We start from the raw sequence: 56048 nt of genomic DNA on the forward strand, positions 1-56048 counted from the left end.
AACCCGCACAGCAGCGCCGTCTTCTCGATCGGCAGCATGCCGCCGACCCAATCGGCGTCGATCAGGGTGCGCAGCTCGGACTTGCCGGAGAAGGAAATCGACAGCGGCTGGAAGGTCTGCAGCACGCCGCGCAGCTTGGACAGCGGCCGCTTGGCCCCTTTCGCGACCACGCCGATACGCCCATGGTCGCGCGTAAACATGTCGACGATGAGGCTGGTTTCCTTGTACGGATAGCTGTGCAGCACGAAGCCGGGCTGGCCCAGCACGCGGCTGTCGCGCGCCAGGGCGCGGCGGCGTTCGGGCTTGGGCGCGGGGGCCGGCGGTGGTGCCACAGGCGCAGGCGCCGCCGGCGCCGCAACGGCGGGCTGCACCGCATACGGCGCGGCGGCTTCCTGCGCCTGCTCGGGGTGCTTGTCCTGCTGGTCGTCGTCCTGGCCGTGCATGCGCGCGGGTGTCGTCGTCGAGGGCTTATTCGTAGCCGTAGGCGCGCAGGCCGGCTTCGTTGTCGGCCCAGCCCGACTTCACCTTGACCCAGATCTCCAGGTACACGGGGCCGCCGAACAGCTTTTCCATGTCCAGGCGCGACTGGGTCGAGATCTCTTTCAGGCGCGCGCCCTTGTTACCGATGATCATGGCCTTGTGCGTGTCGCGCTCCACCAGGATGGCGGCGAAGACGCGGCGCAGATTGCCTTCCTGCTCGAATTTTTCGATCAGCACCGTGCTGGTGTAGGGCAGCTCGTCGCCCAGCAGGCGGAACACCTTTTCGCGGACGATCTCGGCGGCCAGGAATTTCTCGCTGCGGTCGGTGATGTCGTCCGGGCCGAACACCGGCGGATTTTCCGGCAGGTGGCTGCGGATTTCCTTTTCCAGCGCATCGACCTGGAAGCGCAGCTTGGCCGACACCGGCACCACGGCCGTGAAGTCGCGCAGGCCGGCGACCTTGGCCGCGAAGGGCATCAGCTCGGCCTTGTCCTTCATGCGGTCGGACTTGTTGATCACCAGGATCACCGGGACATTCTTCGGCAGCATGTCCAGCACCTGCTGGTCGGCCGGGCCGAAGGCGCCGGCTTCGACCAGGAACAGGATCACGTCGGAGGCGGTCAGGGTGTTCGAGACCGTCTTGTTGAGCGTCTTGTTCAGCGCGTTCGCATGGCGGGTCTGGAAGCCCGGGGTGTCGACGTAGATGAACTGGGCGTCGTCGCGGGTCTGGATGCCGGTGATGCGGTGGCGCGTGGTCTGGGCCTTGCGCGAGGTGATCGACACCTTCGCGCCGATCAGCACGTTCATCAGGGTCGACTTGCCCACGTTGGGACGGCCGACGATGGCGATGTAGCCGCAGCGGAAATCTGCGGGAGTGCTGTCGTCCTGGGTGGTCTCGATGTTCATGCTGCTGTTTTCCTGGTTTGATTCATGGATGCCGGCTTTGCGGCTGGGCCTGCTTTGCTTCGGCGACGTCGCCGTCCGCCGGCACGCCGGTCTGGGTGGCGCTTTGGTCCGCGCTCTGGTCCGTCGCGATGCCGGCCAGCTTCAACTGGGCCGAACGCGGACGGCTCTTGCGCCCGCCGCCGGAGCCCTTCTGCACCGCCTGCTCCGCGACTTCGAGGGCGAGGCGCGCCGCCGCCTGCTCGCCGGCGCGGCGGCTGCCGCCGCGTCCGAAGACCTGGATGCCGAGCTTGGGCACCAGGCATTCGATCTCGAATTCCTGGCTGTGGGCGGCGCCGTGGGTCGCCACCACGTTATAGGTCGGCAGCGAAATCTTTTTGCTCTGCAGGAATTCCTGCAGCAGCGTCTTGGCATCCTTGCCGAGGGTGCGCGGATCGACCGAGTCCAGCAGCGGGATGTAGAAGGCGCGGATCGCGTCGCGCGCGCTGTCGAAGCCGCTGTCGAGGAAGATGGCGCCCAGCAGGGCTTCGAGGGTGTCGGCCAGGATCGAAGGGCGGCGGAAACCGCCCGACTTGAGTTCCCCCTCGCCCAGGCGCAGGAATTGCGACAGTTCGATCTTCTGGGCAATCTCGTACAGCGATTGCTGCTTGACCAGGTTGGCGCGCAGGCGCGACAGGTCGCCTTCGGGCAGGTCCTTGAAGCGTTCGTACAGGACCGAGGCCACCACGCAGTTGAGGATCGAATCTCCGAGGAACTCCAGGCGCTCGTTATGCAGGCTGCTGTGGCTACGGTGGGTCAGCGCCTGCTGGAGCAGGCTGGGGTCCCGGAACGTATAACCGAGGCGAGTTTGCAATAACTGAAGATTCATTGTCGTTTCATTTTGCGTGAGTCCGGCAGAGCGGACTCATGCCCGACCCTGCCCGGTTTATTACTTGGCAGCCGCGTCGGCCTTGGCTGCCACTTCTCCGCTCGGATCGGTGGTGCCGGCGAAATCGAGCAGCAGGCTGACGTTGCCGGCCAGCGGAATCCGTTTTTCGTAGGCGAAGCTGACTTCGGCCTGGCCGTTGTCGCGGGTAATCACCAGGTCACGGCTGGAGATGGCGGTGATGTTGTTGATCTCCGCATTCCGTTCGAAGGCCTGCTGCATCTCGCGGGTCCCGCCGCCGGCCGCCTTGGCTTGCACGATGGCATTCTTGATCGAACGGTATTCGGCCCAGGCCGGAAATACCTTCATCGCCACCAGCGCCACCGCGCCGAGCACCACCAGCACCACAATCAGGCCGGACAGCGAAACGCCGGCCTCCCTACCCATTCCTGCCTGTCGCATCCGCGCCTCCGCCTGTCAGTGGATACCGCCGATGCGCTTCGGGTTACTGAAGTTCATCCAAACAAGCACAGCCTTGCCGACGATGTTCTGGTCCGGCACGAAGCCCCAGTAGCGGCTGTCTGCACTGTTGTCGCGGTTATCGCCCATCATGAAATAATTGCCTTCCGGTACGATACAGGTAAATTTATCGTAGGAATAGGTGCAATTTTCGTGATGCGGAAAGTCCGGGTCGACCGCAGCCAGGTTGATCGAGCGCTGTCCGTCCATGTTCAGGATACGGTGCGGCGCATTCGGGAGCTTCTCCACGAACTGCTTGTGGTACACGGGACGCTCGTCGTCGAGGTAATCGTCCATCGGCTCGTACTGGACAGCAACCCCGTTGACGGTCAGGCGCTTGTTCTCGTAAACGATTTTATCACCCGGCACGCCGATGACGCGCTTGATGTAGTCCTGGCTCATGTCTTTCGGGTATTTGAAGACCATGACGTCGCCGCGCTGCGGGTTGCCGACTTCGACGATCTTCTTGTTGATCACCGGCAGGCGGATACCGTAGTCGAACTTGTTCACCAGGATCAGGTCGCCCACCAGCAGGGTCGGCACCATCGACGAGGATGGGATCTTGAAGGGCTCGAACAGGAAGGAGCGCAGGAAGAACACCAGCGCGATCACCGGGAAAAAGCTGCCCGAGTACTCGACCCAGGTCGGCTGGCGCAGGATCGACGCTTCCAGCGCCGCGCGGTTGCCGTTGTCGACCTTGATGCCGTCGGCGGTCAGCTTGGCGCGGTGCGAGTCGTACTCGGCCAGGGCGGCGTCGGCTTTCGCGCGGCGCTGCTTGGACAGCACGAAGACATCGAGGAACCAGATGACGCCCGTGACCACCATCGCCACGAACAGGATCAGCGCAAAATTTCCCAGGATCGGTTGCAGATTCATCGCTTGTCAGTCTTTCCTTCTTATTTGTCTTCTACCTGCAGGATGGCCAGGAAGGCCTCTTGCGGGATCTCCACCGAGCCCACCTGCTTCATGCGCTTCTTGCCGGCCTTCTGCTTTTCCAGCAGTTTCTTCTTGCGCGAGATGTCGCCGCCGTAGCACTTGGCCAGCACGTTCTTGCGCAGCGCCTTGACGTTTTCACGCGAGATGATGGTCGCCCCGATCGCGGCCTGGATCGCCACGTCGAACATCTGGCGCGGGATCAGTTCGCGCATCTTCGCCGCCACCTGGCGGCCGCGGTAAGGCGCGTTGGCGCGGTGCACGATGATCGCCAGCGCATCGACCTTCTCGCTGTTGATCAGCATGTCGACCTTGACGACGTCGGCGGCGCGGTATTCCTTGAACTCGTAGTCCATCGAGGCATAGCCGCGCGAGGTCGACTTCAGGCGGTCGAAGAAGTCCAGCACGATCTCCGCCATCGGGATTTCGTAGTGCAGCTTGACCTGGCGGCCGTGGTAGGCCATGTCCATCTGGACGCCGCGCTTGCCGTTACACAGGGTCATCACCGAACCCACGTATTCCTGCGGCATGTAGAGATTGACGTCGACGATCGGCTCGCGCACCTCGTTGATCTTGGACGGCTCCGGCATCTTCGACGGATTGTCGACGCGGATGATCGAACCGTCGCGCATCTCGACCTCGTACACCACCGTCGGCGCGGTCGTGATCAGGTCCATGTCGAATTCGCGCTCCAGGCGCTCCTGCACGATTTCCATGTGCAGCAGGCCCAGGAAGCCGCAGCGGAAGCCGAAGCCCAGCGCCTGCGACACTTCCGGCTCGTACATCAGGGCGGCGTCGTTCAGCTTCAGCTTTTCCAGCGAGTCGCGCAGGGCGTCGTACTGGTTGGCCTCGACCGGGAACAGGCCGGCGAAGACCTGCGGCTGGACTTCCTTGAAGCCCGGCAGCGGCGCCGGGGCCGGCTTCTGCGCCAGGGTCACGGTATCGCCGACCTTGGCGGCCTTCAGTTCCTTGATGCCGGCGATCACGAAGCCGACCTGGCCTGCGCTCAGCTCGTTCAGCTGCACCGAACGCGGGCTGAACACGCCGACCTGCTCGACCAGCTGCTGGGAGCCGGTCGCCATCAGCAGGATCTTGTCCTTCGGGCGCAGGGTGCCGTTGACCACGCGCACCAGCATCACGACGCCGACATAGCTGTCATACCAGGAGTCGACGATCAGGGCCTGCAGCGGCGCCTCCGGATCGCCTTGCGGCGGCGGGACTTTCGCGATCAGGGTTTCCAGCACGTCTTCCACGCCCAGGCCGGTCTTGGCCGAGCAGACCGTGGCGTCGCTGGCGTCGATGCCGATCACGTCCTCGATCTCTTTCTTCGCATTGTCCGGATCGGCGTGCGGCAGGTCGATCTTGTTCAGGATCGGCACCACTTCCACGCCCAGGTCGAGCGCGGTGTAGCAGTTGGCGACGGTCTGCGCCTCCACGCCCTGCGAGGCGTCGACCACCAGCAGCGCGCCCTCGCAGGCCGACAGCGAACGCGAGACTTCATAGGAGAAGTCGACGTGGCCCGGGGTGTCGATCAGGTTCAGGTTGTAGATCTGGCCGTCGCGCGCCTTGTACTGCAGCGCCGCGGTCTGGGCCTTGATGGTAATGCCGCGCTCGCGCTCCAGGTCCATCGAGTCGAGCACCTGCGCGTCCATTTCACGTTCGGACAGGCCGCCGCACATCTGGATGATGCGGTCAGCCAGCGTCGACTTGCCGTGATCGATGTGGGCGATGATGGAGAAGTTACGTATGTTTTTCATTAACATGCAGTGTCGGGGACAATACGAAAAAAGCGCTCAGTCGGGGCTCCAAGCCGCCCCAGGCGAGCGCTTTCGTCAAGCGGGAGAATTCAAACCGTGCATTTTACCGGATTTCGGGTCAGAAAGCCGGGTTTCCGGCGGGGCTCTTAACTACCTCGCATCAATTGCAGCTCATCAAGTATTCATCCTTCCTGCCGTAAAAGAGGCAAGACCTCGAGCTTCCCTATTTCCGACGCGGACCAACCATGATTATCGCCTCAGACCCCCAGGCCTGGAAAGCGCGCCAGCGCCTGCCGTTCCACGAACGCATCCTCGCGCTCCCGCCGGAGGTGTGCGCGCTGGTACACCAGGTCAACGTGGCCTCGGGGCTGGACGCGGTGCCGGTGCCGGTCGCGCCCACCTCCGGCCTGCGCCGCGAACTGGGCGAGGCCATCTGCGGCATGCCGGCCGGCGTGCGCGAGCTGGTCGATCCGCTGCTGCTCGGCATCTGCCTGGGACAGGGGCTGGGCTCCTCGGGCATCACCGACGTCGTCGCCGACGCGCAGGGCCGGCTCCTCGGCTGCGTGGTCCTGCTCGACATCGGCCTGCTGGCCCCGCACGGCGCCAATTCCTGGGCCACGTGGAAGGAAAACCTGCCCTTCCTGTCCGGCGGCGAGTACACGCTGGCGGCGACGATCGCCAGCCCGGACCGGGACACGCGCGCCGGCGCCATGCAATACCTGCTGCTGCACGAGTTCGGCCATGTGCTGAGCGCCGGCCATCGTTTCCTGCCCGCGTGGTGGGAAGCCGTGCCCGCGCGCCCCTTCGCCTTCCTCGACCTGAGCTGGCGCATGGGCCCCGATGCGCGCTTCGTGCCGCATCCCGGTGCGGACTTCGACTTGCGCGGGGTGGTGGATTTCTATGGCGACAGGAAGCTCGACAGCGACGCCCTGCTGGCCGCCTGCGCCGGCCTGGAAGGCAGCGAGTTCGCCAGCCTGTACGGCGCCACCAATCCCTACGACGATTTTGCCGAGTGTTTCGCGAGCTATGTCCATTGCGAATTGCTGGACCGCCCGCAGACACTCGCGGTGGAAGCCGGCGGCAGTCCGGCGGCCTGGCTGGAACCCTTCTGGGACAGCCCGCGCAGCCTGCGCAAGCGCCGCTTCATGGAATGCCTGATGGGATCGGCGCAGACGGCGCCGGCGCCGGTGGCGCTCGCCGCCTGAGGAGGCTCAGGCGGCTTGTTCGATCCCGAGCTGACGTCGCAGCGCTGCTTCGTCGAGGAAATAGTGGCACAGCTCGGGACCGTCCGGATCGGCGCCGACCAGCACCGGCACCAGCTCGTCGTAGCGCGCGACCAGGCGCGGGTCGGCATCCACATCCACGACATCGACGCTGAAGGCCAGCCCTTCGCGCGCCATGAAGGCGCGCAGGGCCTCGAGCATGTCCTCGCACAAGTGGCAGTAGCTGCGTGAATACAGGGTGAAACGCGGCGTGCTCATTGCATCCCTTACTGGCGCGGCTTGATCACGACATAGCGCGTGACGTTGTCGCGCCGTACCAGCAGCGCCACGGTCTTCTTCGCATCCAGCTTGGCGACCAGGCCGTTGAACTGGGCGACGTTGCTGACCTCGGCATTGTTGATCTGCAGGATCAGGTCGCCCGGCTCGATGCCGGCGGCGGCGGCGCGACCGTCCGCGAAGTCGACCAGCACACCGGACTCCAGCTTCAACTCGCGCTTCTGGGCCGGGGTCAGGTCCGACACCTGCAGGCCGAGGGCATTGGTGGACTGCTCGGGCGTCTTCTTCTTCGGCTGGGGCTTGGCGCCGGGCGCCTGCTCGTCCTGCAGCTCGACGATGGTGACCGGCAGGTCGATCTGGCTGCCGCGGCGCCAGACGGTGACGCTGGCGCGGCTGCCGACGGCGCTGCCGCCGACCTGGCGCGGCAGGTCCGAACTCTTCTCGATGTCCTTGCCGTTGAATTTCAGGATGATGTCGCCGACCTTGACGCCGCCCTTGTCGGCAGGACCGCCCGGCTCGACCATCGCGACCTCGGCGCCGCGCGCGCGGCCCAGGCCCAGCGACTCGGCGACGTCGCGCGTGACTTCGCTGATCTGCACGCCGAGGCGTCCACGCGTGACCTTGCCGGTCTTCTTGATCTGGTCGGCCACCCGCATCACTTCGTCGATCGGCACCGCGAAGGAGATGCCGTTGTAGGCGCCGGACAGGGTCGCGATCTGCGAATTGATGCCGATGACCTCACCGCGCATGTTGATCAGCGGGCCGCCCGAGTTGCCGGGATTGACCGCGACGTCGCTCTGGATCAGCGGCAGGTATTCGCCGGTGTCGCGCGCCTTGGCCGAGATGATGCCGGCCGTGACCGTGTTTTCCAGGTTGAAGGGCGAGCCGATCGCGATCACCCATTCGCCGACACGGATCCGGTTCGAATCGCCGATCCGCAGCGACGGCAGGTTGCGGGCCTCGACCTTCAGCAGGGCGACGTCGCTGCGCTTGTCGGCGCCCAGCACCTTGGCCTTGAATTCGCGGCGGTCGGTGAGCGTCACCGTGACCTCGTCCGCGCCCTCGACCACGTGGGCGTTCGTCATGACGTAGCCGTCGTCGGAAATGATGAAGCCGGAGCCGACCCCGCGCTGCACTTCTTCTTCCTGGGGCTGCTGGGATCCGCGTCCGCCGCGGCCGCCGCGCGGCGGCATCTGGCCGCCGAAGAAGCGGCGCAGGAATTCCTGCATCTCGTCGTCCGCCCCGCCCTGGCCGAGCTTCACGCGCTCGGTGGTGCGGATGTTGACGACTGCCGGGCCGGCCTTGTCGACCAGGTCGGCGAAATCGGGCAGGCCGGCGACCGGCGGGGTGACCACGGGCGCGGCGCCGGCTGCGGCTGCGGCTGCAGGCGCCGCGGCCAGGGCGGCCGTGGAGAACATCAGACTCGCGCCCGCAAACATGAGGGCCGACAGGATCGTGCTACCAGTTTTGCTTGTCATGGGATCGATGGGTGTTCAGGCTTAAATTAATGTAATGGTAAGCCAAAATACCAACGTTGTCGCCACGGTACAGACCGATGGGTGCGGCTTCCACGGCGCCGCGTGGAGCACCTGGCAAAACCCGCATGGCGCCCTTGCATCGCCTCACCCTGCGGATTTTGTCAGGCGCTCTTGAGCTCAGCGCGGGCCGGCGGTGGCGGCGGCCGTTTCGACGGCGCCGGTCGCGCGCTTGCTCGGCGCGGGCTCGGCCGCGAGGCGCGCAGCGAGGCGCTCCGCGAAGCCGGGCGACAGCTCGGCCGTGGCCTCGGCGCGCAGGACGTCGCCGATGTGGTGGTAAGTATCCCAGGCCTGCTCGCCCTCCGGTCCGCCCAGCGCGGCCATGGCCAGCTCCAGGTCGGATTCGGCGGTTTCGCCGTCCATCAGGGCAGAGATGTATTCACGGTTTTTTTTGTTGGCGTCCATCTTGGTTCCATCACGTCGGTCTTCAGATCCTCGTTGTAAATCTGTTTCGCTGGCTACCGACGCTTGTCAGCCGGAATATCGAGCAAGGGCCTCAATTTCTCGGCAATCACCTCACGCGCCCGGAAAATCCGGCTACGCACGGTACCGATTGGACACGCCATCACTTCGGAGATTTCCTCGTAGCTCAAGCCTTCGATTTCGCGCAGGACGATCGCGGTCCGCAATTCCAGCGGCAGCGCTTCCATCGCGGCATTTACCGTGAACGCGATCTGCTTGCTGGCCAGGACGGACTCGGGTGTATTAATGTCTCGCAAGCTGTCTGCGTCGTCAAATCCTTCCGCCCGCTCGGCATCGGCTTCGGTCGAGGTTGGCGCGCGCCGGCCTTGCGTGACGAGAAAATTCTTTGCTGTATTTATTCCGATTCTGTACAGCCAGGTATAGAACGCGGAATCGCCGCGGAAATGGCGCAAAGCACGAAAGGCCTTGATAAAGGTTTCCTGCACCACGTCTTCCGCCTCGGCCGGGTCATGCACGAGGCGCGACACCAGGCGCATGAGCCGGCGCTGGTATTTCGACACCAGCAGGTCGAAAGCCCGGCGATCGCCAGCCTGGACGCGTTCAACCAGCAGTTGATCACACTCGCGTTCGGTTGTCACTGAACGTCCCTGTTGCTAAGAGTTGGCTCGTTGCAATAAGTTCATCGAATCCGGCTGTCCTGTGCGTTGCGGCCGCCGCGCCGCCCGAGCGCCAGGACGGCAGCCGCCAACACGCGCCAGACGCCCGGCTCGACGCTGTCGCGCCACACCGGCAGCACGCGTACGCGGGCGCGCTCGTCGCGCAGGCGCAGCAGCATCAGCGGTGGCCAGACGACGGAACCCGGCAACAGGGCCACGCCGGCCACGCCGTCCGCGGCATCTGCAGGTCCGGCCAGGCTGCGCTGGCACAGTCCTTGTTGTACCGTCAGGACCAGGTCACCGGTTCCAGAAATATCAATCCGGTGCGTCTTTGCCCGCCGCGACCCGGCATGCATCAGCCCGGCGCCCGCGACGGCCAGCATGAGCGCCTGGAATGGCGCCGCGTGGAAACGCACAGGCGCGACGATGCCGACCGCGAGCGCGGCGGCAAGCAGAGCCAGGCCGGCGCCGATGAGCAAGAATCGATGGATGCGCGACGGCCTGACGATGGCGGAAACCGCTATCGGCATGGGCGATGGAATGCGTGAAAAGGAAGGACGTGGCCGCAATGGGCCGCAAAAAACAAAACGCCCATCCCTTAGACCGGGATGGGCGTTTTTGGTTCAGGCTCGATGCAGTCGGTCAGACCTTGGCAAATACCAGGGTGCCGTTGGTGCCGCCGAAACCGAAGGAGTTCTTCACCGCGTAATCGATCTTCAGGTCCCGCGCCGTGTTGGCGCAGAAGTCCAGGTCGCATTCCGGATCCTGGTTGAAGATGTTGATCGTCGGCGGGGACACCTGGTTGTGGATCGCCAGCACGGTGAACACGGACTCGAGGCCGCCGGCGCCGCCCAGCAGGTGGCCGGTCATCGACTTGGTCGAGTTGACCACCAGCTTGCCGGCGTGGTCGCCGAAGGTGCGCTTGATGCCCTTCACTTCCGCGACATCGCCGACCGGGGTCGAGGTGCCATGCGCATTCACGTAATGCACCTGGTCCGGGTTGATGCCGGCGTAATTCATTGCCGACACCATGCAGCGCGAGGCGCCGCTGCCATCCTCGAGCGGAGCGGTGATGTGGTTGGCGTCCGCGCTCATGCCGAAGCCGACGACTTCCGCATAGATCTTCGCGCCGCGGGCCTTGGCGTGTTCGTACTCTTCGAGCACCATGACGCCAGCGCCCTCGCCCAGCACGAAGCCGTCGCGGTCGCGGTCCCAGGGACGCGATGCCGTAGCCGGATCATCGTTACGCGAAGACAGCGCACGGGCCGAGGCGAAGCCGCCCAGGCCCAGCGGCGAGACGGTCGACTCGGCGCCGCCAGCGATCATCATGTCGGCATCGCCGTACTCGATCAGGCGCGCCGCCGCGCCGATGCAGTGCAGGCCGGTGGTGCAGGCGGTGACGATGGCCAGGTTCGGGCCGCGCAGGCCGAATTTGATCGACAGGTCGCCCGAGATCATGTTGATGATCGAGGCCGGAACGAAGAACGGCGAGATGCGGCGAGGGCCGCGGCTGTCGTACTCTTCCTTGGTCGCTTCGATCATCGGCAGACCGCCGATGCCCGAACCCACCATCACGCCGATACGGTCGGCGTTCTGCTCGGTGACTTCGATGCCCGAATCCTGCAACGCCTGGATACCTGCGGCCATGCCGAAATGGATAAAGGTATCCATGTGGCGGCCTTCCTTGCCGGGCAGGTAGTCCTCGACGTTGAAGTTCTTCACTTCGCCCGCGAAACGGGTCGAAAAGGGCGTTGCGTCGAACCGGGTGATGTTGGCGATCCCCGATTTGCCCGCCAAGGCGCTTTCCCACGCCTCGGCAATGCTGTTACCGATCGGGGAAATGCAACCCAGGCCAGTTACGACGACACGACGGTTGCGTGAACTCAAGCGTTTCTCCTGAATTACTTAAAAGCTTAGGCCTTGACGTGCGCTTGTGCGTACTCGATGGCTTGACGAACGGTGGTGATCTTCTCGGCTTGCTCGTCCGGGATCTCCATTTCGAATTCGTCTTCCAGTGCCATCACCAGTTCAACGGTGTCCAGCGAATCAGCGCCGAGGTCGTCAACGAACGAGGAATCGATTTTGATGTCTGCTTCCGCAACGCCCAGTTGCTCAGCGACGATTTTTTTAACGCGTTGTTCGATATCCGACATGTTATGGCTCCATTAGGTATGTGTTGCGGAAAGTGCGCGCATTTTATCAGGGTTTGCGCGTTGAAAAACTATTTTCAGCGTTTGACGCTATTTCGGCTGAAACTACTGCTAAAAGATGAGATCTGGCTTAATTCATGTACATGCCGCCGTTCACGTGCAGCGTCGTGCCCGTGATGTAGGCGGCCTGCGGACCGGCCAGGAAGGCCACCGCGTGCGCGATGTCTTCCGGCTTGCCCAGGCGGCCCAGCGGGATCTGGCCCAGCAGCGCTTCGTGCTGGCTGTCGCCGAGGGCCTTGGTCATGTCGGTATCGATGAAGCCCGGCGCCACGCTGTTGACGGTGATGTTGCGGCTGCCGATCTCGCGCGCCAGCGCGCGGCCCATGCCCTCCACGCCGGCCTTGGCCGCCGCGTAGTTCATCTGGCCCGGATTGCCGCTCGATGCGACCACCGAGGTGATGTTGATGATACGGCCCTGCTTCGCCTTCATCATCCCGCGCAGCACGGCGCGCGACAGGCGGCCGACGGCGCTCAGGTTGGTGGCGATCACGTTGTCCCACTCCTCGTCCTTCATCCGCATCGCCAGGTTGTCCTGGGTGATGCCGGCGTTGTTGACCAGAATGCCGATGCTGCCGACGTTCTTGGTCACGTCGTCGATCACGGCGCCGCACTGGGCCGCATCGGTGACGTTCAGCACCATGCCTTTGCCGCCGAATTCAGCCAGGTAGGCGGTAATGGCGTCGGCGCCGGCTTCGGTGGTGGCGGTGCCGACCACTTTCGCGCCCTGGCGCGCCAGTTCGAGTGCGATGGCCTTGCCGATGCCGCGCGATGCGCCGGTAACGAGGGCGACTTGGTTTTGCAGGTTCATGCTGATCCTTGGCTTTGATTGCTCTTATTCAGATGGGGTCAGAGCCCACCCGGGGACACCGGGATCTGACCCCATAGGTAATATTACTGTGCCGCGCCTTGCAGCGACGCCAGCACGCGCTCCAGCGACGCCTGGTCGACCAGGGCTTCGCCGGCCAGCACCGGGTCGATGCGCTTGGCCATGCCGATCAGGGTCTTGCTCGGCGCGCACTCGATCACCTGGGTCACACCCTCGGCCGCCATCTTCTGCATGGTCTCGACCCAGCGCACCGGGCCTGCGGCCTGGCGCACCAGCGCGTCCTTGATCGCAGCAGGATCGTGCAGGATAGCGACGTCGACGTTATTGATCAAGTCGATCTGCGGCGCGCGGAAAGTCAGGCCGGCCATGTAGTCGCGCAGGCGATCCGACGCCGGCTTCAGCAGCGAGGAGTGGAACGGCGCCGACACCGCCAGCTTCATGGCGCGCTTGGCGCCCTTGGCCTTGGCGATCTCGCAGGCGCGCTCGACCGCGGCGGTGTGGCCGGCGATCACGATCTGGGTTGGCTCGTTGAAGTTCACTGCCTCGACCACGTCGCCTTGGGCAGCCTCGGCGCAGACTTCGCGCACGGCATCGGCCGACAGGCCGAGGATGACGGCCATGCCGCCCTGCCCGACCGGCACCGCGTCCTGCATCGACTGGGCGCGGAAGCGCACCAGCGGCACCGCGTCCTTGAAGTCGATCACGCCGGCGGCCACCAGGGCCGAGTACTCGCCCAGGCTGTGGCCGGCGACGACGCTCGGGGCCGGGCCGCCGGCCGCGATCCAGGCGCGGTACACGGCCACGGCCGCGGTCAGCATCACCGGCTGGGTGTTGGTGGTCAGGTCCAGTTCTTCCTTCGGACCTTCGGCGATCAGCTTGCCGAGGTCCTGGCCCAGCGCTTCCGACGCCTCGGCCACGGTCTGTTCGACGACCGGGTTGCCGGCGAAGCCGTTCAACATGCCGACGGCCTGGGCGCCCTGGCCCGTAAACAGAAATGCGAATTTGCTCATTTTTTTTATACTCCTACTGTTTCGGGGGCATCGAAAACCGTCGCGAGCGGAAGAAGTTTCGTTCGAGAAGCGCAGCCGTACTTATGGTACGGCGAGCATCGCAGGACGAAAATTCGACGCGCAGCAGGTTTGCGATCCCCCTTCAGATCACATGCGGGCCAGGACGGCACCCCAGGTAAAGCCGCCGCCCACGCCTTCCATCAGGATGTTGTGGCCGGGCTGGATGCGGCCGTCACGCACCGCCTGGTCGAGGGCCAGCGGGATCGATGCGGCCGAGGTATTGCCGTGTTCGTCGACGGTCACCACCATCTTCTCGGGCGGCAGGCCGAGCTTCTTCGCGGTGCCCTTCATGATGCGCAGGTTGGCCTGGTGCGGAATCAGCCAGTCGATATCCGAGGCCGGCATCTGCGCGTGCTCCAGGGCCTCGTAGGCGACCTTTTCCAGCACCGTCACGGCCAGCTTGAACACCGCCTGGCCATCCATATAAAGGAAGGTCTCGCCGGAAATCGCGGCATTCGTCGGATTGGTCGGGCCGCACAGGATGTTGCCGTGGCTGCCGTCCGCGTGCAGCTTCACCGCCAGCACGCCCGGCTCTTCGGAGGCGCTCATCACGACGGCGCCGGCGCCGTCGCCGAACAGCACGCAGGTGCCGCGGTCGTTGAAGTCGAGGATGCGCGAGAACACTTCGGTGCCGATCACCAGCACGTTCTTTGCATTCCCGGCCTTGATGAAGGCGTCGGCGGTGGACATCGCATAGACGAAGCCGCTGCAGACGGCCGCCACGTCGAAGGCGGCGCTGTTGTTGCGGATGCCCAGCTTGTTCTGCACGATACAGGCCGTGCTCGGGAAATTGCCGTAGAAGTCGGGCGTCGAGGTGGCGACGATGATCAGGTCGATCTGCTCGGCCGCCAGGCCGGCGGCTTCCAGCGCCTTGTGCGCGGCCTTCACGGCCAGGTCGGAAGCGTTTTCATCGGCCGCCGCATAGTGGCGGGCCTGGATGCCGCTGCGGGTCACGATCCACTCGTCCGAGGTCTCGATGCCCTTCGCGCCCAGTTGGGCGGCAAGGTCGTGGTTGGTGACGCGCTGGGCCGGCAGGTAGCTGCCGGTCCCGATGATTTTGCTATACACAGTCATTACTTGGCCTGCTGAATGGTTGAGCCTGGCGCTTGCGGGTCAGGTGTGCTCGGCATCAACTCGGCGATCATCGCCGACAGTTGTTCCTGCACATTGTACTGAGCCGCATTATAGGCCCGTTTAATTGCCCACTCGAAAGCAAATGCATTTGCACCGCCATGGCTCTTGAACACCAGGCCGCGCAGGCCCAGCAGGCCGGCGCCGTTATAGCTTTCCGGGTTCAACTTCTTCAGCGACTTGCGGGCCAGCAGCGCGCCCAGCTTGGACATCGTGGTTTCCATCAGAGTCGCCTTGACGAAACGCGACAGGCCCTCGACCGCCTTCAGGGTCACGTTGCCGACAAAACCGTCGCAGACGATCACGTCGACCGTGCCCTTGAAGATGTCATTGCCTTCGACGTTGCCGTGGAAGTTCAGCACGCCGCGCTCGTGGTCGGCGCGCAGCAGGGCTCCCGTGGCCTTGACCACTTCATTGCCCTTGATTTCCTCGGTGCCGACGTTGAGCAGGCCGATACTCGGGCGGCGCTGCTCCATCGCCTGGAACAGCACGGCGCCCATGATGGCGAACTGGTGCAGGTGGTGCGGCTCGCAGTCGACGTTGGCGCCCAGGTCCAGCATATAGGTCGGGCTGCCCTTCTGGTTCGGCATGATCGAGCAGATCGCCGGACGGTCGACGTCGGCCATGGTCTTCAGGACGTAGCGCGAGATCGCCATCAGGGCACCGGTATTGCCGGCCGAGACGCAGACCTCGGCCTGGCCGTCCTTGACCAGCTCGATCGCCACGCGCATCGAGGAATCCTTCTTGCGGCGCAGCGCGACTTCGATCGGATCGTCCATCGCCACCACTTCGGCGGCGTGCTTGATGGTCAGGCGCGGATTGGTGTCCGCGTGATGTTTCTTGAGTTCGGCGCGCACTTGGTCTTCCAGGCCGACGAGGATGAGCTCGGCGTTGGGTTCGTGCTTGAGGAAGGCGAGCGCTGCCGGAATGGTAACCGAGGGGCCGTGATCGCCGCCCATGCAGTCAATGGAAATTGTAATTGTCATTTTTCGGGATGAACCGCGGCTCAGGAAAAGCGAGCGGCAGCGTGTCCTTGCACGGCAGGATGCCGGGCGGACTCAGCGGGATCGAAAACGACGGCGTACACGGACGTGCAACCGGAATCAATATCGCAAAAGAGAAAGCGGTGCCACGCACTGTTCATACGTTGCACCGCCTCCATGGAACAAAACTGCAAGACGCCGATTACTCGTCGTTCTTGGTCTTGATCACTTTGCGACCACGGTAGAAACCGTTCGGGCTGATGTGGTGACGCAGGTGGGTTTCACCGGTGGTCGGCTCGACGGCCAGGTTCGGTGCAACCAGGAAATCGTGCGAACGGTGCATGCCGCGCTTCGACGGGGACTTCTTATTCTGCTGAACTGCCATGATGACTCCTAAACATAAGTTCTAAAATTCTAACACAATCGACTTGCAATACCATGCTAATCGAGTATCCCAGCGGCAATAAACTTCATTGCCGACATGTTTAACGCTGCCTACATCTTGCTGACGCTGCCATACTCGACTGCTGCACGCGTTTGACACGTCTCTTGAGCGCCATGGAGCCCGCTTGCGGTACCCACGGCGCGAAACCTTACTTACTTCAATACTTCACTTATTCTGATTTGAGGCTCTTCAGTGCCGCGAACGGCGATACCTTGTCGGACTTCAGGGAGTCCATCAGCTTGGTATCGGGGCACACCTCGTGCTTCGGTGCCTGCGGCAGGGCCAGCAGGGCTTCATCTTCCAGCAACTGCCTGATATCGCAGCTTTGGCTGCCGACGATCACGTCGATGGTTTCATCGTCGAGGACTTCCTCGATCTCGTCCGCATCTTCATCGTTCTTGCCCAGCACCAGCATGGTCGACGAATCGAGTTCGTAGCCGAACGGCGCAAGGCAACGCTGGCAGACCAGTTGCACGGTGCCGGAGACCGACAGCGTCATCGACGGATAACCCTGCTTGGTCTGGCCGCCCTGGATCGCCCACTTGATCTCGCCGGACGGGTCGGCGCAATCGGCTGCCAGGCGGGGCATGTCCGCCACCGGCGTGACACCTTCACGATAGCCGTTGTTCCGACAGAATTCGAAGGCGTCGATGACAAAAGCGCTCATTTGGAAAAGCTTCCCCGGAAAACCTGCGATAATAACAGGCTTCTTCCCGCTCAGTCAAAGAATTCCGCACCAGCGTCGCATCCCGGCCCGCCTGGCCGCAGGGACCATCGGATTTGCTTGCCGGGAAGGCCTATCTATTTGTTTTGCTTATGAATATTGGACCGGCCGACATGATACCAAGTTCCGCTCCTGTGCGCCTGATCCTCGCTTCCAGCTCGGCCTACCGGCGCGAACTGCTGTCCCGGCTCGGCCTGCCCTTCGAGGCGATCTCGCCGGACATCGACGAGACCCCGCTGCCGGAAGAAACGCCGGACGCCACCGCCCTGCGCCTGGCGCGCGACAAAGCCGCCGCCATCGCCGAACGACACCCGGGCGCGCTCGTCATCGGTTCGGACCAGGTCGCAACGCTGGACGACCGGCAGATCGGCAAGCCGGGCGACCACGCGCGCGCCCTCGCGCAACTGCAGACGATGCGCGGACGCCGCGTCACCTTTCACACGGCGCTGTGCCTGTGGGATGGGCGCCTCGACCCCGAACAGGCCGCGCAGGCGGTGCAGGTCGAGAATATCCAGACCTTCGTCAGCTTCCGCGACCTGCCGGACCACGAGCTCGACGCCTACCTGCGCATCGAGCAGCCCTACGACTGCGCCGGCAGCGCCAAGAACGAAGGTCTCGGCATCGCCCTGCTCGAGCGCATCGACAGCCAGGACCCGACCGCCCTCACCGGCCTGCCGCTGATCGCCCTGACGGGCATGCTGCGCCGCGCGGGGATCCGCTTTTTTGAATGAACAGAACTTCCATGCCAGGCACTCTCTACCTGATCCCGAACACCCTCGGCCCGACCGAGGCCGCACCCCACGCCCTGTCCCACATCCTGCCCGAACAGGTGCAGGACATCGCTTCGAAGCTCGAGTATTTCGTGGCCGAGAACGCCAAGACGGCGCGCGCCTTCCTGAAACTGGTGGCGGTCGACCATCCGCTGGCGCGCCCGCTGCAGGAAATCCGGATCTCGGAATTGAACGTCAACACGCCGCCGCAAGCCCTGGCCGCCCTGCTCGCGCCGCTGCTGGAGGGTATGGATGCCGGCCTGGTGTCGGAAGCCGGGGTGCCGGCGGTGGCCGATCCGGGCGCCGACCTGGTGCGCCTGGCCCACCAGCACGGGATCACGGTGCGGCCGCTGGTCGGCCCGTCCTCGCTGCTGCTGGCCGTGATGGCGAGCGGCCTGAACGGCCAGAGCTTTGCCTTCAACGGCTACCTGCCGACCGATGCGGCCCAGCGCACCAAGCGCATCCAGCAGCTGGAACAGCGCTCGCGCGCCGAGAAACAGACCCAGCTGCTGATCGAAACGCCCTACCGCAACGCCGCCATGCTGGAAGCCCTGGCCGGCGCCTGCCAGCCGGGCACCCTGATCTGCGTGGCGACCGACCTGTCGCTGCCCAGCGAATCGGTGCGCACGCTCACGGCGGCCAAGTGGAAAGCCGCGCTGGCGGCGAACAAGGGGCCGGACTTCCACAAGAAGCCGACCGTGTTCCTGCTGCTCGGGCAGTAGGACTCAGTGGGTACGGGAGTCCGCACCCAGGCCGCGGACCCAGTCGAAGGCCGCCAGTTCGATCTCGCGGATCTGCTTGACCGACAGCCCCAGCCTGTCGAGGGCGCGTGCGAGGGCACGGCCGCACTGCTTGCCCTCCAGCTCCTCGGCCACGCTCAGCATCGCGCCGTAGTCGCCGGCGCGGTCCAGCAGCGCCGCCTTGACCTCCTGCGAGACGTCGACGCGGTCGAGGATACGGTCCATCGGCAGCGACAGCAGCGCATCCATCAGCGACATGATGCCGATCGTGAAGGCGGCCTCGGCGCCGGCGACGTCGCCCGGATGCAGGGTCTGGCTCATCAGCTCCAGCAGGCGGCCGCGCGTGGTGGCCATCTGCAGCAGCGGCGAATTCAGCTCGACCCGGCCATCCGGTGCGCTGTACAGCAGGATCTGCAGCCAGCGCTGCAGCTGGTTGCGGCCGAGCTGGACCAGGGCTTGCGACACCGATTCGATATGACGGTCCGGCCCGGCGGCGCGGCTGTTCACCAGGCGCAGCAGATTCAGGCTCAGGAGCGCGTCGCGCTTGACCGCGGCCTCGATGGCGGCGCTGTCGGCATTCGAGCCGATCAGCTCGAGCAGGCGCAGCACCACCAGTTCGGACGGCGAGATCTTCTTGCCCGACAGGATGGCCGGACGCGCAAAATAATAGCCCTGGAAATATTCGAAACCGAGCTCCAGGCAGAGGCGGAATTCTTCCACCGTCTCGACCTTTTCAGCCAGCAATTTATGGCGCGCGCCGCGCAAGCTGGTTGCCAGGCGCACCAATTCCTCGCGGTTGACACCCTTTAGGTCGATCTTGATCACGTCGACCAGATCGATCAGCTTGCTAACCTGCTCGGAATGTCCTATAACATCGTCGAGGGCGAACTTGAAGCCGAGATCTTTCAGTTCCCTGACCCGGGCCAGCACCTCGTCGGTGGGCTGCACGGTTTCCAGGATCTCGAGGATCACCCGGTCCGGCGGCAGGAAACGGACGAAGTCGCTCATCAGCACCACCTCGTCGACATTGACGAAGGCGAGCTGCTCCCCCACCACCTGCTCCATGCCCAGCTGCGAAGCGTGGGCGATGACGGTGGCGGTCGCGGCGGCGTAATCGGTCAGTTGCGCGTCCTCGTGCTCCGGGGCAGCCCGAAACAGCAGCTCGAACGCCACCAGTTTCTGGTCGCGCCCGAGAATGGGCTGGCGCGCCAGAAAGAATTCATCGGACGGCATGGACGTGACTGCCGTTGCATCCGCGTGCATCGTAAAAACTCCTGAGAATCAATTTCGGCACGCAAATGCGAGCCGGGGCCAAGGGATCGCCCGGCACCACTTCGACTATACTACAGACGCGTAGTCTTTACATTTCGACATCGTATCAAATCGTTACGAAGTGGCTTCAGCCGCGGCCTGGCGTCTTGCGTTTATTGCTTCGCGCGGCCGATTGGTTCTGGTCTGCGTAGCGGAAGGCGGGGACTTTCTTCTTGGCCGGCGCGGCGGACGGCTGGGCCGGGCGCTCGCCCGCGGCCTCCTTGCCGGCCCCAGTGCCCGTACCAGCGCCCTCGCGCTTGCGCGGACCTTCGCCGAAGGGCTGGCCCGGCAGGCGCAGGCTGCCGGCGCCGGACAGCGGACTGGCGCGGCGTGCATTGCCGACCGGCTTGCGCGGACCGCTGTCGAGGCCGCGCGTGCCGACCGTCGTCCCGGTGACCTGGCTGCCTTTTTCGATGCGGAAGGTAGCGCCGCTGTCCTGGCCGAGCACCTGCACCAGGTAGGGCATGGTTTCGCGCAACATCGGCTCCAGCGTGTAGGGCGGGTTCAGGATGAACATGCCGCTGCTGTGCATGCCGGTGCCGTCCGGTCCCGGCGTGGCCACCGTCAGGGTCACGTGCAGCCATTCCTTGGCCGGCAGGCGCTTCAGGCGGTCGGCGAACTGGCGCGATTCCATGCGCTGCAGCACCGGGTACCAGACCGCGTAGATGCCGGTCGGGAAGCGGCCGAGGGCTTCTTCCAGCGCGTCGCGCACATGCTTGTAGTCGAGCTTGACTTCATACGGCGGGTCGATCAGGACCAGGGCGCGGCGCGACGGCGGCGGCAGCAGCGCTTTCAGTCCATGGAAACCGTCGGCATGGTCGATCAGGATGCGTCGCCCGCGCGAACGTTCGCCCTGCTCGGCCTTGTGCGCCTCCAGCTTGCGGAAATTATCCACCAGCAGGCGCGTGTCGGCCGGGTGCAGTTCGAACAGGCGCAGCCGGTCTTCGGGACGCGCCACCTGTTCGGCCACATAGGGTGAGCCGGGGTAGTAACGCAGGCGGCCGGAAGGGTTCATGGCGCGCACCAGGTTCACATAGTCGGCCAGCGCCGGCGGCAGATCGTCGCGCTCCCACAGGCGCGCGATGCCGTCCAGGTATTCGCCGCTTTTCACCGCCTGCGCGCTGTCGAGGGCATACACGCCGGCACCGGAATGGGTGTCGATATAGGTATAGGCCGCGTCCTTCTGATTCATGTACTGGTGCAGCTGCACCTGTATGAAGTGCTTCAGGACATCGGCGTGGTTACCCGCGTGGAAGGCGTGGCGGTAGCTGAACATGGTGATTCCAAGGATGAGGCAAGAAAGATGCCATTATCGCCCAGATGCGCCCCGCTCCCAAAAATTAAAAAAGCCGCAGCGCCTTTTGAGCGCTGCGGCTGCCACCGCGAACAACGGAGGAAACCAATTAAAAGCCTTGCGTGTGCTTACGCGACCTTTTTCTCGTCGAAGAACTGCTCATCCTCGGTCGACCCATGGAGCGCGGTCGTCGAGCTCTGGTTCTGCTGGATGGTCTGGGTCACGGCGTCGAAGTAGCCGGTGCCGACCTCGCGCTGGTGCTTGACCGCGGTGAAGCCCTTGTCGGCGGCCGAGAATTCGGCTTCCTGCAGCTCGACGAAGGCCGACATGCCGCGCCGTGCATAGCCGTGCGCCAGGTTGAACATGCTGTAGTTCAGGGCGTGGAAGCCGGCCAGGGTGATGAACTGGAACTTGTAGCCCATGGCGCCCAGCTCCTTCTGGAACTTGGCGATGGTGGCGTCGTCCAGGTTCTTCTTCCAGTTGAACGAAGGCGAGCAGTTATAGGCGAGCATCTTGCCCGGGAATTTTTCGTGGATCGCCTCGGCGAAGCGCTTGGCGAAGGCCAGGTCCGGCTTGCCGGTCTCGCACCACACCAGGTCGGCGTAGGGCGCATAGGCCAGGCCGCGCGAAATCGCCTGTTCAACACCCGGCTTGACGCGGTAGAAGCCTTCCACGGTGCGCTCGCCGGTGCAGAAAGGCTGGTCGATCGGATCGACGTCGGAGGTCAGCAGGTCGGCCGCCTCGGCGTCGGTGCGGGCGATCACCAGGGTTGGCGTGCCCATCACGTCGGCCGCCAGACGGGCCGCGGTCAGCTTCTCGACCTGCTCCCGGCTCGGCACCAGGACCTTGCCGCCCATGTGGCCGCATTTCTTGACCGAAGCCAGCTGATCTTCGAAGTGGACGCCGGCCGCGCCCGCATCGATCATCGATTTCATCAGTTCGAACGCATTCAGCACACCGCCGAAGCCGGCCTCGGCATCGGCCACGATCGGGGCGAAGAAATCGATGTCGTCCTTGCCTTCCGACCATTGGATCTGGTCGGCGCGCTGGAAGGTGTTATTGATGCGCTTGACGACCATCGGCACCGAATTGGCCGGGTACAGCGACTGGTCCGGATACATCTCGCCGGCCAGGTTGGCGTCGCCCGCCACCTGCCAGCCGGACAGGTAGATCGCCTTCAGGCCGGCTTTCACCTGCTGCATGGCCTGGTTGCCGGTCAGCGCGCCGAGGGCGTTGACGTAGGGCTCGTTGTTGACCAGGTCCCACAGCTTCTCGGCGCCGCGGCGCGCGATGGTGTGTTCGATCTGCACCGAACCGCGCAGGCGGATGACGTCCTCGGCCGTGTAATTGCGGACCACGCCCTTCCAGCGCGGGTTGTTGTCCCAGTCCTGCTGGAGGGCGGCGATTTGCTGTTCACGAGTTGCCATGCTTGTTCTCCTGATGATGAATGATGAAAGCTGAGTTGGAAGAAGCTTCGTTACCGATATCTTAGGCCCGCTTGTGCGCAGCACCAACACTCTTATATAAGACATAGGAATATTTTTATTGCCTTATCCATCAATTACTTAGACCTATCATTCCATGATGTGGAAGATAATTTCTCAGAATGGAAGCGTGTGGGCCTGCCCTTTTTGTGCAGTTTTCATATTCACGAACAGCATTTCGGATAGTGGAAAATCGTCGGTATAGACCCTGGGTTCGATGCGGCTCATCGGTGAGATTGTTGCGTATTTACCGGCATCCCACAAAAAACATTGCAGTAGAGAATGAAAAATTGACAAAAATCATCAATTTCTTCAATATGCCGTTTGCCTGTTACCAAAACTTATAAAGACCGCCGGCCGCCCGGGCTGAGCCGGCCATCCTCATCACCAGGGAAAAAATGCACAAGACACTGAACAGCATGGCGTTCGCCGCCCTCGCCGGCGCCGCCATCGTCCCGGCCCACGCCGGCCTGCTCACCACCGATGGCGTCACCTTCAGCTCGAACTGGTCGGGCAATGTCCTGACCCTGGAAATCGACGCTGCCGGCCGCACCGACGGCTGGGCCAAGGCGACCGGCCTGGCGGCGCTGGAACTGGACGGCATCGGCACCTACACGGGCGTCAGCGTGTCCGCGGCGCCGAAGGGCAGCACCGGCTGGACCGTTTCCGCCTCCGAACTGAACGCCCAGGGCTGCTCGAGCGATACCAGCGGCCAGGCCGGCAGCCGCCTGTGCTTCTTCGGCCAGCAGATCGCGCTGAGTGACGACATGGTGTTCAGCTTCAACTTCAGCGGCAAGGGCGTCCAGGCGATCGATCCGCACGTCAAGGTGCAGTTCGTGGACAGTAGCGGCAAGAAAGCCGGCGACCTGCTGTCGCAGACCCTGCCCGCCTCGCCCGCCACGAACGCCGGCAGCGGCGCCGGCAGCGGTTCCGGGTCGGCGAATGGCAGCGGCGTCCCGGTCACGGAGATCCCGCCGCTGGCCGACCAGGGCACGACCGAACCGGTCGGCACGCCGCCAGGGAACCAGACCGGCGCCGGATCCGGCAGCGCCGCCGACAGCGCGGCCGCCGTGCCGGAACCGCAGAGCATCGTCCTGCTGCTGGCCGGCCTCGGCCTGATGGGCCTGGTCGCACGCCGCAAGCGCCGCGGCTGAGCGCTGCCGCTTCCCGCCGACGGCCGCCGCGTGCGGCCGTTTTCCATTTTGGCGTCCATATGGGTGTTACAAAAGCTGAGTTAGCTGCTTAACAGAGTGCATCGTCCTCTCCGAATACGCTGAGTTTGCGGACTCATCCGCACCGCCGGTCCGTTCGCAGGACGCGAAGGGCCGGCACCTGCGACACAAGGCAAAAGGAGAACGAAAGTGAATACCACGATCCGAAAGACGCTGCTTTCCTCGCTGCTGGCTGTGGGCGCCATCGCCTCGGCCCAGGCCGGCACCCTGGAGTACCAGGGCGTCACCTTTACATCGTCCTGGATGGACAATGTGCTGACCCTCGAAATCGACGCCGCCCACCCGACCGGGGACTGGGCCGGCGCGAATACCATCGGTGCCCTGCAGCTGAAGGGCCTCGGCAGCTTCGACGGCGTGAGCCTGCTTTCGGCGCCGGGCGGCGCGGCCAACTGGACGCTGTCGAGCAATGAGCTGAACGCGAACGGCTGCGGCGGCGGCGCCCATGCCGGCGCCAGCCTGTGCTTCTCCGGCGACCACATCGCGCTGTCGGACGACATGGTCTTCAAGTTCACCTTCAACGGCGGCGCCACCGACTTCACGTCGCCGCACGTGAAGGTCAACTTCTTCAATGGCGACGGCGGCCGCAAGGTCGGCAGCCTACTGTCGGAAAACATCCCGCTGGCGCCGGTGCCCGAACCGCAGACCTACGCAATGATGCTGGGCGGCCTGGCGGTGCTGGGGGCGATGGCGCGGCGGCGCAAGGCGCGCCGCTGACTGACGCCGGCCCCGGCCAGGCAATCACCGCCGGCGATTCAATCGCCGGCGGCCGGGATGACGAAGCTTCTCAAAGGGCTGCGTTTGTTACCTCGCTCATCCGTCTGGCAACGGCGTCGGGTATCGGCAACGTCGGAGGAATCAGCTTCGTTGATTCTTTCGGAAATGGCCAACACATCGTCTACATAGCTGGCCAGATAGATGCCGTCGCTGCGCCGCACCGCACTGTAAGAGATCCTGGCCGCACGGCCGTCCGGCAATCGGTTCCAGATGGGATCAGAAAGCAGTAGCGACGAGCCGCCAGTGTCATACGGTGGAATAAAGCGGTAGGTAAGACGCCGCTGGCCGTCCCTGATCTTGAACTCGATGGACGCCTTGTCGATGAGATCCGCCGGTTCGAAGCGAAGGATTTGAAGCTCGTCGCTTTGCCGCCTGACCTCGAACGCAGGATAGTGGCGTTCATTCCGTATGCGTGCCGTCCCGGCTCCCCGCTGGTAGTTGGCTATCGCCATCCTCGACAGCCGGTCGTTCAGCTCGGCAGCTTCCTGAAAGCCGGGCGCGCGCGACAGCACAGGAAGATATTGTCTCGGCTTCGAACCTGCCGAATTCGCGGCAGGCGCGCCGATCATACGGTCCAGCAGCCCTCGCGAATCGTGCTTCCCATCGGTATAGACGTCCTCAGAGGTCTCCCAGCAGTTCTGCTCGAGTAATCCCATCTCATAAAGAAGCTGCTCGGATAGACTGCGATACAGCACTGCGACGCCGCGATCGTAGGCGCTCCCGATATCCGAATGCGCACCGGGCAACTGGACCAGGTTGATTCTTTGCGGTTGTGGCAGCCCCCATAGGTTAAAGACTCTGGTGACCCGGTCGGGGTCGGCCGCGACCTCTCGATCGAATACCGGGACGAACAAGAAGCGTGGCTCGTCCTTGGCAACGAAGTGCACGAGGTAGTCCAGCGACATGGGGAGCGACAGGTCCAAAGCGTCAGTCTGGCCGGTGGACACCGTGTCAAAGAGCATCGCGTAGAAATGAGGCGCCACTGCGCGCCCGCGTGTCCTGTGCGGCCAGTCGCGTACCACCAGATTGATGAAATGGCGCGCGATCGCGGCACCGCGGCTGAATCCGGTAACGAAAACGCGCACTTCGGTATCGGGCGCCGCGTCCAGCCAAGCATTGGCCTGTTCGAAAAATACCTCTTCCGCCCCTTCCGCGATCGATGCACTGGAATAGCCGAAAGCGGCATCGACCAGATTGATGAAATGCGGGTTCTGCATTCCCGGCCCGGGGAAGTAACGCGCATCGATACGCCGCGCAATCGACGCCACGACCGTCTCCTGCTCGGATGGCGGCACCCTGGAGCGGTCGTTCATCGTGCCGTCGAACGCGACCTTGAATATCCTGTTGGGCCTGCCGTCCAGCTCATGGCGAATCAACGGTACAGGTCCATTCGCGAATGCCTGCGCTGCCTTGATCAATTCCCGATCGCCGGCCGTCACCGGGAGCGGCACACCGCCTGAAACCATTGCGCAAGCGCTCAGCAGCAAGGGAAGGCAATACACGAGCTGTCGGAACAAGAAGCTTGACAACTTCATCCATTCCTTTCTTGTTCAAGAGTTACTTTCAAATGCAAAAAAATACCCCTCGCCCGAGGGGTATTCCGATTTGCGGCGACTCAGTGAAGTATCAACACCGGTGCTTACTTCGCCAGCTCCACCGCCGGCTCCCCGCTGAACGTCAGCTCGCTGCCGTTGACCCCCACGTGGATGGTGTCCTTCGGCCCAAAGCGGCCGGACAGGATCGCCTTCGACAGCGGATTCTCGATCTGCTGCTGGATCGCGCGCTTGAGCGGACGCGCGCCGTACACCGGGTCGAAGCCGGCCTCCGCGATTTTCTGCAGGGCGGCGTCGCTGATGTCGAGCGACATCTCCATCTTCTCGAGGCGCTGCTCCAGGCCCGCCAGCTGGATCTTGGCGATCGCGCCGATGTTCTTCTCGTCGAGCGCATGGAAGACCACGATCTCGTCGATCCGGTTGATGAACTCGGGGCGGAAGTGTCCGCGCACCTCGGCCATCACGGCCATCTTGACCACCGCCGGCTCGTCGGTGTCCATCGACTGGATCTTGTGCGAACCCAGGTTCGAGGTCATCACGATCACCGTGTTCTTGAAGTCGACGGTGCGGCCCTGGCCATCGGTCATGCGGCCGTCATCCAGCGCTTGCAGCAGCACGTTGAACACGTCCGGGTGCGCCTTCTCGATCTCGTCCAGCAGGATCACGCTGTAGGGCTTGCGGCGCACGGCTTCGGTCAGGTAGCCGCCCTCCTCGTAGCCGACATAGCCCGGCGGCGCGCCGATCAGGCGGGCCACCGAGTGCTTCTCCATGAACTCGCTCATGTCGATGCGGATCAGCGCTTCCTCGGTATCGAACAGGAAGGCGGCCAGCGCCTTGCACAACTCGGTCTTGCCGACGCCGGTCGGGCCCAGGAACATGAAGGAGCCGTACGGACGGTTCGGGTCGGCCAGGCCGGCGCGCGAACGGCGGATCGCATCGGACACGGCTTCGATCGCCTCGTCCTGCCCAACCACGCGTTCGTGCAGCTTCTCTTCGATGTGCAGCAGCTTGTCGCGCTCGCCCTGCATCATGCGCGCCACCGGGATGCCGGTCGCGCGCGAGACCACTTCCGCGATCTCCTCGGCGCCGACCTGGGTGCGCAGCAGGCGCGGCTTGTCGCCATCGCTTTCCGCTTGTTCGCCGGCTTCCTCGGCCTGCTTCAGCTGCTTTTCCAGCTCGGGCAAGCGGCCGTACTGCAGTTCCGACACCTTCTGCCAGTTGCTCTGGCGCTTGGCTTCTTCCATCTGCAGGCGGATCTTCTCGATCTCTTCCTTGATATGGGTCGTGCCCTGCACCGCAGCCTTCTCGGCCTTGAGGATTTCCTCGTAATCGTTGTACTCGCGCTCCAGGCGCACGATCTCGTCGTTGATCAGCTCGAGGCGGCGCTGCGAGGCTTCGTCGGTTTCCTTCTTGACCGCTTCGCGCTCGATCTTCAGCTGGATCAGGCGGCGGTCCAGCTTGTCCATCACTTCCGGCTTGGAGTCGATCTCGATCTTGATCTTCGAGGCCGCTTCGTCGATCAGGTCGATCGCCTTGTCGGGCAGGAAGCGGTCGGTGATGTAGCGGTGCGACAGCTCGGCCGCGGCAATGATCGCGGGGTCGGTGATCTCGACCTTGTGGTGCAGTTCGTACTTCTCCTGCAGGCCGCGCAGGATGGCGATGGTCGCCTCCACGCTCGGCTCGTCGACCATGATCTTCTGGAAGCGGCGCTCCAGCGCGGCATCCTTCTCGACGTACTTGCGGTACTCGTCGAGCGTGGTCGCGCCGATGCAGTGCAGTTCGCCGCGCGCCAGCGCCGGCTTCAGCATGTTGCCGGCGTCCATCGCGCCTTCGGCCTTGCCGGCGCCGACCATGGTATGGATCTCGTCGATGAAGACGATGGTCATGCCCTCGTCATGCGCGAGTTCCTTCAGCACGGACTTCAGGCGCTCCTCGAATTCGCCGCGGAACTTGGCGCCGGCCAGCAGGGCCGCCATGTCGAGCGACAGCACGCGCTTGCCCTTCAGCGAATCGGGCACCTCGCCGTTCACGATGCGCTGGGCCAGGCCTTCCACGATGGCGGTCTTGCCCACGCCCGGCTCGCCGATCAGCACCGGGTTGTTCTTGGTGCGGCGCTGCAGCACCTGGATCGCGCGGCGGATCTCGTCGTCGCGGCCGATCACCGGGTCGAGCTTGCCCATGCGGGCGCGCTCGGTCAGGTCGAGGGTGTATTTCTTCAGCGCTTCGCGGTTGCCTTCGGCGTCCTGCGAATTCACGTTCTCGCCGCCGCGCACGGCCTGGATCGCGGACTCGAGCGCCTTCTTCGCCAGGCCATGCTCGCGCGCCAGGCGGCCGGCATCGGACTTGTCGTCGGTCAGCGCCAGCAGGACCATCTCGCTGGACAGGAACTGGTCGCCGCGCTTCTGCGATTCGCGGTCGGCCAGGTTCAGGAGCTGCACCAGCTCGCGTCCGACCTGGACGTCGCCGCCCGTGCCGGACACCTTCGGCAGGCGCTCGATCAGCCCGCGCAGGGCGGTCGCCAGCGCGCCGACGTTCACGCCGGCGCGCTGCAGCAGCGAGCGCGCGCTGCCGTCGTCCTGGCTCAACAGGGCGCTCAGCAGGTGCGCCGGTTCGATGTATTGGTTATCGTTGCCGACCGCCAGGCTCTGGGCATCCGCCAGCGCTTCCTGAAGCTTGGTCGTCAGTTTGTCTTGCCGCATGTTATTACCCCTAGTGGTAGGTGAGTTCTCGAGTTTGAACCAAGTTAGGGATGCGGCAACGGTTTTTCAAGATGCGGGATGGTGTTTACGCGCCACTGGCCGGCAAAAAATTACTGAGCTACAATAATCAGCGGAGATGGCATTCCTCCCCGTATCGCTCGACACCGTTCGACACCAAACCGCCCTTCGGGGCTGATGATGCCTGCACGTTCCCGGTCCGATCTCGGCCATCCGGAGCTGCAGGCGCACGCCTCCAGCCTGTCGCATGTCCGGGACCAGATCCACCCAAACCACAGGACATGCATGACACCATCGAATGACATCAAAACGCCCGGGCGCCGGGAGCTGCCCGGCCTGCTGCGCTACCTTGCCAGGTGGCTGCTGCTGGCCGGCCTGGTCGGTGCGCTGGGCGGCTCCGCCTCGGCCTGTTTCCTGCTCGCCCTGGACTGGGCAACAGCAAGCCGCATCGCACACCCCTGGCTGCTCGCACTGTTGCCGCTGGCCGGCTTCGCCGTGGCCTGGCTCTACCTGCGCTACGGGAAGGAGGCCGAGGCCGGCAACAACCTGCTGATCGACGAGATCCACGACCCGAAAAAAGTGATCCCGCTGCGCATGGCGCCGCTGGTGCTCGGCGGCACCGTCGTGTCGCACCTGTTCGGCGCCTCGGTCGGGCGCGAAGGGACGGCGGTGCAGATGGGCGGCGCCCTGGCCGACCAGTTGACCCGGATATTCCGGCTCGGGCCCCAGGACCGGCGCATCATCCTGATGGCCGGCATCAGCGCCGGCTTCGCCTCGGTGTTCGGCACGCCGCTGGCCGGCGCCATCTTCGGCCTGGAGGTCCTGGCGATCGGGCGCATGCGCTACGACGCCCTGCTCGCCTGCCTGGCGGCGGCCGTGGCCGGCGACCAGGTATGCCTGCTGTGGGGCGTGCACCATGTGCATTATGCGATCGGCCCGGTGCCGCCGATCGGCCTCTGGCCGCTGCTGGCAACCCTGGTCGCCGGCGCGGCCTTCGGCCTGGCCGGCAGGCTGTTCGCGGATTCCACCCACGCGCTCGGCGGCTGGCTCAAGCGCCGCATCGCCTACGCGCCGCTGCGAGCCCTGCTGGGCGGCGCGGTGGTCGCCGCCGCGGCCTGGAGCCTGGGCGCGCAGCGCTACATCGGGCTCGGCATTCCCACCATCCAGCAGGCCTTTCTCGCGCCGCTCGCGCCCTATGACTGGGCCGGCAAGATGGCGTTCACCGTGGCCTCGCTCGGCAGCGGCTTCAAGGGCGGCGAAGTGACCCCGCTGTTCTATATCGGCGCCACCCTCGGCAACGCGCTGGCGCCGCTGCTGCACCTGCCCTTCGCCTTGTTGGCGGGAATAGGTTTCGTGGCCGTGTTCGCCGGCGCAGCCAATACGCCGATCGCCTCGACCCTGATGGCGATGGAACTGTTCGGCGCGGAAGCCGCGGTCTATGCGGCCATCGCCTGCGTCCTCAGCTACCTGTTTTCCGGACATACCGGCATCTACCGCGCGCAACGCTATGGCCAGGGCAAGCATGGCGGGTACGCGCCGGCGGCGCCGGATCACATCCGCCTGGGCGAACTGGGCGCCTGGCGCCGCCGGCCCGACCAGGACGACCGCTGAAAGCGGCCGATCGGGGCCGGCGCGCTTCAAGCCGCGATTCAGGCCGCGATCGCGCGCCAGCTGGCAAAGCCGGCGAAGCAGAAGGCCAGCGCCCCCAGCAAGTGCAGCGCCGCGTGGCCGAAGGCCCAGCCGTAGTGGCCACGCTGCAGCAGCACCATGGATTCGGCGGAAAAGCTGGAAAAGGTGGTGAGGCCGCCGAGGAAACCGGTGATGGCGAACAGGCGCCACGCCGGCGACAGGCCGGGCCAGCCGTCGAAGAAGCCAAGCGCCAGCCCGATCAGGTAGCCGCCGAGCAGGTTGGCGACCAGGGTGCCAACCTGGATGTGGGAGTGCAGCTGGCCGAGCAGGATCGTCAGGACCCAGCGCAGCCAGGCGCCGAGCGCGGCCCCCAGCCCGACCGCGAGCCAGCTCAGCGGCGCATTCAGCCGGTGCTCCACTTCGCCCTGGCCGCGTCGTCGCTGACGCGGGCGTCGACCCAGCGGGCGCCATCCGGCGTCTGTTCCTTCTTCCAGAACGGCGCCTCGGTCTTCAGGTAATCCATGATGAATTCGCTGGCCGCGAAGGCTTCGCCGCGGTGGGCGGCGCTTGCCGCCACCAGCACGATCTGCTCCATCGGCTGCATCGGGCCGACCCGGTGCACGACCAGGGCGCCGTACAGGGGCCAGCGCGCGCGCGCCTGCTCGACGATGTCCTCGAGCGAGCGTTCTGTCATGCCGGGATAGTGCTCCAGTTCCAGCTCGGCGACGCTGGCGCCCTCGTTCATGTCGCGCACGGTGCCGATGAAGCTGACGACGGCGCCGATGCGCGGATCGCCGGCGCGCAGGCGGGCGATTTCAGCGCCCAGGTCGAAGTCTTCCTTCTGCACCCGCACTTCGAAAAACCCCCGGCTCATTTACCCTCCCGGGCCTGGCGCATGAACAGCTGTTCGATGCGCGACGCGGTGCGGGCGTCGATCAGGGCCGGCAGCGCCACCAGCTCGCGCAGCGGGGCCGATCCGCCTGCCCCGCCCTGGCCATCCTTGTGTCCGCCCTTGTGGCCGGCGCCGTGGCCGGATCTGAGCGAAGACTGCAGCACCTCGACCTGCAGCTTCAGGCGCTCGCGCGCGAACTCGGGGCCGCTGTCGATGCCGGCCCGGATCTCGGCGCGCAACAGATCGTGCAGCAGGGTGTCGCGGTTGCGCTCGAGCAGCCGGGCGTAGGTCTCGCGGCCTTCCCGGGCGGCGCGCAAGGCCGCGTCGAAGCGGCCGCGCAAGGTCTTTTCCATGTCGGCGTCGAGCGCCGGCAAGGCCTTCCAGCGCCCGTCCCAGTCACTGTCGAGCGGGCCCTGGCCGGCAATCGCCTGCTCCAGCTCCTGCACCAGGCGCAGCTTGTCGCGCACCTGGGCCGCCTGGGCCATCCCGGCCGCGCGTTTCGCCAGGTCGGCGTGGTGCTGCACCTGCGCCACCGCGGCGTGGTAGCGCTTCTCGACCCGCGCCTCGTGGGCGCGCGGCACCGGGCCGATCGCCTGCCACTCCGCGGCGGCTTCGCGCAGCAGCTTGCCGGCGCTGGCCGGGGTGGCCTCGGGCGCCGCCGCTTCCAGGCGCGCGCTGATCGCTTCCTTGGCGGCTTCGTGCGCGCGGCGCTCGATGTCGGCCTCGTGCATGCTTTCCTTGCGGCGCTGGAAGATGTCGTCGCAGACCGCGCGGAAGCGCTGCCACAGCGCCTGTTCGCTCTTGCGCTCGAGCGGCAGCGCGCGCGCATGCTCCTGCCAGCGCTGCTGCAGGGCGCGCATGGTGTCGAGGGCGTGACGGTCGTGCGGATCGATCGCCGCGGCCGCCTCGATGATTTCTTCGCGGCTCGACATCTCGGCCTTGCGCTGCTCTTCCAGCGGGCCCTGCAGGATGTTCAGGGCGTCGGTGAACAGGGCGTCCAGGCGCTTCTTCTCCTTGCGGTCGATGGCGCCCAGGTGGCTCCAGCCGAGGCGCAGGCGCTGCACCGTGCCGGCCACGTGCTTCCATTCGGCCTCGCCGGACTGCAGGCGGGCGATCTCGGCGTTCGCCTCGTCGACCAGGGCCTGGGCCTTGGCGGCATTCGCGTGGCGCTCGTCGGCCAGGTGGCGGAAATGGGCCGCCGCCGGCGCATAGGCCGCGGTGCAGGCGGCGTCGAAGCGCTCCCACAGGCTTTTCGGCGCAGCGCCCGACAGGCTGTCGAGGGCTTTCCAGCGCTCGCGCATGCTGCCCACCTTCTTGGCCAGCTCGCTCATCGCCAGGTTCTGGGTCGGCAGCGCTTCCACGCTCCTGATCAGTTCTTCGCGCGACACGTTGCCGCCCCAGCGCGCCCAGTCGGACAGGCGCTTGAGTTCGGCGCGCACATGGGCCAGGCGGTCGGACTGGGCCGGCGTCAGGCGCATGCCCTTCTCGCGTGCTTCCTTCAGCGCCTTGTCGAACTCGGCGGCGCTGCCCAGCGAACCCTGCTGCAGGGCCGCCTCCATCGCATCCATTATGTCGAGGAAGTGCTGGTCGGCGCCGCGCGGCTTGCCCTGCTCTTTCGGCTCTTTGGCTTCTTTCGGCCTGGCGGCTTCCTTCTGCTCGCGCGGCTTGCGCGCCTCGGGCTGCGGCAGCGTCGCCAGCAGGGCGTCGAAGCGCTGCTGCAGCGCGGCCAGGGCCTCGCCCTGCGGCGCCTGCGGCAGCCGGTGCCATTCCTTGCGCAGGGCGTCGGCGTTCAGCTCGGCGGCCGGCTTATCTTGCTGGGCGACAATGAAAGCCTCGCGTGCGCCCAGCGCGGCCTGGCCGGCTTCGATCTCGCGCAGGCCGGCCTGCAGTTTCTGGGCTTCGAGGCCGACCTCGGCCACCAGGCCGCGCGGCAGCGAGGCGTGTTCGGGCGCCTGCAGGGCCTGGGCCTGCTCCTGGGTGAGCGCCTCCAGGCGCGCGGCCAGCTCGGCCGGCGGCAAGGGCTCGGAAGGCAGCCGGCGCAGGCTCGCCAGGCGGTCGATCATGGCGCGCTGCAGTTGCACCTGGGCTTCCAGGCGCTGGCCCAGGGCGGCGCGCACCGTTGCGAACTCGTCCTGCAGCTCGGGGGCGGCGATGATCGCCCATTTGCGGTCGAGCTCGGCGACATGGTTGGGGGTCAGCAGCTCGTCCTTGAGCAGCGAGCGGGCCTGTTCGAGCGTCGCTTCGCCGCGCCGGTGCTCGGCCTCGCGGTGGCGATGGGCGTCCAGGCGCGACTGCATCAGCTTGGCGACGCGGCGGTCGGTATTGCGCATCGCTGTATGGACGCGCTCGAGCAGCTCGGGGCGATGGACGAACTCGGCCGCAGTCAGGCGCAGCTCGGAAAATTCGCACTGGAGGATGAATTCCACCGCGGCAGCCTCGTCGCCCTGGACCTGGCTCAGCTTTTCGGCTTGCAGCGCGCGCTGCGTGCTCGTGGCCGAGCCCGGCCCCGAGGAGGCAGCCTGTTCCGGTTGCGCCCCCTGTCCGGCCGGCTTGTCGCCGGGCTTGTTATCGCCCGGCCGCTTGAATAGGAACTCGAACATGATGAAATCGCACTTCCAAAATCGCCATCATAACAAAGAACCCTGATGGCCTCGCGCCACCGGACTGGCGCGTGCGAACGACCGCCAAGGGCGCTTCAGTGCAGCATCGACAGCGTGGCATGGCGACGCCCGAATTCGGGGCCCGCCGGCTCATGGGCATGCCCGAGCGGCTCGGCGATGTGGCGGCGCGGCCCCGCCGGTTCCGGACGCGCGCGCCCGTGTTGCAGCGCGCCGCGCCGTTCGCGGGCAACGGCGTCGTGCGCCAGCATCTGGTTGGCGATCGCGAACCAGGCCTCGCCGCGCACCAGGCTGCGCGCCAGCGGGAACAATTCGTGTTCCTCGCGCTCGAGGCGGCAGCGCAGGGCCGCGATGCAGCCTTCGACGGCTTCCTGGAAACGGTCGCGGTCGACGCCGCGCGCGCCGGCGTCGACGCAGGCCTCGGCGGCCGCCAGCGACTCGGCGGCGCCGCGGCTGATCTGTTCGAGGTCGTGCAACAGGCCATCCGCGGCGCAGGAAGCGCGGCGCAGGGCCGGCACCAGGAATTTGTCGAGCTTGCGCCAGTGGCAATCGTCCACCACCTGGCGCAGTTCGGCGCACAGCTGCGCCGCCTGGCCCGGCGCCAGGATGCCGCCGTCTTCCGGGAGCGCATGCAGCGTGCGCGCCAGCGATTGCAATGCCGAACGCACCGTGGTCTGCTCCACGGACAAGGCGACGAGAGTGTAAGTCGATGTCAGCATTCTGTCTCCGCTCAGTTATTCGCCAACACAAAGTTCAGCCTGACCGGGAAGGGTCGGGACGGGAACCTGGATGGGAGGCGTATGTTTTGAACAGGCCTGCAGGAAGGGTTAAACCCTGAGGTGTCGTAGTCGTCGGCCTGAAAGAGCACCTAGTGTACGGACGGGCTCCGGGCCCGGGTTTGATCTATCACAAACCCAGCCCCCTCGCGCCCCGGGAACGGGGCGCCCGGCGAATGCGTGTATTCAGGCAGCAACGGCCTGCGTGTCGGACAGCAATGCGCGCAGCGGCGCAGCCATGGCGTCGGGCTGCACACGGCTCACTTCCACCTGCGCGCAGCCATGCCAGCGCGCGCAGCGCCCCACCGCCGCGGCAAGCTCGCGCAGCAGGCGCCCGCTCGGCCGCACACCCTCTTCGAACACCACCGATTTCAGTTCGAACAGCCCGGCCGCGCGATGCGTCTTGGCATCGATCCGGCCGATCAGCTGGCCGCGGCGCAGGACCGGCAGCGTGAAATAGCCGTACCGGCGTTTCTCGGCGGGCGTGTAGCACTCCAGCCGGTAGTCGAAGCCGAACAGTTCCAGCGCGCGCCGACGGTCCCAGACGATCGGGTCGAAGGGCGACAGCAGCGTGGTCACGGTCGGGTTCAGGCGTCCTTCCGCCGCGGCCGCCAGCAGGCCGGCGTGGTCGGGATGCACGAACACCGGCTCCTTCCAGCCCTCGACGCGGGCGCGCAGCAGCAGGCCTTCCCCGAGCAGGCGCTCGGGCGACAGGTGCGGCGGGCGGGTGCGGTGGTAGTCCGGAATCCAGGCCGCCTTCGCCAGCCCCAGCGACTTCACCGCGCGCAGCACGAATTCGCGCCGCACCGCATCCATGGCCGGCGCGCGGCTGTCGTCCCAGCCGGGCAGCACGCGCTCCGCCAGGTCGTACACGCGATGGAAATTCTGGCGCCGCGCGACCATCACCTTGCCGGCCGTGAACAGCGCCTCCAGCGAACGCTTCTCGGGCTTCCACTCCCACCAGCCGCCGCCCTTGCCCTCCTTCCGTTCGAAATCGGCGGCGCGCGTCGGGCCCTTGAGGCGGATATGCTCGAGCACCCGCGCCACCTGCTCCTGGTTCCCCTGCATCCACGACGCCCCGGATTTCCAGCCCAGCGGCGCGGTGTCCAGCATGCGGTGGCGGTACAGGCCGTAGTCCTCGATCGGGATGAAGCAGGCTTCGTGCGCCCAGTACTCGAACAGCCGGCCCTCGGCCAGCAATTGCTCGAGCCAGGCCGGGTCGTAGTCGCCGAGGCGGCTCCACAGCACCAGGTAGGGACTGCGCGCGACCACGCTGATGGTGTCGATCTGCAGCACGCCCATGCGCCCGATGGCCGCCAGCACGTCGTCCTTGGTGGCGCGGGCGCGGCGCGCCTGCAACATGTCCTGGGCCGCCAGGTGCAGGGCGCGCGCGGCGCCGATGGAAAGGGTGGGTTCGCTCATGCAGCCATTTTATTGGAGCTATTATCATGTTGCTTAGCTGTCCGAGAACTTTTGTCAGCCGGTGCTGGTCTGCGCTATAGTGAGCCCCCTGTCTCACCCACCTTCCTGTAAGAAAATCCATGCGGCTGCTGCACACCTCCGACTGGCACCTCGGCCAGACCCTGCACAACTTCGACCGGACCCACGAACACCAGCGCTTCCTCGACTGGCTGCTCGAGACCATCGTGGCCGAGCAGGTCGATGCCCTGCTGATCGCGGGTGACGTCTTCGACAACTCGAACCCCTCGGCCGCCTCGCAGCGCCAGTTGTACCGCTTCCTGCAGCAGGCGCGCGCCCGCTCGCCACAGCTCGACATCGTCGTCATCGCCGGCAACCACGATTCGCCGGGCCGCCTCGAAGCGCCCGGCCCGCTGCTCGAAGCCCACGGCACGAAGGTCGTCGGCCACGTGGCGCGCGGCGCGGCCGGCGACATCGACCTGGAACGCCTGCTGGTGCCGCTGACCGACCGCCATGGGGACGTGAAGGCCTGGTGCGTGGCGATTCCCTTCCTGCGTCCGGGCGATGTCCCGCGCGTCGACTCGAGCGCGCTCGAAGACGGCACGCCCGTCGACGCCTACCTGTCCGGCATCGCCCTGCTCTACCAGCAGGCCTACGCGCTGGCGCGCACGCGCTGCGCGAACGGTGAAGCGATCCTGGCGATGGGCCACTGCCACATGGTGGGCGGCGATTCCTCGCCGGATTCCGAGCGCCGCATCCTGATCGGCGGCACCGAGGCCCTGCCGGCCTCCATGTTCGACCCGCAGATCGCCTACGTCGCGCTGGGCCACCTGCACCTGGCGCAAAAGGTCGGCAAGCAGGAGCACCTGCGCTACTGCGGCAGTCCCCTGCCCCTGTCCTTTGCCGAGATCAATTACCAGCACCAGGTGCTGCGCATCGACCTCGACGGCGATAAAGCGAAGGAGATCGTGCCGCTGCACGTGCCGCGCGCTGTCGAACTGCTGCGCGTGCCGGCCCAGCCGGCGCCGCTGAAGCAGGTGATCGCGGAACTGGTGGGCCTCGACCTGCCGGATGCGCCGCTGCACGAACAGCCCTACCTGGAGGTGCGGGTGCTGCTCGACGGCCCCGAACCCAGCCTGCGCGCCCAGGTGGAGGCGGCGCTGGAAGGCAAGCCCGTGCGCCTGGCGAAGATCGAGCCGACCCGCAAAGTCGTCACGGCGGCCGGCGTCGACGCGGCCCTCAGCCTGGACCAGCTGGCCCAGCTGCAGCCGGACGACATCTTCCGGCGCCTGTGGCAGCAGCGCTTCGGCGAGGACGCGCCCGACGACCAGCTGGCCGCCTTCGCCGAGCTGCTGTTCCCCGTCGATGGCGCGCGCGACCGGGAGGCCGCATGAAGATCCTGCGCATCGGCGGCAAGAACCTGGCCTCGCTGGCCGGCGAATTCGAGGTCGATTTCGAACGGGAGCCGCTGGTCTCCTCCGGCCTGTTCGCGATCAGCGGCCCCACCGGCGCCGGCAAGAGCACCCTGCTCGACGCCCTGTGCCTGGCCCTGTACGACGCCACGCCGCGCCTGCTCAAGGGTCCGCGCGCCGGCAACTTCCTGCCCGACGTCGGCGACGACGTCCTGTCGGTGCAGGACCGCCGCACCCTGCTGCGGCGCGGCACCGCCGAGGCCTATGCGGAAGTCGACTTCGTCGGCAACGACGAGGGCCGCTACCGCGCGCGCTGGAGCGTGCGCCGCTCGCGCAACCGCGCGGCCGGGGCCCTGCAGCCCGTGACCATGAGCCTGCAGCGCCTGCCCGAGCTGCAGCCGATCGGCGCCACCAAGACCGAGGTGCTGGCCGAGATCGAACGCCGCATCGGTCTCTCCTTTGAACAGTTCACGCGCTCGGTGCTGCTGGCGCAGAACGAGTTCTCGGCCTTCCTGCGCACCGACGAGAACGAGCGCGGCGAACTGCTCGAGACACTGACCGGCAGCGCGGTCTACAGCGAGATCTCGCGCCGCGCCTTCGAACGCTGGCGCCAGGAGCAGGAGGCGATGCGCCGCCTGAGCTCGCGCCTGCAGGACCAGGCCCCGCTGGCCCCCGCCGAGCGCGAGGCGGTCGAGGAACAGCATGCGGAGGCGAACCGCCAGCTCGCGGCCGTCGACGCGCGCCGCACCGCGCTCGAAGAAAGGCTGCGCTGGCACCAGGAACTGGCGCGCCTGAAGGCGGCGGAAAGCGCGGCCGACAGCGCCGTGGCCGCCGCGAACGCCGAACTGGATGCCGCCGGCGAACGCCGCCGTCGCCTGGCCACGCTCGACGCCGTGCAGCCGGCGCGGCCGTTGATGGCGGACCTGGCGCGCCTGGCCGACGAGCAGCGCCAGGTCCAGTCCCAGCTCGCCGCCGGCGACTCGGCCCTGGCGCGCGCGCTGGCGGCGCAGCAGGACGCCCAGCGCGGCCAGATCGAGGCCGAACGCAGGCTGGAAGCGGCCGAGGAAGCGCTGCGCGCGGCCGGCCCGCAACTGGACCGCGCCAAGGCCCTGGACGCGACCCTCGACACCCTGGTTCCGGCGCACGAGAAGGCACGCAGCGCGCGCAACGCCGCCGACGCGGACGCCGTGAAAGCCGAAGCCGCGCTGCAGGCCAAGGCGCAGGAACTGGCAGCCGCCCGCCAGGCGCTGCAGGCGACCGGTGCCTGGCTCGATGGACAACGCGCACTGGCCGGCCTGGCCGGCCAGTGGGACCGCTGGGAGCAGCGCCTGGCCCAGGCCGAGGAAGCCGCGCGCCTGGATGCGCGGTCGGCAAGCGCCCTGGTCGAGGCCCGCGCCGGCGCCGAACAGGCCGCGAACGCCGCCCAGCGCACCGCCGTGGCGCTGGAATCGGCGACGGCGCTGCTGGCCACCCGCGAGCAGGCGCGCCAGGCGAGCGGCGAGGAACTGGCCGGCATCGACGCCGACCTCCTGCGCGAGGAACGGCGCCGGCTGGACGCCCGCCGCGAAGGCCTGGCCTCGCTGGAACAGACCTGGAACGCCCTGGCGGGCGCCCGCCAGCGCCTGTCCGAGCTCGACGCCGGCACGCAGCAGGCGAGCCAGGCCCGCGCCGGCGCGCAGGAAGCGCTCGAAGCGGCGCGCGCCGCCGGCATCGCGCTCGACGCCCAGGCGGCCCAGGCCGAACGCCTGCTCAAGGGCGCCCAGCTGGCCTGCGCCGACGGCGTCGAGAGCCTGCGCGCGACCCTGGCGGACGGCGAGCCCTGCCCGGTCTGCGGCGCCGACGAGCACCCCTACCGCCACCAGGACGAGCGCCTGCACGCGGTGCTGGCGGGCCTGTCCGCGGAAGTGGCGGCGCGCCGCCGCGAGCAGCGCGACAACCTGAACCTGCAGGCCGAACAGCGCGCCGCCTTCGAGGCCGCCGGCGACCGCCTGGCGCAGCTGGGGCGCGAACGCGAAGGGCTTGCGGCCAGCGCCGCGCAACTGGACGAGGAATGGCAGGACAGCGCCCTGGCTGCGGAAGCGCCGCCGGAAGCCGCACGCCCCGCCTGGCTCGCGGCCCAGTCGGCCCAGCTGCGCGCGGACTTCCAGGCGCTCGACGCGCGCGACCAGGCCCTGGGTCGCGCCCGGCTGGCGCGCGACAGCGCCCAGCAGGCCTGGGACCAGGCCAATGCCGAGCATGCGCGGCTTCTGCAGGCGGCCCAGCAGGCCCAGTCCCAGCTGGCGAAGCTGGACGCCGACATTGCCGGCCTGGCGGCGCGCCGCGATGCCGCAGCCGCCAGCCTGGCCGCCCTGCTGGCGGAACTCGATCCGGTGCTGGCCGAGGCCTGCGGCGACGGCTGGCAAACCGGGTGGCAACGCGATCCGGCCGGCTGGCGCGCGGCGCGCGCGGCCCAGGCGCGCGAGTGGCTGGACCGCTCGGCGCAGCAGGCGCGCCTGGCGAACGGCATCGAGACCCTGGCCGCCGGCCAGTCTGCACTGGAAGAGCGCGCCGCCCAGGCCCTGCGCCAGCGCGACGGCGCGCGCCAGGACTTCGAACGCATCGACGCGGAACTGGACGAACGGCGCCGCGAACGCGCCGTCCTGTTCGAGGGCCGCAAGGCGCTCGAGGTCGAGCAGGCCCTCGGGGCGGCGGTCGCTGTGGCGCGCCAGGGGCTGGCGGCCTGCCAGGCGGCCAGCCTGCAGGCCGCCCACGCGGAAGCCGGGGTGCGCGCCGCCCAGGCCCAGGCCCTGGGCCGCATCGCCGACCTGCAGGGGGCGTCCGCGGACGCCGCTACCCGGCTGGCGCAATGGATCGAGGACTTCGCCGGCAGCGCGCCGGAGCTGGAGCCGGTCGAGAACGAGCAGCAGCTGGCCGCCCTGCTGGCGGTCGGCGCCGCCCGCATTGCCCAGGAACGCGCCGCGCTGCTCGAACTCGACGCCAGGGCGCGCCAGGCGGCCGTGGTGCTGGCCGAGCGGCGTGGCCAGCGCGAGCAGCACGAGGGCCGGGCCGCCGCCGGGCCCGATGCCGCCGATGCCGAAGCGCCGGCCGATGCCGACGCCCTGGCGCGCCAGCTCGACAGCGTGCAGGCCGAACGCCGCGCCGTGCACGAAACGGCGGCCAGCCTGGCCGTGCGCATCCGCGAGGACGACGGCCGGCGCGAACGCGCGCGCTCGATGATGGACGAAATCGAGCGCCAGCGCGCCATCGAGGAACGCTGGGCCAAAATGGCGGAACTGATCGGTTCCGCCGACGGCAAGAAATTCCGCAACTACGCCCAGCAGTTCACACTGGACGTCCTGCTCGGCTACGCCAACATCCACCTGTCCCAGCTGGCGCGCCGCTACCGCCTCGAGCGCGTGGCCAGCCAGGCCGGCCCCTCGCTGGCGCTGATGGTGCGCGACCAGGACATGGGCGGCGAGATCCGCTCCGTGAACTCCTTGTCGGGCGGCGAATCCTTCCTGGTCTCGCTGGCGCTGGCGCTGGGCCTGGCCTCGCTGTCCTCGAACCGGGTGAAGGTCGAGTCGCTGTTCATCGACGAGGGCTTCGGCAGCCTGGACAGCGACACGCTCGGCGTCGCCATGGACGCGCTGGATGCGCTGCAGTCGCTGGGCCGCAAGGTCGGGGTGATTTCGCACGTGCAGGAGATGACGGAGCGGATCTCGACCAAGGTGCTGGTGCGGCCGGCGGGCGGGGGCAGCAGCGCAGTCACGGTGCAATGAGCGGTTCCATGATGCGCGCGATGCTAAAATGCGCGCCTTCCCGTCGTACTACGATCGCATCCAAATCATGAACAAACCCGCCCGCTTCCTGACCTTCAAGTGCGCCAAATGCGCCAAGCCGGTCAAGCTCACGCTCCAGAAAGTCTCGGCCTGCTCGCACATCCAGCCCTACCAGGGCATCTGCGAATGCGGCGAGATCAAGCGCCACGCCACCGGCAATCCGGATGCCGTGAAGTCCTTCGTCGAGTCGAACGAACTCCACTGGCACCACCACCATTGATCGGACCCGCTTGAACACCGAACACATCCACTGGGTCGAGAACGGCGAGGAGCGCTCGGCGGCCTGGCGTTCCGAGAGCGGCTGGCCGGCGCCGAAGAAGCTCGTGCTGGCCGACGACACCATGACCGCCGACACCGCCTACCGCCTGGCGCTGGAGGGCACTGGCCTGCTGTGGCGCGGCGACTTCCAGAACGCGCGCCAGCTGCTGCAGGCGCTGGTGCGCCGGATCGAGCACAAGGGCGGCCGTAGCAAGCGTGCCAAGGCCGCCGCCAAACCAGCGACGCTGACGGAACAGTTCCACCGCCATCGCCTGGCGCAGCTGCAGCGTGCCCGCACCCTGGCCATGCTGCTGCTGCCCTTCGATGGCGATTACACGATACCGCTGCGCCGCGCGCCCGACGTGCGCGAAGCCTGCGTCGAGGCCTACGGTCCGGCCGGCGAGCCCTTCGTCGCTTCGCTGCGCGAACTGCTGGGCGTGATCGGCGCGCACGAATGGCGCCGCAAGGGCGTGTTCATCCCGGTCCTGGACGAGCGCATCCACCCCTGGTACGGCGTGTTCTCGCCGGTGCGCGGCGAATACGTCGAGCTGGTCGCGCAGGCGCCCCTGCCCGCGGGTGCGACGCTGGCCTTCGACATCGGCGCCGGCACCGGCGTGCTGTCGGCGGTGCTGGCGCATCGCGGGCTGCAGGGCGTGATCGCAACCGACATGGACGAGCGCGCCCTCGGCTGCGCACGCGCCAACATCGAGCGCCTGGGCCTGAACGGCCAGGTCGAGGTGGTGCGCGCCGACCTGTTCCCGCAGGGCCGCGCGAACCTGATCGTCTGCAATCCGCCCTGGCTGCCGGGCAAGCCGAGTTCCTCGATCGAATACGCGGTCTACGATCCGGACAGCCGCATGCTGCGCGGCTTCCTGGCCGGCCTGGAGGCGCATCTGCTGGAGGGCGGCGAAGGCTGGCTGATCCTGTCCGACCTGGCCGAGCACCTGGGCCTGCGTTCGCGCGAGCAGCTGCTCGGCTGGATTGCGGCTGCCGGCCTGGCGGTCGCGGGCCGGCACGACATCCGCCCCGTGCACCCGAAGGCCAGCGACCCGGACGACCCGCTGGCGGCCGCGCGCATGGCCGAACTCACCTCGCTGTGGCGGCTGGTTCCGGCCTGACGGGTTAGTCCGATTTGCACTTCGGGGCCGGACGCGGTAGAATGGCGTTCTCAGACGCGGGGTGGAGCAGTCTGGCAGCTCGTCGGGCTCATAACCCGAAGGTCACAGGTTCAAATCCTGTCCCCGCAACCAAATACTGTACGACAGAAGCCCGACTCTTGAGCCGGGCTTTTGTTTTCTGGGCCAGCGCAGCGCATGAGAGACAAGAAAGACAACGCCACCTTCGACCTGCCGGGCTTCGAGCCGGCCGCGCCAAGCGAGGCTCTTGTCCCCGAACCGAAGCGCCCCACCTCACGTGCCCGCCGTGGTACGCTCAAGCAGGAACAGATCCCCCTGCTGAATCTGGACGAGGCGGACGCCACCGGCCTGCCGGTCTGGAAATCCGACCCCGACCTCGACCTGACCGGTTTGCCGGTCTGGAAGCCGGCGGCGTAGGCTGCCAGTCGTTAGCTGCGCGTCGCCACGGAAGTCAACTTGGGTCCCCGCCTGCGCGGGGACGACGTTTGCCTGTTGCTGTCCACAATTTATTTTACGGTCTATTCATGTCCGCCACCTCCTTCGCCTCCCTCCAGCTCGCCGCCCCCTTCCTCGCCAACCTGACCCAGCTCGGCTACCATGAAATGACGCCCGTGCAGGCTGCGACCCTGCCGCTGGCGCTGGGCGGGCGCGACCTGATCGCCCAGGCCAAGACCGGCAGCGGCAAGACCGCCGCCTTCGGCATCGGCATGCTGCTGCGCCTGAATCCGGCGCTGTTCGCGGTGCAGGGCATGGTGATGTGCCCGACGCGCGAGCTGGCCGACCAGGTCGCGAACGAGTTGCGGCGCCTGGCGCGCGGGATCGGCAACGTGAAAGTCGTGGTGCTCACCGGCGGCGTGCCGATGCGGCCGCAGATCGCCACCCTGGAATTCGGCGCCCACATCGTGGTCGGCACCCCGGGCCGCATCCTCGACCACCTGGGCAAAGGCACCCTCGACCTGGCGCGCCTGCGCACCCTGGTGCTCGACGAGGCCGACCGCATGACCGACATGGGCTTCTATGACGATATCGCGGCCATCGTGCGCGCCTGCCCGGCGCACCGCCAGACCCTGCTGTTCTCGGCCACCTACCCGGACGACATCCGCGCCGCCACCGCGCGCTTCCTCAGCGATCCGGAAGAAGTCGCGGTCGAGACCCGCCACGAACCGGCCCGCATCGCCCAGCGCTTTTACGAGATCGGCTTCGAGGGCCGCCTGGAAGCGGCGGCGCGCCTGCTGGCCCATTTCCGCCCCGCGCCCGCGATCCTGTTCTGCAACACCAAGGCGCGCTGCCGCGAACTGGCGGATTACCTGCGCGAACAGGGCTGGTCGGCGCGCGCGCTGTACGGCGAAATGGAACAGCGCGACCGCGACGAGACCCTGGCCATGTTCGCCAACCGCAGCTGCACGGTGCTGTGCGCCACCGACGTCGCCGCGCGCGGCATCGACGTCGCCGGCCTGGAAGCCGTCATCAACGTCGACGTCTCGAAGGATCCGGAAGTGCACGTGCACCGCATCGGCCGCACCGGCCGCGCGGGCGAAAGCGGCGAGGCCCTGACGCTGGCCGCCCCGAACGAGAAGAAATGGGTCAAGCTGATCGAGGACTACCAGCAGGCCGAGGCCGAATGGCATCCGCTGGCCGAACTCGGCGAGGACACCTATCCCGACGGGCCGGCGCCGATGATGACCTTGAGCATTGCCGGCGGCAAGAAGGACAAGTTGCGGCCCGGCGACCTGCTGGGCGCCCTGACCGGCGACGCCGGCCTGCACAAGGACCAGGTCGGCAAGATCCAGATCGGCGAATTCTTCAGCTACGTGGCGCTGGACCGCAGGATCGCCGAACAGGCCTTCGAACGCCTCAACGGCGGCAATCCACTCGGACCGGAGTTCGGCACCGTCAAGGGCCGCAACTTCAAGATGCGCTTCATCGACGTCTGATGCGCGAAGCCTGAGCCGCGGTCGGATACTGCTGAGTTGTAACAGCGCGTAACAGGCGCGCACGGTTGAGCACACTGCGGGGCAGCGGACCTGTAAATCTGGCATGATTTGCTACAAATACAGGTTAGCAAAATGACCAGCACACTCACTACCGGATCCGCGCAGCAGCACCTCGAAGGCCGCACCGTCAGGGACATCGTCGAACACGATCCTGTGCAGGTCAACGAGGTCTGGTGCCGCAAGATCTTTCGCCAGCTCCTGCAGTCGCTCGAGTTGCAGTACGCGATGCATATGCCGCACCGGGCGATCACGCCCGATACGGTCGTCTTCCACGACAACGGCGAACCCCTGCTGCTGCCCTCCGAACTGGCGGCGGACGGCGCCGAACAGGGCGAAGCGGCCGACCTCACCGCCCTCGCACGGGTCGTGCATTACGCGATCACCCGCGAGCTGATTCCCGCCGGGCCCCTGCGCGGCCGCGCCCCCGAAGGCTACAGTGAGTCCCTGATCACCGCGGTCGACCGCTGCATGTCGGCGAATGCGGCCGAGCGCCCGCGCACCGTCGACGAGCTGCGCCACATCCTCGGCATCGTCTCGCTCGGCCCCTCGATGCCGGGCGCCGTGACGATCCCTGCGGCGCCCGCAATCATGCCGGCGGGCCTCGCCCCGGCGCCGGCGGCGGCGCCCGCGGCCGTCGAAGCGGATGCCCTACCCTCCTTCATGCATGCCCCGGCCGCGGCGCGGACCGGCGGGCTGACGCGCTGGCAGCGCTGGGCCATCGCGGCCGGCGGCGCCGCGGTCCTGCTGGCGATCGCGCTGGCCGTGTTCGCCGAGCTGCGCGACTCCGGCTCCTACGACCACATCGTGCTGACCCTGCCGCAGTCCGGCGACCACGCGCAGGAGAGGCCGCGCGCCGCCGAGCCCGTACCGCCGGTCCAGGCCGAGCCGCCGCCACGCCAGGCCGACGCGAACGACGCGTCCGCCGCGCCGGCGCAGCAAGCCGGCGACGCCACGGCCGCCACGGCCGTCACCGCCGCGGCGCCCGCACCGGCGCGCCCGAACGCGCCGGTAAGCGGGGCCGCCTCCTACAAGCTGCGGATCCAGCCCTGGGGCGTCATCTACGTGGACGGCGTCGACCGCGGCGTCAGCCCGCCGGTCAAGCGCCTGAGCCTGGCGCCCGGCCGGCACACGATCCGTATCGCCAACCCGAATTTCCACGACCGCGTGCTCGAAGTCGACACCAGCGGCGGCGGCGGCCAGATCGCCGTGGACTTCAGCGACGAACCCCGGTAAGCACGCACCCATGATGACCAAGCAACGACTCCACCTCCTTGTCCTCGCCACCGCCGGCGCCGTCCTCCTCGCCGGCTGCGCCGAGTTCCCCATCTTCGACCAGAAGCAGGCGCGCACGCCCTCGCATCCGAAAGCCTCGACGCCGCGCAGCGCGCCGGCGGCCGATCGCGACCCCGGCCCGCAGCGCGAGAGCGCCAGCCGCACGCGCGACCGCGACGACGGACCGGACCCGGCCAGGGAATCCAGCGGCCTGCGCGAAGGCATCCGCCTGTATAACGAGGGAGATTTCAATGGCGCGATCCGGCGCCTGAGCCAGCGCGACGTCAACAACGGACCGCTGGCCACGCGCCTGACCGCCCTGAAATACCAGGCCTTCAGCTATTGCGTGACCTCGCGTCCGGCCCCGTGCCGGCAAGCCTTCGACCGGGCGCTGCGCCTGGACCCGTCCTTCGACCTGGCGCCCGGCGAACACGGCCACCCGCTGTGGGGGCCGGTCTTCACCCGCGCCAAGCAGGCGGTCGCGGCGCGCTGAAGCCGCCCGGGGCGGCCGTCAGAACGGCAGGATCCGGCGCTGCGGCGGCCGGATATCCTTCTTCAGGAAGCCGGCCGCGAGAGGGTCGGCGACGAAGTCGAGCTTTTCGTAGAAGGCGCGGTTGTCGTCCATCGGCTGCAGCAGCACGCGCGGAATGCCCAATCCCATGCAGTGCTGCTCGATCTGCCTCATGAACCATTCGCCGACGCCGCGCCCGCGGTAGTCCGACAGGACGATCAGGTCCGACACGAAACAGAATTGCGGCGGCGCCAGCTCCAGGCGCGCTATGCCGACCCGCTTCTTCCCCGACTCGACCGTCACCCACTGGACCAGGCCGCCCGGCTGGCCGGCCTTGTGAACGCCGGACGTGTCGCGGTTGCTCCAGCCGGCATCCTTGCGGAAGGCCAGCAGGACTTTGTCGGTCAGTGGAGCGCTCAGGGGCAGGAAACGGAGAGAAGGCTGCATGGAATGGTCATGATCAATTTCTTCCAGCTTAACTCGCACCATAAGTACATGCGAGCAAATGTATGTAAAGCAGGCAGGCGATTTGTAAGTAAATGTTACATACTGTCTTTACTGTATTGACAATCGACGGCGGCTGCCTGCACAGGCGCCGGCCTCGGTGGTAGCATGCGGAACCCCGACCCAGCACAGCCGAACGCATGCCCGCCCCCACCTCTTCCTCATTCGATACCATCGTGGTCGGCACCGGTCCGGGCGGCGCCAGCGTGGCGCGCGAGCTGGCCAAGCGCGGCGCTGCGGTGCTGATGCTGGAACAAGGCAGCGCCGCACCCCTGAAAGGCACGCTCGGCCAGATGGCCGCGATGGCCGCCGTGCCCGGCAAGGGCGCCTTCATCCATCGCGACGCCTCGCTGCTGGTGCGTGCGATCACGCTGGGCGGCACCTCGACCATCAATTTCGCCACCGCCGCCCCGCCCCCGCGCGCCATGTTCGCGGCGCACGGGATCGACCTCGACCCTGCGCTCGCCGAACTGCGCGCCGAGCTGCCGATGGCGCCGCTGCCGGATGCGCTGGTCGGCCCGATGGCGGCGCGCATCATGGAGGCGGCGCGCGGCCTCGGCCTCGACTGGCGCAAGCTCGACAAACTGATCCGCCCGGAATCGTGCCGCCGCGGCTGCTGGCGCTGCGTGACCGGCTGCCCCTTCGGCGCCAAGTGGACCGCACGCGACTTCGTCGACGAAGCGCGTGGCCACGGCGCGGTGCTGCGCGAGCGCGCACGGGTGACGCGCGTGCTGGTCGACGACGGCCGCGCGGTGGGGGTGGAAGCGGAGATCGACGGCGCCGCCCGGGTGCTGCGCGCCGGCCGCGTGGTGCTGGCCGCCGGCGGCATCGGCAGTCCGCGCCTGCTGCGCGCGTCCGGTTTGCTGGAAGGCCCGAGCGCCTTCTTCAGCGACCCGGTGGTGGCGGTGATGGGCAGCGTCGACGATCTCGGCACGGACGAGCCCGGGGGCGCGGAGGTGCCGATGGCGGCCGGCGCCAGCTGGCATCAGGATGGCATCGCACTGGCCGACCTGACCCTGCCGCGGGCCATGTACCAGGCCTTCGCGCTGCAGGCCGGCCGCGTCGACCGCCTGCTGGCGCATCGCCGCACGCTCGGCATCATGGTCAAGATCCGCGACGAGATCGGCGGCCGGGTGGGCCAGCGCTGGGTCGACAAGACCCTGCAGGCCGCCGACCGCGAGAAGTTCGACAAGGGCATCGGGATCGCGCGCGGCATCCTCGAACGGGCCGGCGCGCGCCAGGTCTTCGCCAGCCATCACTTCGCCGCCCATCCCGGCGGCAGCCTGCGCATCGGCGAACGAGTCGACAGCGGCCTGCGGACCGCCACGCCCGGCCTGTATGTGTGCGACGCCTCGGTGATCCCTCAGCCCTGGGGCCTGCCGCCCACGCTCACCCTGCTGGCGCTGGGCAAGCGGCTTGGCCGGCAACTCACCGCCAACGCTGCCTAGAACATCCCGTACTCGTTCGCCATCGGGTCAGGCTGGGCCTGGCCGATGTCCCACATCTCCGCAATCCTGTCGCCTTCGAAACGCAGGATGTGGACGATCGCGATGTCGACCCCGTCCGGCGTCATCCGTGCGCGTGAATGAACGGCCACCAGCGGGCCGTCGGCGATCGCGCGCAGCACCTCGAAGGCCATGTCCGGGAAGCGCGCCGCGTTGTCCAGCATGCCGGCCTTGATCGAAGCGGCATCGCCGGCGAAATGCGGATTGTGATGGCGGAACCGCGGGCCGGCGAAGCGCTCGAAGGCTTGCTCGACCTGGCCGGCGGCGGTCATCTGGAGAAAGGTGATTGCGGCTTCTTTATTGCGCATGTCTGTCATCGCTTGATTCCGTCGAGTGTGGTGTTGACCCATTGCTGCAGCGTTTTCCCGTCCGTCATGCTGCCGGCGAAAGGATAGTCGGGCACGAAGGGTTCGCGGGTCGGCTGCGCGGTCTTGTAGAAGGCCGAGGGGATGCGCAGGGCGCCGTGCCCGCTCGGCAGTTCGAAAATATTGATCTCGCCGAAGGGGGAATAGCCGATGGTGGCTTCACCGAGCACCACGGTGTCGCCCATTGCCTGGAGCTGCTGCAGGAAGGCCATGCAGGAACTGAAGCAGGTGCGATCGATGACGGCGGCGACGCGCGGGCCATGCGGCCGGCGCAGCACTGCCGGCGCGGCCGCGGCATCGCGCTCGCCCGCCACCAGGGCCATCTTCTCGCCGCTGCGCATCGCCGCCTCGACCCTGGCCAGGTCGCTCTCGCTGCCTGCCTTCGACGCGGCGTATTCCGGCGCGGCGATATAGCGCTTCAGCAGGCTCGCCGTCGCTTCATCGGCGATCAGGTATTTGCTGACGCCGCCTGCGGAACTCAACTGCCCGGCATAGGCGTCGCCGTACAGCGCGGCCAGCGCGCGGCTGCCCCAGCTCGAATCGCCGCCGCCGTTGCCGCGCAGGTCGAACACGACCCAGCCCGACTTCGGCAGGGCGGCCAGTTGCGGGTACAGCGCCTCGTAGGCCGCGCCCGAGCGCGCGCCATCGAAGTTCGGCATGCCGACCCAGCGTTTGTCCGGCGCCAGGGTGGTGACGCCGACCGGGCTGGCGATGGCGCGCCAGCCCGGCTGCAGCGTGTCGAGGCGCGCCTGCGCGACCTCGCTGGGGACGCTGCGCTGCGCCAGCGCGAAGGATTTGCGGCTGCCGTCGGGCAGCTCGAACAGGCACTGCGACGGGGTCCAGCCCAGGCCCAGGTCGAACATCGACTGCTGCGCCATGGTGCTGAAGGCGGAGCCGTATTCGGCGCTGCGGTTCAGGAAAGGCGCGACCTGCATCTGCAGCCAGGTGCCGATCCAGGCGCCGTCGCAGCCGTGCACCACGCTGCCACGCGGGGGCAGCGGCGTGGGCCAGCCCGGCTCGGACCAGACGACGCGATAGCGCGCTCCTTTCGCGTCCCGGTCCTGGTCGATCACAATGCCGGTCCAGCCGCGCACTGCCAGATGCAGGTCGATGCCGGTGTGCGGATCGCCGAAGCCGGCGATGAAGCGCATCATCAGGCGCCGGTAATCCTGCTCGCTGCGCACGGCGTCCGCCTCGGGCAGGCCGGCGCGCATGCCGGCCGCGAGCGGCTGCGTCACGCTCGGCTCGCCGGCCACGTAGCCGGCATGGCGGGTGCGGATCGTGTCGACGGCAAAGCGCAGGTCCTGGCGTGCGATGGCGGCCCAGTCGGGCGCCTTCGGGGTATCCGGCGCGGCCCCCGCATGCGCGGCGGCGCCGGCCATCGCCAGGCACAGCGCGGCGGCCTGCGTCGCCTTGAATGTCCGGGCCCGCACCGGCTCAGGCCTTCAGGTTGACGGTCGCCGGGAAGCTCGGCGGACGGCGGCGCTGGCTGGCCTGCTCGTAGGCGTAGGCCATGCCGATCAGGGCCGCTTCGGTCCAGGCCGTGCCGACGAACGAGATCCCGACCGGCAGGCCGGCCACATACCCGGCGGGCACCGTCACGTGCGGATAGCCGGCCACCGCCGCCGGCGAGGAGAAGCTGCCGCCGTAGTGGTCGCCATTGATGTAGTCGGTCAGCCAGGCGGTGCCGCCGGTCGGCGCGACCAGCGCGTCCAGCTTCTCGTCCTTCAATATCTTGTCGATGCCTTCCTCGCGCGCGTAGCGGTGGTTGTTGGCGAGCGCGTCGCGGTAGGTCTTGTCGTCCAGGCCGGGCTTCTGCTGGGCCGCGACCAGGTGCTCCTGGCCGAAGTGCTGCAGCTCGCGGCCGGCGTTCTTGTCGTTGAAGGCGATCAGGTCGGCCATGCTCTTGACCGGCGCGTGCGGCGCGTAGCTGGCGAGCCAGGCTTCGAGGTCCGGACGGAACTCGGCCAGCAGGACTTCGAGTTCGCTGTCGCCGTATTTGTCGACGTTCGGCACCTGCACGTCGACCAGGATCGCGCCCTGCGCCCTCAGCACCGCCAGTTCCTTCTCGATCACGGCGTCGATGGCCGGGCTGCTGCCGAAGAAGTTGCGGGCGACGCCGATGCGCTTGCCGCGCAGGCCGTCGAGGCGCAGCGCGGCGGCATAGTCGGCGGCCTTGCCCTGCGCGTCCCTGGTGGCGGCATCCGCCGGATCGACGCCGGCGATCGCGCCCAGCAGCAGCGCGGCGTCGGCCACGCTGCGGGTCATCGGGCCGGCCGTGTCCTGCGAGTGCGCGATCGGGATGATGCCGCTGCGGCTGACCAGGCCCAGGGTCGGCTTGATGCCGACGATGCCGCAGGTCGACGAAGGCGAGACGATCGATCCGTCGGTCTCGGTGCCGATCGTCAGCGTGGCCAGGGCCGCCGCTGCCGCCGCGCCCGATCCGGCGCTCGAGCCGCTGGTGTTGCGGTCCAGCGCGTAGGGATTGCGGGTCTGGCCACCGCGACCGCTCCAGCCGCTGACCGAATGCGTCGAGCGCATGTTCGCCCACTCGGACAGATTGGTCTTGCCGAGGATGACGGCGCCCGCCTCGCGCAGCTTCTGCGCGACGAAGGCGTCCTTGCTGGCGCGCACGCCGGCCAGGGCCAGCGAACCGGCGGTGGTGCTCATCTTGTCGGCAGTGGCGATGTTGTCCTTGATGAGGACCGGAATGCCGTGCAGCGGACCGCGCAGCTTGCCCGCCTTGCGTTCGCGGTCGCGCTCCTCGGCGATCGCCAGCGCGTCCGGATTCAGTTCGATGACGGCATTGATGCGCGGGCCGGCCTTGTCGATCGCGGCGATGCGCGCCAGGTACTGTTGCACCAGCGATTTCGAACTCAGCTTGCCGGCCGCCATCCGGACCTGCTGCTCCTGGACGCCGGCGTCCAGGATGCCTGCCCCGCCACCGTGGGCATCGGCCGCGCCGGCCACCTGCGCCATGCCGGCCGCCCCTGCCGCCATGCCTGCGCTCACACCAAGCCGAACGAAATCCCTGCGCTTCATACAACCCTCCGTGTCAGATAATGCATGAGCATACCAGTAAAGTTGCCCATGTGACACGGCTTTTGGGCTAGCGCGACATTGGCGGGCGCGGCGCCGGCGAGCGCAGCCTTTCAGGCATCGCGCGGGCAAGTCCCTGGCTCGGCCGCTCGGCTTCCGCCGTGCTGCGCAATACTTCCTGGCCCGCGCAGCAGGACGCGGCAGCGCCGCCCCGGGTTCTCCTGTAGCGGCAAAACATGCATACTTCGGTTTTATTCATGATGTTCCCTTTCGAAACAAGAACGTCGGACTCTGCTACCATCGCATAAGCGGAACGCGATTCCGAATTATAACCGGAACGTGGTTCCGGTTAATAGATATTTTTTATGAATACGAAAGCAAAGCAAGGAGAAGCCTTGAACGAGACGGACGAGCAGCAGCCGCGCGCCAGGCGTGTCGACGCCCAGCGCAACCTGCGTTCGCTGCTCCAGGCAGCCATGGAAGTGTTTGCGCAATCGGGCGTCGATGCGCCGGTGCGCGAGATCGCCGAGCGCGCGGGCGTGGGCGTGGGCACGGTCTACCGCCACTTCCCGCAGCGCGCCGACCTGATCGTCGCGGTGATGAAGTCGCAGATCGACGACTGCGCCGATGCCGCCGCCAGCCTGGCCGCCGACTGCGAACCCGGCGAGGCGCTGGCGCGCTGGATGCAGCGCTATGTCGACTTCATCGTGACCAAGCGCGGGCTGTCGGGCGCCCTGCAATCGGACAACGCCGCGTATGCCGCGCTGCCGGAATATTTTTTCGGGCGTTTGCGGCCCGCCCTCGCCTCGCTGCTGCGGACCGCGGTCGAACGGGACGTCATCCGGCCGGGCTACGAGGCGGAAGAACTGCTGCGTGCGGTGGCGACCCTGTGCAAGGCGAATCCCGACGAGGATACGGCCACGACGCGCAAGATGGTGGGCTTGCTGGTCGACGGATTGCGCTGCCGGCCGTGATCGGCGCTGCGCCGCGCCGCCGGTGGCGGTTCAGGCAAAAAAAACGCTGCCGAGGCAGCGTTTTTTTCGCAGGAAGTCCGATTAGTTACGGACGACTTTCTTGTACTCGGCGGTACGGGTGTCGATCTCGATGACGTCGTCCTGGTTGACGAACAGCGGCACCTGGATGGTGAACTGCTTCGCCTCGATCGCGTTTTCCAGTTTCGCTTCCTTCATCACGTTGCCCGAGGTGTTGCCCTTGACGGCCGGCTCGGTGTAGATGACCTGGCGAGCGATGGTGATCGGCAGTTCGACCGAGATCGCCTTGCCGTCGTAGAACACGGCTTCGCATGCCATACCGTCTTTCAGGTAGTTGATGGCGTCGCCCATGTTTTCTTCTTCGATCTCGTACTGGTTGTACTCTTCGTCCATGAAGACGTACAGCGGATCGGCGAAGTACGAATAGGTCACCGGCTTCTTGTCCAGCACGACGACGTCGAACTTGTCGTCACCGCGGAACACGTTTTCCAGCGGAGCGTTGGTCAGAAGATTCTTCATCTTCCACTTGTAGGTGAAGCCCGTGCGGCTCGAGCCGTTGACGTCAGAGCGCAGCACGATGAAAGGCTTGGCATCGACCATGATGATGTTGCCGACACGAATTTCTTTTGCGGGTTTCATAGGAATTATTAACCAAAAAAGGAGTTGCAGTAACCGAGCATCATACCATGTTATTTTCCGGCCGCATACGAAGCGACCGGGCGAAATCCAGCAGATTGCTCACTAAATCGCCGTTTGCCAACATCTGCGCTTCCCATTCGCGGGCCCGGCGCACGAGCGTTGGCAGTTCGGCTTGCAGGGACGTCCACAGGGCGTCCATGTGTCCTTCCCGCGCGCCATTCCAGCGCAGGGAAAAGTCGACCAGACTCTGCGTATTCACTGCATACTTTTGCAGAAACGCGCGGAGTTTAACATGATGCAAGTTTTCATCTTGCGGATAAATGTGCCAAATGAAAGGACGGGCAGCCCATTGGGCGCGTACCCAGGAGTCCTCCCCGCGCACGAAGTTCAGGTCGCAGGCCCATAGCAGGCGATCATAGTCAGTCTGCGGCATGAAGGGAATCACGCGCACCGTCAGGGCGCCGCGCGTGGCATGTGCGCCGGGATGGACTTCGGCCCCGATGAAGGCCCGCACCTGCTCGCGCGCCACGCCCTCCGGCACCAGGCAGGTCACGCGCGCCGCGCCCTGCTCCCAGGCGGCGAACAATTCGCCGACCGGCGCTTCCGGATAGCAGAACAGGCTGACCTTCAGCGACGCCAGCTCGTCCCGCGTCACGCCGAAGGGCGCCAGGAAGGCGGCCATCGCGACGGGATCGGCCTGGAAGCGCGCGCATTCCTCGACCAGGCCGCGCTCGCGCAGCAGGCCGCCGGTCTTGTCCGTGAAACCCGGGAAGAAGAAATGCTTGGTCAGCTTCAGGCGCGGGTGCATCGACGGCAGGCGGTGGCAGCCTTCGACCCATTCCTCGGCGCTCAGGCCCTCGTAATTGATCCAGACCGGACGCGGCTCGCACTGCGCCATCGCGGCGATATAGCCGGGCGGGAGGTCGACACCGAAGAATTCGATCACCATGTCCGGGATCTCGGCCGGCGCGAATTCGCCGTCCTGGCCGCGCCAGTGGCGCACCGTGACCCCGCCGACGTCCTGCTGCGCGGCGTCGACGTCGACCTGCGGCCAGATCCGGCGGAAGCTCGCCAGGTCGTCCACCCACAAGGTGACCGCGATGCCGTGCTCGGCATGGAACTGGCGCGCCAGGCGCCAGCAGATGCCGATGTCGCCATAGTTATCGACGACCTTGCAGAAAATGGCGAGGGTGCGGGGAAATTCGGAAGACATGATCGTTTGAAAAGGATTGGACGACCAAAAGAAAAACCGAAGCACCTTTCCGCATCTGCGGGTGGTCTGCTCCGGTCTTTGACTGGCGTCCCCACGGGGATTCGAACCCCGGTACTCACCGTGAAAGGGTGATGTCCTAGGCCTCTAGACGATGGGGACCTAAAACTTTCTACTGCTAATTTGGTGGAGGTAAGCGGGATCGAACCGCTGACCTCTTGCATGCCATGCAAGCGCTCTCCCAGCTGAGCTATACCCCCCAAAACTACTCAACAAAAGAGCCGCTCAAGGCGGCTCCTTGCTATTCTGGCGTCCCCACGGGGATTCGAACCCCGGTACTCACCGTGAAAGGGTGATGTCCTAGGCCTCTAGACGATGGGGACCTAAAACTCTTCAAAGCTTTACTGCTTCGATACTGCCCTGCTGGGTGGGCAGCATCTTCTTGTTCTTGGCGTCCCCACGGGGATTCGAACCCCGGTACTCACCGTGAAAGGGTGATGTCCTAGGCCTCTAGACGATGGGGACCCTGGACTGCCATAAAACCGTTTCCTGAAACTTGGTGGAGGTAAGCGGGATCGAACCGCTGACCTCTTGCATGCCATGCAAGCGCTCTCCCAGCTGAGCTATACCCCCGTTTCGGGAAAACAGCACTATAACATACTGTTTTTACTTCTAACAGCATCGTTTTCACGACACTGGCACTACTATTCCAGGGGTCTGATCCCGCTGGCGTCCCCACGGGGATTCGAACCCCGGTACTCACCGTGAAAGGGTGATGTCCTAGGCCTCTAGACGATGGGGACCCTTGACTGCTTTACTTCAGAGTTGGTGGAGGTAAGCGGGATCGAACCGCTGACCTCTTGCATGCCATGCAAGCGCTCTCCCAGCTGAGCTATACCCCCGCAGTGCTGAAGTGCGAGCATTATAGCGGAGGCACTTGCATTTCGCAAATAGTCAAAGTGGGTCGTCAGAGACCTTTTTGCAGGCGCGCCAGCACGGTGTCGCGGCCGAACAATTCCAGCACCGCGTCGATGGCCGGGGTCTGCAGCTGGCCGGTGACCAGCAGGCGCAGCGGCATGGCCAGTTGCGGCATCTTCAGGCCATGCGCCGCCAGTACTTCCTTCATCGCGGCGGACAGCGCCGGCTTGCTCCACTCCACCGTCTGCAGCTTCTCGGCGAACTGCGCCAGCGCCGGACGCACGGCGTCGGTCAGGTGCTGGGCCAG

The 56048-nt window shown here is 66.6% G+C and carries 52 protein-coding genes, 8 tRNA genes and 1 riboswitch (2 of these 61 running past the window's edge); of the genes, 17 read left to right on the forward strand and 43 right to left on the reverse strand.

Going from position 1 to position 56048, the window contains the following annotated elements; translation table 11 throughout:
• The 6 genes in view from recO to lepA are tightly spaced (at most 60 nt apart) and all read right to left on the reverse strand, a layout consistent with a single transcriptional unit that may run on beyond the window.
• On the reverse strand, positions 1–443 hold the 5' portion of the coding sequence (gene recO / locus AM586_RS06180) for a DNA repair protein RecO (protein ID WP_047826421.1). It extends 436 nt beyond the left edge of the window; only the first 443 of its 879 coding nucleotides appear in the window; the start codon lies at positions 441–443; its stop codon lies off the left edge, out of view.
• Positions 444–468: 25 nt separating this feature from the next.
• Positions 469–1386: a GTPase Era gene (gene era / locus AM586_RS06185; RefSeq protein WP_047826422.1), complete on the reverse strand. Its 918-nt coding sequence runs from the start codon at positions 1384–1386 to the stop codon at positions 469–471.
• Between the two features lie 22 nt (positions 1387–1408).
• On the reverse strand, positions 1409–2251 hold the full coding sequence (rnc, locus tag AM586_RS06190) for a ribonuclease III (RefSeq protein ID WP_047826457.1): 843 nt from the start codon (positions 2249–2251) through the stop codon (positions 1409–1411).
• Between the two features lie 60 nt (positions 2252–2311).
• Complete coding sequence (locus AM586_RS06195; protein WP_229411274.1) at positions 2312–2710, reverse strand: DUF4845 domain-containing protein; 399 nt, start codon at positions 2708–2710, stop codon at positions 2312–2314.
• A 15-nt stretch (positions 2711–2725) separates the two neighbouring features.
• Positions 2726–3643, reverse strand: a complete 918-nt coding sequence (gene lepB, locus AM586_RS06200; RefSeq protein ID WP_047826424.1) for a signal peptidase I — start codon at positions 3641–3643, stop codon at positions 2726–2728.
• A 20-nt stretch (positions 3644–3663) separates the two neighbouring features.
• The gene (gene lepA / locus AM586_RS06205; RefSeq protein ID WP_047826425.1) at positions 3664–5457 is read right to left on the reverse strand and encodes a translation elongation factor 4; all 1794 of its coding nucleotides are present in this window, start codon (positions 5455–5457) and stop codon (positions 3664–3666) included.
• A 245-nt stretch (positions 5458–5702) separates the two neighbouring features.
• Here lepA and AM586_RS06210 point away from each other — a divergent pair, with 245 nt between their 5' ends.
• Positions 5703–6662: a hypothetical protein gene (locus AM586_RS06210; protein WP_047826426.1), complete on the forward strand. Its 960-nt coding sequence runs from the start codon at positions 5703–5705 to the stop codon at positions 6660–6662.
• Positions 6663–6668: 6 nt separating this feature from the next.
• Here the strand turns inward: AM586_RS06210 and AM586_RS06215 are convergent, their stop codons facing one another.
• The 13 genes from AM586_RS06215 to AM586_RS06275 all read right to left on the reverse strand — a co-directional run bounded on the left by AM586_RS06215 (position 6669) and on the right by AM586_RS06275 (position 16902).
• On the reverse strand, positions 6669–6938 hold the full coding sequence (locus AM586_RS06215) for a glutaredoxin family protein (RefSeq protein ID WP_047826427.1): 270 nt from the start codon (positions 6936–6938) through the stop codon (positions 6669–6671).
• Between the two features lie 8 nt (positions 6939–6946).
• Positions 6947–8434 carry a DegQ family serine endoprotease gene (locus tag AM586_RS06220; protein ID WP_052234439.1) on the reverse strand — a complete coding sequence of 496 codons (1488 nt, stop codon included), beginning with the start codon at positions 8432–8434 and terminating at the stop codon, positions 6947–6949.
• A 177-nt stretch (positions 8435–8611) separates the two neighbouring features.
• Positions 8612–8896, reverse strand: a complete 285-nt coding sequence (locus AM586_RS06225; protein WP_047826429.1) for a sigma-E factor negative regulatory protein — start codon at positions 8894–8896, stop codon at positions 8612–8614.
• A 53-nt stretch (positions 8897–8949) separates the two neighbouring features.
• Positions 8950–9552 carry an RNA polymerase sigma factor RpoE gene (gene rpoE / locus AM586_RS06230; RefSeq protein WP_047826430.1) on the reverse strand — a complete coding sequence of 201 codons (603 nt, stop codon included), beginning with the start codon at positions 9550–9552 and terminating at the stop codon, positions 8950–8952.
• A gap of 41 nt (positions 9553–9593) precedes the next feature.
• Positions 9594–10100 carry a hypothetical protein gene (locus AM586_RS06235; protein ID WP_156328267.1) on the reverse strand — a complete coding sequence of 169 codons (507 nt, stop codon included), beginning with the start codon at positions 10098–10100 and terminating at the stop codon, positions 9594–9596.
• Positions 10101–10212: 112 nt separating this feature from the next.
• Positions 10213–11472: a beta-ketoacyl-ACP synthase II gene (gene fabF, locus AM586_RS06240; protein ID WP_373887951.1), complete on the reverse strand. Its 1260-nt coding sequence runs from the start codon at positions 11470–11472 to the stop codon at positions 10213–10215.
• A gap of 11 nt (positions 11473–11483) precedes the next feature.
• Complete coding sequence (gene acpP / locus AM586_RS06245; RefSeq protein WP_036168404.1) at positions 11484–11723, reverse strand: acyl carrier protein; 240 nt, start codon at positions 11721–11723, stop codon at positions 11484–11486.
• Positions 11724–11850: 127 nt separating this feature from the next.
• Positions 11851–12588, reverse strand: a complete 738-nt coding sequence (gene fabG / locus AM586_RS06250; RefSeq protein ID WP_047826433.1) for a 3-oxoacyl-ACP reductase FabG — start codon at positions 12586–12588, stop codon at positions 11851–11853.
• Between the two features lie 83 nt (positions 12589–12671).
• Positions 12672–13616, reverse strand: coding sequence for an ACP S-malonyltransferase (gene fabD / locus AM586_RS06255; RefSeq protein WP_047826434.1), 945 nt, complete (start codon positions 13614–13616; stop codon positions 12672–12674).
• 147 nt (positions 13617–13763) lie between these two features.
• Entirely contained in the window at positions 13764–14750 is a 987-nt protein-coding gene (locus tag AM586_RS06260; protein ID WP_047826435.1) for a beta-ketoacyl-ACP synthase III, read from the reverse strand.
• Positions 14750–15793, reverse strand: coding sequence for a phosphate acyltransferase PlsX (plsX, locus tag AM586_RS06265; protein ID WP_047826436.1), 1044 nt, complete (start codon positions 15791–15793; stop codon positions 14750–14752). Before plsX ends, AM586_RS06260 begins: the two co-directional genes overlap by 1 nt.
• Positions 15794–15992: 199 nt before the next feature.
• Positions 15993–16175: a 50S ribosomal protein L32 gene (gene rpmF, locus AM586_RS06270; RefSeq protein ID WP_036168414.1), complete on the reverse strand. Its 183-nt coding sequence runs from the start codon at positions 16173–16175 to the stop codon at positions 15993–15995.
• Positions 16176–16404: 229 nt separating this feature from the next.
• Entirely contained in the window at positions 16405–16902 is a 498-nt protein-coding gene (locus tag AM586_RS06275; RefSeq protein WP_047826437.1) for a DUF177 domain-containing protein, read from the reverse strand.
• Between the two features lie 170 nt (positions 16903–17072).
• Here AM586_RS06275 and AM586_RS06280 point away from each other — a divergent pair, with 170 nt between their 5' ends.
• Positions 17073–17690 (forward strand): Maf-like protein, encoded by a 618-nt coding sequence (locus tag AM586_RS06280; RefSeq protein ID WP_047826438.1) that lies wholly within the window; start codon positions 17073–17075, stop codon positions 17688–17690.
• Positions 17691–17701: 11 nt separating this feature from the next.
• Entirely contained in the window at positions 17702–18451 is a 750-nt protein-coding gene (locus AM586_RS06285; RefSeq protein WP_047826439.1) for an SAM-dependent methyltransferase, read from the forward strand.
• 3 nt (positions 18452–18454) lie between these two features.
• Here the strand turns inward: AM586_RS06285 and AM586_RS06290 are convergent, their stop codons facing one another.
• From AM586_RS06290 to aceA, 3 genes are all read right to left on the reverse strand, one after another.
• Entirely contained in the window at positions 18455–19732 is a 1278-nt protein-coding gene (locus AM586_RS06290) for an EAL and HDOD domain-containing protein (RefSeq protein WP_047826440.1), read from the reverse strand.
• A gap of 136 nt (positions 19733–19868) precedes the next feature.
• Entirely contained in the window at positions 19869–21056 is a 1188-nt protein-coding gene (locus tag AM586_RS06295; protein ID WP_082439691.1) for a 23S rRNA (adenine(2030)-N(6))-methyltransferase RlmJ, read from the reverse strand.
• Between the two features lie 146 nt (positions 21057–21202).
• On the reverse strand, positions 21203–22501 hold the full coding sequence (gene aceA, locus AM586_RS06300; RefSeq protein ID WP_047826441.1) for an isocitrate lyase: 1299 nt from the start codon (positions 22499–22501) through the stop codon (positions 21203–21205).
• A 455-nt stretch (positions 22502–22956) separates the two neighbouring features.
• Between aceA and AM586_RS06305 the strand changes: the two genes are divergently transcribed.
• Positions 22957–23712 (forward strand): PEP-CTERM sorting domain-containing protein, encoded by a 756-nt coding sequence (locus AM586_RS06305; protein ID WP_082439692.1) that lies wholly within the window; start codon positions 22957–22959, stop codon positions 23710–23712.
• A 207-nt stretch (positions 23713–23919) separates the two neighbouring features.
• Positions 23920–24504, forward strand: a complete 585-nt coding sequence (locus AM586_RS06310) for a PEP-CTERM sorting domain-containing protein (protein ID WP_047826443.1) — start codon at positions 23920–23922, stop codon at positions 24502–24504.
• Between the two features lie 38 nt (positions 24505–24542).
• Here AM586_RS06310 and AM586_RS06315 read toward each other — a convergent pair whose 3' ends face one another.
• Together AM586_RS06315 and clpB are read right to left on the reverse strand one after the other, a co-directional pair.
• Positions 24543–26099, reverse strand: coding sequence for a DUF2235 domain-containing protein (locus AM586_RS06315; RefSeq protein WP_052234440.1), 1557 nt, complete (start codon positions 26097–26099; stop codon positions 24543–24545).
• A 104-nt stretch (positions 26100–26203) separates the two neighbouring features.
• Positions 26204–28816 (reverse strand): ATP-dependent chaperone ClpB, encoded by a 2613-nt coding sequence (clpB, locus tag AM586_RS06320; RefSeq protein WP_047826444.1) that lies wholly within the window; start codon positions 28814–28816, stop codon positions 26204–26206.
• Positions 28817–28939: 123 nt separating this feature from the next.
• Positions 28940–29028: riboswitch (Fluoride riboswitch) on the forward strand.
• 91 nt (positions 29029–29119) lie between these two features.
• Here clpB and AM586_RS06325 point away from each other — a divergent pair.
• Positions 29120–30445: a voltage-gated chloride channel family protein gene (locus AM586_RS06325; protein WP_047826445.1), complete on the forward strand. Its 1326-nt coding sequence runs from the start codon at positions 29120–29122 to the stop codon at positions 30443–30445.
• Between the two features lie 38 nt (positions 30446–30483).
• Here AM586_RS06325 and crcB read toward each other — a convergent pair whose 3' ends face one another.
• The 5 genes from crcB to AM586_RS06350 all read right to left on the reverse strand — a co-directional run bounded on the left by crcB (position 30484) and on the right by AM586_RS06350 (position 36171).
• Entirely contained in the window at positions 30484–30858 is a 375-nt protein-coding gene (gene crcB, locus AM586_RS06330) for a fluoride efflux transporter CrcB (RefSeq protein ID WP_047826460.1), read from the reverse strand.
• An 8-nt stretch (positions 30859–30866) separates the two neighbouring features.
• Positions 30867–31337, reverse strand: a complete 471-nt coding sequence (gene moaE / locus AM586_RS06335; RefSeq protein ID WP_047826446.1) for a molybdopterin synthase catalytic subunit MoaE — start codon at positions 31335–31337, stop codon at positions 30867–30869.
• Positions 31334–33955 (reverse strand): DUF349 domain-containing protein, encoded by a 2622-nt coding sequence (locus AM586_RS06340; protein WP_047826447.1) that lies wholly within the window; start codon positions 33953–33955, stop codon positions 31334–31336. The genes moaE and AM586_RS06340 overlap by 4 nt, the downstream gene beginning before the upstream one ends.
• Positions 33956–34050: 95 nt before the next feature.
• Entirely contained in the window at positions 34051–34692 is a 642-nt protein-coding gene (locus AM586_RS06345; RefSeq protein WP_082439693.1) for a hemerythrin domain-containing protein, read from the reverse strand.
• A 243-nt stretch (positions 34693–34935) separates the two neighbouring features.
• Entirely contained in the window at positions 34936–36171 is a 1236-nt protein-coding gene (locus AM586_RS06350) for a winged helix-turn-helix domain-containing protein (RefSeq protein WP_047826448.1), read from the reverse strand.
• A gap of 119 nt (positions 36172–36290) precedes the next feature.
• Between AM586_RS06350 and AM586_RS06355 the strand changes: the two genes are divergently transcribed.
• The 9 genes from AM586_RS06355 (at position 36291) to AM586_RS28065 (ending at position 46551) form a co-directional block, all read left to right on the forward strand.
• Positions 36291–37562: an exonuclease SbcCD subunit D C-terminal domain-containing protein gene (locus AM586_RS06355; RefSeq protein ID WP_047826449.1), complete on the forward strand. Its 1272-nt coding sequence runs from the start codon at positions 36291–36293 to the stop codon at positions 37560–37562.
• Positions 37559–41338, forward strand: a complete 3780-nt coding sequence (locus tag AM586_RS06360) for an AAA family ATPase (protein ID WP_047826450.1) — start codon at positions 37559–37561, stop codon at positions 41336–41338. Before AM586_RS06355 ends, AM586_RS06360 begins: the two co-directional genes overlap by 4 nt.
• A 67-nt stretch (positions 41339–41405) precedes the next feature.
• Positions 41406–41618, forward strand: a complete 213-nt coding sequence (locus AM586_RS06365) for a hypothetical protein (RefSeq protein WP_047826462.1) — start codon at positions 41406–41408, stop codon at positions 41616–41618.
• A 10-nt stretch (positions 41619–41628) separates the two neighbouring features.
• Positions 41629–42774 carry a class I SAM-dependent methyltransferase gene (locus tag AM586_RS06370; protein ID WP_047826451.1) on the forward strand — a complete coding sequence of 382 codons (1146 nt, stop codon included), beginning with the start codon at positions 41629–41631 and terminating at the stop codon, positions 42772–42774.
• 55 nt (positions 42775–42829) lie between these two features.
• Positions 42830–42906 (forward strand) — tRNA-Met (locus AM586_RS06375).
• 63 nt (positions 42907–42969) lie between these two features.
• The gene (locus tag AM586_RS06380) at positions 42970–43209 is read left to right on the forward strand and encodes a hypothetical protein (protein WP_047826452.1); all 240 of its coding nucleotides are present in this window, start codon (positions 42970–42972) and stop codon (positions 43207–43209) included.
• Positions 43210–43316: 107 nt separating this feature from the next.
• Positions 43317–44726, forward strand: coding sequence for an ATP-dependent RNA helicase DbpA (gene dbpA, locus AM586_RS06385; protein ID WP_047826453.1), 1410 nt, complete (start codon positions 43317–43319; stop codon positions 44724–44726).
• 132 nt (positions 44727–44858) lie between these two features.
• On the forward strand, positions 44859–46019 hold the full coding sequence (locus AM586_RS06390) for a hypothetical protein (RefSeq protein WP_060566976.1): 1161 nt from the start codon (positions 44859–44861) through the stop codon (positions 46017–46019).
• 10 nt (positions 46020–46029) lie between these two features.
• On the forward strand, positions 46030–46551 hold the full coding sequence (locus AM586_RS28065) for a TssQ family T6SS-associated lipoprotein (RefSeq protein ID WP_052233283.1): 522 nt from the start codon (positions 46030–46032) through the stop codon (positions 46549–46551).
• 18 nt (positions 46552–46569) lie between these two features.
• On the opposite strand, the gene AM586_RS06400 is transcribed toward AM586_RS28065, so the two are convergent.
• Positions 46570–47016, reverse strand: coding sequence for a GNAT family N-acetyltransferase (locus tag AM586_RS06400; protein WP_047822146.1), 447 nt, complete (start codon positions 47014–47016; stop codon positions 46570–46572).
• Positions 47017–47213: 197 nt separating this feature from the next.
• On the opposite strand from AM586_RS06400, the gene AM586_RS06405 reads away from it, so the two are divergent.
• Positions 47214–48521 (forward strand): FAD-dependent oxidoreductase, encoded by a 1308-nt coding sequence (locus AM586_RS06405; protein WP_047822145.1) that lies wholly within the window; start codon positions 47214–47216, stop codon positions 48519–48521.
• On the opposite strand, the gene AM586_RS06410 is transcribed toward AM586_RS06405, so the two are convergent.
• Genes AM586_RS06410 through AM586_RS06420 form a run of 3 tightly spaced genes read right to left on the reverse strand, consistent with a single transcriptional unit; the run spans position 48518 to position 51985 of the window.
• Complete coding sequence (locus AM586_RS06410) at positions 48518–48886, reverse strand: nuclear transport factor 2 family protein (protein ID WP_047822199.1); 369 nt, start codon at positions 48884–48886, stop codon at positions 48518–48520. The two genes, AM586_RS06405 and AM586_RS06410, sit on opposite strands and share 4 nt — an antisense overlap.
• A gap of 5 nt (positions 48887–48891) precedes the next feature.
• Positions 48892–50376: a S41 family peptidase gene (locus AM586_RS06415; protein WP_047822144.1), complete on the reverse strand. Its 1485-nt coding sequence runs from the start codon at positions 50374–50376 to the stop codon at positions 48892–48894.
• A gap of 4 nt (positions 50377–50380) precedes the next feature.
• A complete protein-coding gene (locus AM586_RS06420) occupies positions 50381–51985 on the reverse strand; it encodes an amidase (protein WP_047822142.1) in 1605 nt (534 codons plus the stop codon).
• Positions 51986–52377: 392 nt separating this feature from the next.
• On the opposite strand from AM586_RS06420, the gene AM586_RS06425 reads away from it, so the two are divergent.
• Entirely contained in the window at positions 52378–52956 is a 579-nt protein-coding gene (locus AM586_RS06425; protein ID WP_229411038.1) for a TetR/AcrR family transcriptional regulator, read from the forward strand.
• An 81-nt stretch (positions 52957–53037) separates the two neighbouring features.
• Here the strand turns inward: AM586_RS06425 and AM586_RS06430 are convergent, their stop codons facing one another.
• From AM586_RS06430 to gltX, 10 genes are all read right to left on the reverse strand, one after another.
• A complete protein-coding gene (locus AM586_RS06430) occupies positions 53038–53613 on the reverse strand; it encodes an elongation factor P (RefSeq protein WP_060566978.1) in 576 nt (191 codons plus the stop codon).
• A 40-nt stretch (positions 53614–53653) separates the two neighbouring features.
• Positions 53654–54826 (reverse strand): elongation factor P maturation arginine rhamnosyltransferase EarP, encoded by a 1173-nt coding sequence (earP, locus tag AM586_RS06435; protein WP_047822138.1) that lies wholly within the window; start codon positions 54824–54826, stop codon positions 53654–53656.
• A gap of 83 nt (positions 54827–54909) precedes the next feature.
• Positions 54910–54985: transfer RNA gene (locus AM586_RS06440), tRNA-Glu, on the reverse strand.
• 22 nt (positions 54986–55007) lie between these two features.
• Positions 55008–55083: transfer RNA gene (locus tag AM586_RS06445), tRNA-Ala, on the reverse strand.
• Between the two features lie 47 nt (positions 55084–55130).
• Positions 55131–55206 (reverse strand) — tRNA-Glu (locus tag AM586_RS06450).
• A gap of 66 nt (positions 55207–55272) precedes the next feature.
• Positions 55273–55348, reverse strand: a tRNA-Glu gene (locus AM586_RS06455).
• A gap of 32 nt (positions 55349–55380) precedes the next feature.
• Positions 55381–55456: transfer RNA gene (locus AM586_RS06460), tRNA-Ala, on the reverse strand.
• 94 nt (positions 55457–55550) lie between these two features.
• Positions 55551–55626 (reverse strand) — tRNA-Glu (locus AM586_RS06465).
• A 23-nt stretch (positions 55627–55649) separates the two neighbouring features.
• Positions 55650–55725, reverse strand: a tRNA-Ala gene (locus AM586_RS06470).
• 65 nt (positions 55726–55790) lie between these two features.
• A protein-coding gene (gltX, locus tag AM586_RS06475) for a glutamate--tRNA ligase (RefSeq protein ID WP_047822136.1) crosses the window boundary here: on the reverse strand, positions 55791–56048 show its end. It continues 1146 nt past the right edge of the window; only the last 258 of its 1404 coding nucleotides appear in the window; its start codon lies beyond the right edge, outside the window; the stop codon is at positions 55791–55793.

The sequence above is a fragment of the Massilia sp. WG5 genome (assembly GCF_001412595.2).
Lineage (GTDB): Bacteria > Pseudomonadota > Gammaproteobacteria > Burkholderiales > Burkholderiaceae_D > Telluria.

Coding starts and splice junctions, on each gene's coding strand:
- era (WP_047826422.1), bottom strand. CDS start 1,386: ATGAACATCGAGACCACCCAGGACGACAGCACTCCCGCAGATTTCCGC.
- rnc (WP_047826457.1), bottom strand. CDS start 2,251: ATGAATCTTCAGTTATTGCAAACTCGCCTCGGTTATACGTTCCGGGAC.
- AM586_RS06195 (WP_229411274.1), bottom strand. CDS start 2,710: ATGCGACAGGCAGGAATGGGTAGGGAGGCCGGCGTTTCGCTGTCCGGC.
- lepB (WP_047826424.1), bottom strand. CDS start 3,643: ATGAATCTGCAACCGATCCTGGGAAATTTTGCGCTGATCCTGTTCGTG.
- lepA (WP_047826425.1), bottom strand. CDS start 5,457: ATGAAAAACATACGTAACTTCTCCATCATCGCCCACATCGATCACGGC.
- AM586_RS06210 (WP_047826426.1), top strand. CDS start 5,703: ATGATTATCGCCTCAGACCCCCAGGCCTGGAAAGCGCGCCAGCGCCTG.
- AM586_RS06215 (WP_047826427.1), bottom strand. CDS start 6,938: ATGAGCACGCCGCGTTTCACCCTGTATTCACGCAGCTACTGCCACTTG.
- AM586_RS06220 (WP_052234439.1), bottom strand. CDS start 8,434: ATGACAAGCAAAACTGGTAGCACGATCCTGTCGGCCCTCATGTTTGCG.
- AM586_RS06225 (WP_047826429.1), bottom strand. CDS start 8,896: ATGGACGCCAACAAAAAAAACCGTGAATACATCTCTGCCCTGATGGAC.
- AM586_RS06235 (WP_156328267.1), bottom strand. CDS start 10,100: ATGCCGATAGCGGTTTCCGCCATCGTCAGGCCGTCGCGCATCCATCGA.
- acpP (WP_036168404.1), bottom strand. CDS start 11,723: ATGTCGGATATCGAACAACGCGTTAAAAAAATCGTCGCTGAGCAACTG.
- fabG (WP_047826433.1), bottom strand. CDS start 12,588: ATGAACCTGCAAAACCAAGTCGCCCTCGTTACCGGCGCATCGCGCGGC.
- fabD (WP_047826434.1), bottom strand. CDS start 13,616: ATGAGCAAATTCGCATTTCTGTTTACGGGCCAGGGCGCCCAGGCCGTC.
- AM586_RS06260 (WP_047826435.1), bottom strand. CDS start 14,750: ATGACTGTGTATAGCAAAATCATCGGGACCGGCAGCTACCTGCCGGCC.
- plsX (WP_047826436.1), bottom strand. CDS start 15,793: ATGACAATTACAATTTCCATTGACTGCATGGGCGGCGATCACGGCCCC.
- rpmF (WP_036168414.1), bottom strand. CDS start 16,175: ATGGCAGTTCAGCAGAATAAGAAGTCCCCGTCGAAGCGCGGCATGCAC.
- AM586_RS06275 (WP_047826437.1), bottom strand. CDS start 16,902: ATGAGCGCTTTTGTCATCGACGCCTTCGAATTCTGTCGGAACAACGGC.
- AM586_RS06280 (WP_047826438.1), top strand. CDS start 17,073: ATGATACCAAGTTCCGCTCCTGTGCGCCTGATCCTCGCTTCCAGCTCG.
- AM586_RS06285 (WP_047826439.1), top strand. CDS start 17,702: ATGCCAGGCACTCTCTACCTGATCCCGAACACCCTCGGCCCGACCGAG.
- AM586_RS06290 (WP_047826440.1), bottom strand. CDS start 19,732: ATGCACGCGGATGCAACGGCAGTCACGTCCATGCCGTCCGATGAATTC.
- AM586_RS06295 (WP_082439691.1), bottom strand. CDS start 21,056: ATGTTCAGCTACCGCCACGCCTTCCACGCGGGTAACCACGCCGATGTC.
- aceA (WP_047826441.1), bottom strand. CDS start 22,501: ATGGCAACTCGTGAACAGCAAATCGCCGCCCTCCAGCAGGACTGGGAC.
- AM586_RS06305 (WP_082439692.1), top strand. CDS start 22,957: ATGCACAAGACACTGAACAGCATGGCGTTCGCCGCCCTCGCCGGCGCC.
- AM586_RS06315 (WP_052234440.1), bottom strand. CDS start 26,099: ATGAAGTTGTCAAGCTTCTTGTTCCGACAGCTCGTGTATTGCCTTCCC.
- clpB (WP_047826444.1), bottom strand. CDS start 28,816: ATGCGGCAAGACAAACTGACGACCAAGCTTCAGGAAGCGCTGGCGGAT.
- AM586_RS06325 (WP_047826445.1), top strand. CDS start 29,120: ATGACACCATCGAATGACATCAAAACGCCCGGGCGCCGGGAGCTGCCC.
- moaE (WP_047826446.1), bottom strand. CDS start 31,337: ATGAGCCGGGGGTTTTTCGAAGTGCGGGTGCAGAAGGAAGACTTCGAC.
- AM586_RS06340 (WP_047826447.1), bottom strand. CDS start 33,955: ATGTTCGAGTTCCTATTCAAGCGGCCGGGCGATAACAAGCCCGGCGAC.
- AM586_RS06345 (WP_082439693.1), bottom strand. CDS start 34,692: ATGCTGACATCGACTTACACTCTCGTCGCCTTGTCCGTGGAGCAGACC.
- AM586_RS06350 (WP_047826448.1), bottom strand. CDS start 36,171: ATGAGCGAACCCACCCTTTCCATCGGCGCCGCGCGCGCCCTGCACCTG.
- AM586_RS06355 (WP_047826449.1), top strand. CDS start 36,291: ATGCGGCTGCTGCACACCTCCGACTGGCACCTCGGCCAGACCCTGCAC.
- AM586_RS06360 (WP_047826450.1), top strand. CDS start 37,559: ATGAAGATCCTGCGCATCGGCGGCAAGAACCTGGCCTCGCTGGCCGGC.
- AM586_RS06365 (WP_047826462.1), top strand. CDS start 41,406: ATGAACAAACCCGCCCGCTTCCTGACCTTCAAGTGCGCCAAATGCGCC.
- AM586_RS06380 (WP_047826452.1), top strand. CDS start 42,970: ATGAGAGACAAGAAAGACAACGCCACCTTCGACCTGCCGGGCTTCGAG.
- dbpA (WP_047826453.1), top strand. CDS start 43,317: ATGTCCGCCACCTCCTTCGCCTCCCTCCAGCTCGCCGCCCCCTTCCTC.
- AM586_RS06390 (WP_060566976.1), top strand. CDS start 44,859: ATGACCAGCACACTCACTACCGGATCCGCGCAGCAGCACCTCGAAGGC.
- AM586_RS28065 (WP_052233283.1), top strand. CDS start 46,030: ATGATGACCAAGCAACGACTCCACCTCCTTGTCCTCGCCACCGCCGGC.
- AM586_RS06400 (WP_047822146.1), bottom strand. CDS start 47,016: ATGCAGCCTTCTCTCCGTTTCCTGCCCCTGAGCGCTCCACTGACCGAC.
- AM586_RS06405 (WP_047822145.1), top strand. CDS start 47,214: ATGCCCGCCCCCACCTCTTCCTCATTCGATACCATCGTGGTCGGCACC.
- AM586_RS06410 (WP_047822199.1), bottom strand. CDS start 48,886: ATGCGCAATAAAGAAGCCGCAATCACCTTTCTCCAGATGACCGCCGCC.
- AM586_RS06420 (WP_047822142.1), bottom strand. CDS start 51,985: ATGAAGCGCAGGGATTTCGTTCGGCTTGGTGTGAGCGCAGGCATGGCG.
- AM586_RS06430 (WP_060566978.1), bottom strand. CDS start 53,613: ATGAAACCCGCAAAAGAAATTCGTGTCGGCAACATCATCATGGTCGAT.
- earP (WP_047822138.1), bottom strand. CDS start 54,826: ATGTCTTCCGAATTTCCCCGCACCCTCGCCATTTTCTGCAAGGTCGTC.